Annotated in this window: 42 protein-coding genes, 4 tRNA genes and 1 rRNA gene; 39 read left to right on the forward strand and 8 right to left on the reverse strand. The window is 36.4% G+C overall.

Features of this window, described 5'->3' with window-relative positions:
• The 7 genes from VF726_RS30140 to dnaA all read right to left on the reverse strand — a co-directional run.
• Positions 1-202, reverse strand: a 16S ribosomal RNA gene (locus VF726_RS30140); the annotation flags it as partial.
• Between the two features lie 249 nt (positions 203-451).
• Positions 452-2,923: a DNA gyrase subunit A gene (gene gyrA, locus VF726_RS30145; RefSeq protein WP_087959063.1), complete on the reverse strand. Its 2,472-nt coding sequence runs from the start codon at positions 2,921-2,923 to the stop codon at positions 452-454.
• An 88-nt stretch (positions 2,924-3,011) separates the two neighbouring features.
• Entirely contained in the window at positions 3,012-4,934 is a 1,923-nt protein-coding gene (gene gyrB, locus VF726_RS30150; protein WP_440173898.1) for a DNA topoisomerase (ATP-hydrolyzing) subunit B, read from the reverse strand.
• A gap of 38 nt (positions 4,935-4,972) precedes the next feature.
• Positions 4,973-6,100, reverse strand: a complete 1,128-nt coding sequence (gene recF / locus VF726_RS30155) for a DNA replication/repair protein RecF (RefSeq protein WP_048527915.1) — start codon at positions 6,098-6,100, stop codon at positions 4,973-4,975.
• 12 nt (positions 6,101-6,112) lie between these two features.
• On the reverse strand, positions 6,113-6,325 hold the full coding sequence (yaaA, locus tag VF726_RS30160; RefSeq protein ID WP_000821366.1) for a S4 domain-containing protein YaaA: 213 nt from the start codon (positions 6,323-6,325) through the stop codon (positions 6,113-6,115).
• Between the two features lie 127 nt (positions 6,326-6,452).
• Positions 6,453-7,592, reverse strand: a complete 1,140-nt coding sequence (gene dnaN / locus VF726_RS30165) for a DNA polymerase III subunit beta (protein WP_429607120.1) — start codon at positions 7,590-7,592, stop codon at positions 6,453-6,455.
• A 179-nt stretch (positions 7,593-7,771) separates the two neighbouring features.
• Complete coding sequence (gene dnaA, locus VF726_RS30170) at positions 7,772-9,112, reverse strand: chromosomal replication initiator protein DnaA (RefSeq protein WP_048527917.1); 1,341 nt, start codon at positions 9,110-9,112, stop codon at positions 7,772-7,774.
• A gap of 564 nt (positions 9,113-9,676) precedes the next feature.
• On the opposite strand from dnaA, the gene rpmH reads away from it, so the two are divergent.
• The 10 genes from rpmH (at position 9,677) to spo0J (ending at position 18,722) form a co-directional block, all read left to right on the forward strand.
• Complete coding sequence (gene rpmH / locus VF726_RS30175) at positions 9,677-9,811, forward strand: 50S ribosomal protein L34 (protein WP_000831901.1); 135 nt, start codon at positions 9,677-9,679, stop codon at positions 9,809-9,811.
• A 76-nt stretch (positions 9,812-9,887) separates the two neighbouring features.
• Entirely contained in the window at positions 9,888-10,235 is a 348-nt protein-coding gene (gene rnpA / locus VF726_RS30180; protein WP_048527918.1) for a ribonuclease P protein component, read from the forward strand.
• A 52-nt stretch (positions 10,236-10,287) separates the two neighbouring features.
• The gene (spoIIIJ, locus tag VF726_RS30185; RefSeq protein WP_048527919.1) at positions 10,288-11,055 is read left to right on the forward strand and encodes a YidC family membrane integrase SpoIIIJ; all 768 of its coding nucleotides are present in this window, start codon (positions 10,288-10,290) and stop codon (positions 11,053-11,055) included.
• A complete protein-coding gene (gene jag / locus VF726_RS30190) occupies positions 11,052-11,669 on the forward strand; it encodes an RNA-binding cell elongation regulator Jag/EloR (RefSeq protein WP_242253499.1) in 618 nt (205 codons plus the stop codon). The genes spoIIIJ and jag overlap by 4 nt, the downstream gene beginning before the upstream one ends.
• Positions 11,670-11,895: 226 nt before the next feature.
• A complete protein-coding gene (gene mnmE, locus VF726_RS30195) occupies positions 11,896-13,272 on the forward strand; it encodes a tRNA uridine-5-carboxymethylaminomethyl(34) synthesis GTPase MnmE (protein WP_048527921.1) in 1,377 nt (458 codons plus the stop codon).
• Positions 13,273-13,318: 46 nt separating this feature from the next.
• Positions 13,319-15,208 (forward strand): tRNA uridine-5-carboxymethylaminomethyl(34) synthesis enzyme MnmG, encoded by a 1,890-nt coding sequence (gene mnmG / locus VF726_RS30200; protein WP_440173903.1) that lies wholly within the window; start codon positions 13,319-13,321, stop codon positions 15,206-15,208.
• Positions 15,209-15,229: 21 nt separating this feature from the next.
• Positions 15,230-15,949 carry a 16S rRNA (guanine(527)-N(7))-methyltransferase RsmG gene (gene rsmG / locus VF726_RS30205; RefSeq protein ID WP_046197925.1) on the forward strand — a complete coding sequence of 240 codons (720 nt, stop codon included), beginning with the start codon at positions 15,230-15,232 and terminating at the stop codon, positions 15,947-15,949.
• A 105-nt stretch (positions 15,950-16,054) separates the two neighbouring features.
• Positions 16,055-16,927 (forward strand): nucleoid occlusion protein, encoded by an 873-nt coding sequence (gene noc, locus VF726_RS30210; protein WP_000799027.1) that lies wholly within the window; start codon positions 16,055-16,057, stop codon positions 16,925-16,927.
• A gap of 189 nt (positions 16,928-17,116) precedes the next feature.
• Positions 17,117-17,878 carry a sporulation initiation inhibitor protein Soj gene (gene soj, locus VF726_RS30215; protein WP_002174509.1) on the forward strand — a complete coding sequence of 254 codons (762 nt, stop codon included), beginning with the start codon at positions 17,117-17,119 and terminating at the stop codon, positions 17,876-17,878.
• The gene (gene spo0J / locus VF726_RS30220) at positions 17,871-18,722 is read left to right on the forward strand and encodes a stage 0 sporulation protein Spo0J (protein WP_440173907.1); all 852 of its coding nucleotides are present in this window, start codon (positions 17,871-17,873) and stop codon (positions 18,720-18,722) included. The genes soj and spo0J overlap by 8 nt, the downstream gene beginning before the upstream one ends.
• Positions 18,723-18,742: 20 nt before the next feature.
• Here the strand turns inward: spo0J and yyaC are convergent, their stop codons facing one another.
• Entirely contained in the window at positions 18,743-19,339 is a 597-nt protein-coding gene (gene yyaC, locus VF726_RS30225) for a spore protease YyaC (RefSeq protein ID WP_272851278.1), read from the reverse strand.
• Positions 19,340-19,598: 259 nt separating this feature from the next.
• Between yyaC and VF726_RS30230 the strand changes: the two genes are divergently transcribed.
• The 29 genes from VF726_RS30230 to VF726_RS30370 all read left to right on the forward strand — a co-directional run.
• Positions 19,599-20,480 carry a mechanosensitive ion channel family protein gene (locus VF726_RS30230; protein WP_440173909.1) on the forward strand — a complete coding sequence of 294 codons (882 nt, stop codon included), beginning with the start codon at positions 19,599-19,601 and terminating at the stop codon, positions 20,478-20,480.
• 20 nt (positions 20,481-20,500) lie between these two features.
• Positions 20,501-20,698 (forward strand): DUF951 domain-containing protein, encoded by a 198-nt coding sequence (locus VF726_RS30235; protein ID WP_000436051.1) that lies wholly within the window; start codon positions 20,501-20,503, stop codon positions 20,696-20,698.
• A 115-nt stretch (positions 20,699-20,813) separates the two neighbouring features.
• Positions 20,814-21,914 carry a redox-regulated ATPase YchF gene (gene ychF / locus VF726_RS30240; RefSeq protein WP_440173911.1) on the forward strand — a complete coding sequence of 367 codons (1,101 nt, stop codon included), beginning with the start codon at positions 20,814-20,816 and terminating at the stop codon, positions 21,912-21,914.
• A gap of 191 nt (positions 21,915-22,105) precedes the next feature.
• Positions 22,106-22,396, forward strand: a complete 291-nt coding sequence (gene rpsF / locus VF726_RS30245; protein ID WP_001233781.1) for a 30S ribosomal protein S6 — start codon at positions 22,106-22,108, stop codon at positions 22,394-22,396.
• A 26-nt stretch (positions 22,397-22,422) separates the two neighbouring features.
• Entirely contained in the window at positions 22,423-22,944 is a 522-nt protein-coding gene (gene ssb, locus VF726_RS30250) for a single-stranded DNA-binding protein (RefSeq protein WP_000981963.1), read from the forward strand.
• A 45-nt stretch (positions 22,945-22,989) separates the two neighbouring features.
• The gene (gene rpsR / locus VF726_RS30255; RefSeq protein WP_000918873.1) at positions 22,990-23,223 is read left to right on the forward strand and encodes a 30S ribosomal protein S18; all 234 of its coding nucleotides are present in this window, start codon (positions 22,990-22,992) and stop codon (positions 23,221-23,223) included.
• Positions 23,224-23,303: 80 nt separating this feature from the next.
• Positions 23,304-24,239, forward strand: coding sequence for a YybS family protein (locus VF726_RS30260; protein ID WP_440173913.1), 936 nt, complete (start codon positions 23,304-23,306; stop codon positions 24,237-24,239).
• A gap of 78 nt (positions 24,240-24,317) precedes the next feature.
• Entirely contained in the window at positions 24,318-26,291 is a 1,974-nt protein-coding gene (locus tag VF726_RS30265; RefSeq protein WP_440173914.1) for a DHH family phosphoesterase, read from the forward strand.
• Positions 26,288-26,734, forward strand: coding sequence for a 50S ribosomal protein L9 (gene rplI, locus VF726_RS30270; protein ID WP_000864235.1), 447 nt, complete (start codon positions 26,288-26,290; stop codon positions 26,732-26,734). The genes VF726_RS30265 and rplI overlap by 4 nt, the downstream gene beginning before the upstream one ends.
• Before the next feature lie 27 nt (positions 26,735-26,761).
• Complete coding sequence (dnaB, locus tag VF726_RS30275) at positions 26,762-28,123, forward strand: replicative DNA helicase (RefSeq protein WP_001286244.1); 1,362 nt, start codon at positions 26,762-26,764, stop codon at positions 28,121-28,123.
• Positions 28,124-28,338: 215 nt separating this feature from the next.
• Positions 28,339-29,628, forward strand: coding sequence for an adenylosuccinate synthase (locus VF726_RS30280; protein ID WP_166704371.1), 1,290 nt, complete (start codon positions 28,339-28,341; stop codon positions 29,626-29,628).
• A 141-nt stretch (positions 29,629-29,769) separates the two neighbouring features.
• Positions 29,770-29,845, forward strand: a tRNA-Lys gene (locus VF726_RS30285).
• Positions 29,846-29,858: 13 nt separating this feature from the next.
• A tRNA-Glu gene (locus VF726_RS30290) sits at positions 29,859-29,930 on the forward strand.
• A gap of 23 nt (positions 29,931-29,953) precedes the next feature.
• Positions 29,954-30,029: transfer RNA gene (locus tag VF726_RS30295), tRNA-Asp, on the forward strand.
• A gap of 41 nt (positions 30,030-30,070) precedes the next feature.
• Positions 30,071-30,143: transfer RNA gene (locus VF726_RS30300), tRNA-Phe, on the forward strand.
• A 430-nt stretch (positions 30,144-30,573) separates the two neighbouring features.
• Entirely contained in the window at positions 30,574-31,281 is a 708-nt protein-coding gene (walR, locus tag VF726_RS30305; protein ID WP_000971865.1) for a cell wall metabolism DNA-binding response regulator WalR, read from the forward strand.
• Positions 31,282-31,284: 3 nt separating this feature from the next.
• On the forward strand, positions 31,285-33,126 hold the full coding sequence (gene walK / locus VF726_RS30310) for a cell wall metabolism sensor histidine kinase WalK (RefSeq protein ID WP_440173915.1): 1,842 nt from the start codon (positions 31,285-31,287) through the stop codon (positions 33,124-33,126).
• Entirely contained in the window at positions 33,123-34,439 is a 1,317-nt protein-coding gene (locus tag VF726_RS30315) for a YycH family regulatory protein (protein ID WP_440173916.1), read from the forward strand. Before walK ends, VF726_RS30315 begins: the two co-directional genes overlap by 4 nt.
• On the forward strand, positions 34,420-35,262 hold the full coding sequence (locus VF726_RS30320) for a two-component system regulatory protein YycI (RefSeq protein WP_440173917.1): 843 nt from the start codon (positions 34,420-34,422) through the stop codon (positions 35,260-35,262). Before VF726_RS30315 ends, VF726_RS30320 begins: the two co-directional genes overlap by 20 nt.
• A complete protein-coding gene (locus tag VF726_RS30325) occupies positions 35,246-36,040 on the forward strand; it encodes an MBL fold metallo-hydrolase (protein ID WP_000522836.1) in 795 nt (264 codons plus the stop codon). The genes VF726_RS30320 and VF726_RS30325 overlap by 17 nt, the downstream gene beginning before the upstream one ends.
• 63 nt (positions 36,041-36,103) lie before the next feature.
• Positions 36,104-37,279, forward strand: a complete 1,176-nt coding sequence (locus VF726_RS30330) for a S1C family serine protease (RefSeq protein ID WP_440173918.1) — start codon at positions 36,104-36,106, stop codon at positions 37,277-37,279.
• A 53-nt stretch (positions 37,280-37,332) separates the two neighbouring features.
• Complete coding sequence (locus VF726_RS30335; protein WP_001052827.1) at positions 37,333-37,518, forward strand: CxxH/CxxC protein; 186 nt, start codon at positions 37,333-37,335, stop codon at positions 37,516-37,518.
• Between the two features lie 59 nt (positions 37,519-37,577).
• Complete coding sequence (rlmH, locus tag VF726_RS30340; RefSeq protein WP_001027003.1) at positions 37,578-38,057, forward strand: 23S rRNA (pseudouridine(1915)-N(3))-methyltransferase RlmH; 480 nt, start codon at positions 37,578-37,580, stop codon at positions 38,055-38,057.
• A 359-nt stretch (positions 38,058-38,416) separates the two neighbouring features.
• Complete coding sequence (locus VF726_RS30345) at positions 38,417-38,671, forward strand: zinc ribbon domain-containing protein (protein WP_440173919.1); 255 nt, start codon at positions 38,417-38,419, stop codon at positions 38,669-38,671.
• Between the two features lie 858 nt (positions 38,672-39,529).
• Positions 39,530-40,408 (forward strand): hypothetical protein, encoded by an 879-nt coding sequence (locus VF726_RS30350; protein ID WP_440173921.1) that lies wholly within the window; start codon positions 39,530-39,532, stop codon positions 40,406-40,408.
• Positions 40,409-40,460: 52 nt separating this feature from the next.
• Positions 40,461-41,777 carry a type IV secretory system conjugative DNA transfer family protein gene (locus VF726_RS30355; RefSeq protein WP_440173923.1) on the forward strand — a complete coding sequence of 439 codons (1,317 nt, stop codon included), beginning with the start codon at positions 40,461-40,463 and terminating at the stop codon, positions 41,775-41,777.
• A gap of 27 nt (positions 41,778-41,804) precedes the next feature.
• Positions 41,805-42,404 (forward strand): hypothetical protein, encoded by a 600-nt coding sequence (locus VF726_RS30360; RefSeq protein WP_440173924.1) that lies wholly within the window; start codon positions 41,805-41,807, stop codon positions 42,402-42,404.
• Positions 42,394-42,942 carry a hypothetical protein gene (locus VF726_RS30365; RefSeq protein WP_440173925.1) on the forward strand — a complete coding sequence of 183 codons (549 nt, stop codon included), beginning with the start codon at positions 42,394-42,396 and terminating at the stop codon, positions 42,940-42,942. The genes VF726_RS30360 and VF726_RS30365 overlap by 11 nt, the downstream gene beginning before the upstream one ends.
• Before the next feature lie 10 nt (positions 42,943-42,952).
• On the forward strand, positions 42,953-44,414 hold a 1,462-nt coding region (locus VF726_RS30370), incomplete at its 3' end, for a hypothetical protein (protein ID WP_440173926.1).

Below are 44,414 nucleotides of genomic sequence, written 5' to 3' on the forward strand. Positions count from 1 at the left end.
TGAACCATGCAGTTCAAAATATTATCCGGTATTAGCCCCGGTTTCCCGGAGTTATCCCAGTCTTTTGGGCAGGTTACCCACGTGTTACTCACCCGTCCGCCGCTAACTTCATAAGAGCAAGCTCTTAATCCATCCGCTCGACTTGCATGTATTAGGCACGCCGCCAGCGTTCATCCTGAGCCAGGATCAAACTCTCCAATAAAGTTAGTTTGTCTAGCATCTAAAAATAAAAATAAAAATTGACGTTTCACGTTGTTTGTTTCGTTTAGTTTTCAAAGTTCAATATCGCGTTTCAGCGACTTTTATAATATATCATAGTATATCATTTTCGTCAACAAGTTTTTTTCGGTAACTTGTATCTCTCATTTGCTGACTCTGCCTATTATATAGACTTTCCCTTCCCTATGCAAGTATTATTATAAAAAAATAAAGAGGGGAGATATCCCCCCTCTTATTCTTCTGAAGAAACCTCTTCGTTCGTTTCTTCCTCATCATCTTTTTGTGCTTTCGCTACTGTCGCTACCTCTTGCTCATCCTCTAATCGAATTAGACGAACACCTTGTGTATTACGTCCCATTTGAGAGATTTGATCAACTGGCATACGAATAATAACACCTGCTGCTGTAATTAACATGATATCTTCTTCACCTGTTACAGATTTAACAGCTACTAATTTACCGTTTTTATCTGTAATATTACAAGTCTTCAGACCTTTACCACCACGGCTTTGCAAGCGATATTCATCAATCGGTGTACGTTTTCCGTAACCATTCTTCGTTACAATTAAAACATTTACATCCTCTTCGACAATTTCCATACCTACAACTTGATCTTCGTCACCTAATGTAATTGCTTTTACACCAGCCGCATTACGTCCCATAGAACGCACATCTTGCTCGTTAAAGCGAATTAACATACCGTTGCTTGTTCCTACAATAATATCTTTATCACCAGATGTTAAACGTACAGATATTACTTCATCCTCTTCACGAAGAGAGATTGCAATTAAACCGTTTGTACGTATATTTGCAAATGATGAAAGTGGCGTTCTCTTAGAGATACCTTGTTTTGTTGTGAAGAATAAGAATTCATCGTCACCAAATTCACGAATTGGAATAATGGCGTTAATCCATTCACCCTTATCTACACCTAATAGGTTAATAATAGGTATACCTTTTGCTGTACGGCTATACTCTGGGATTTCATATCCTTTCGTACGGTATACTTTACCCTTATTAGTGAAGAATAGAATATGATCATGTGTAGAAGTGGTTAATAAATGTTCTACGAAATCATCGTCATTTGTTCCCATTCCTTGTACACCACGTCCACCACGGTTCTGTGTTTTGTACGTAGAGGCTGGTAACCTCTTAATATAACCATTATGAGTTAACGTAATAGCGATGTTTTGTTCTGGAATCAAGTCTTCATCTTCAATAGACTCCATACCACCAATTGTAATTTCTGTGCGTCTCTTATCATTAAAGCGCTCTTTTACTTCTGTTAATTCTTCACGAATAATCTCAAGAACCTTTTCTTCATCCGCTAAGATTGCTTTTAATTCAGCAATTAACTTCATTAATTCTTGATATTCTTGTTCAATTTTTTCGCGTTCTAATCCTGTTAAGCGTTGCAGACGCATATCTAAAATAGCTTGCGCTTGTTTTTCACTTAAGCCGAAACGTTCCATTAAACCTTGCTTTGCAATTTCCGCTGTTTTCGAACTACGAATTAACGTAATAACTTCATCAAGATGGTCTAAGGCAATTCGTAACCCTTCTAAAATATGAGCACGCGCTTCTGCTTTTTCTAGTTCATACGCAGTACGTCTACGAATTACTACCTTTTGATGTTCCAAGTAATGATATAAATTTTGTTTTAAGTTCAGTACTTGCGGCTCTCCGTTTACAAGAGACAGCATATTAATACCGAAACTTGTTTGAAGTGCTGTATGTTTATATAAATTATTTAATAGTACATTAGCATTGGCATCACGACGTACTTCCATAACAATACGCATACCATTTCGATCTGATTCATCACGTAAATCTGTAATGCCTTCAATTTTCTTATCGCGAACTAATTCTGCAATCTTTTCAATTAATCGCGCCTTATTCACTTGATAAGGTAGTTCCGTTACGATAATAGATTGTTTGCCATTTGACTTCTCTTCAATTTCAACTTTAGCGCGAAGTATAATAGAACCGCGTCCTGTTTCATACGCTCTACGAATACCACTTCTTCCTAAAATTAAACCTGCTGTTGGGAAATCTGGTCCCGGAATGCACTCCATTAATTCTGCAATAGTAATATCAGGATTATGACTTAATGCCAACACACCATCAATTACTTCGCCAAGTTGATGCGGTGGAATATTCGTTGCCATACCAACCGCGATTCCTGTCGTACCGTTTACTAATAAGTTAGGGAAACGCGCCGGCAATACAATCGGCTCTCTTTCAGAACCATCATAGTTATCTTGATAATCAATTGTATTTTTTGAAATATCACGTATTAATTCCATAGAAATCTTAGACATTCTTGCTTCTGTATAACGCATTGCTGCCGCTGAATCTCCATCAACAGATCCAAAGTTACCATGCCCATCAACAAGCATATAGCGCTGACTGAAATCTTGGGCCATACGTACCATCGTTTCATAAACAGCTGAATCACCATGCGGGTGATACTTACCAATTACTTCACCAACAATACGTGCTGATTTTTTATACGCTTTATCAGCCGTAATTCCTAAATCATTCATCGCATATAGAACCCTACGATGCACAGGTTTTAATCCATCACGAACATCTGGTAATGCACGAGATACGATAACACTCATTGCGTAATCTAAAAATGAGGTACGCATTTCATGGCTAATATTAATTTCTCGAATTCGTGCTTGTTGTTGATTGTCTGACATCAACGAGCACCTCCTCTTACATTTCCGTTACACATACATTGATTTATATGTAGAAGACAGGAATACTCAGATTCCTGTCATTACTCATTTAAATATCAAGGTTTTTCACGTATTTTGCATTTTCTTGGATAAAGTTACGACGTGGCTCTACTTTATCCCCCATTAAAATTTCAAATGTTTCATCTGCTTCAATTGCATCTTGAAGAGAAACTTGAAGTAATGAACGTACTTCTGGGTCCATTGTTGTCTCCCAAAGCTGAGTTGGATTCATTTCTCCTAGACCTTTATAGCGCTGAATTCCAGGTTTAGGTTGTGCTGGTAATTCAGCTAAGATTTTTTCAAGTTCTTTATCGTTGTAAGCATATTGAATTTTTTTACCTTGTTGTACTTTAAACAACGGTGGCTGTGCAATATAGATATAACCATGCTCGATAATTTGACGCATATAACGATAGAAGAACGTTAATAATAGGGTACGAATATGCGCACCATCTACGTCGGCATCCGTCATAATAATAACTTTATGATAACGAGCTTTCTCAATATCAAAATCTCCGCCAATGTTTGTACCAATTGCAGTAATAATTGTACGCACTTCATCGTTAGATAAGATTTTATCTAATCTTGCTTTTTCAACGTTAATAATTTTACCTTTTAGTGGTAAAATCGCCTGGAAGTGACGGTCACGCCCTTGCTTTGCTGATCCGCCGGCAGAGTCACCCTCTACAATATAAATTTCGCTAATTGCTGGATCTTTTGAAGAGCAATCTGCTAATTTACCAGGTAAACTTGAAACCTCCAACGCACTCTTTCGGCGTGTTAATTCACGCGCTTTTTTCGCTGCAACACGTGCGCGTGCTGCCATCGTACCTTTTTCCACAATTTTTCGTGCAACGTTTGGGTTTTCTAGTAAAAACTTTTCAAATGCCTCTGAAAATACAGACTCCGTAATCGTTCTCGCTTCACTATTCCCAAGTTTCGTCTTCGTTTGTCCTTCAAATTGTGGATTTGGATGTTTAATTGATACAATTGCAGTTAACCCTTCACGAACATCCTCACCAGTTAAGTTACTGTCTGCATCTTTTAAAATACTATTTTTACGACCATAATCGTTAATCACACGAGTTAAAGCTGTTTTAAACCCTACTTCATGTGTTCCACCTTCATACGTATGAATGTTATTCGTAAATGAGTAAATATTATTTGTATATCCTTCGTTATACTGCAAGGAAACCTCAACTTGAATACCATCTTTTGATCCTTCTACATATACAGGTTCTTCATGAATCGGTTGTTTTGAGCGGTTTAAATGCTCAACATATGATTTAATTCCACCTTCGTAATGGAATTCTTTCTTTTGCTTATGTTCACGTTTATCTTCAATTGTTAATTTAATATTACGATTTAAAAATGCTAATTCACGCATACGAGTTGCTAGCGTATCAAATTCGTATACTGTTGTTTCCTGAAAAATTTCTGGATCTGGTTTAAATCGAGTTATCGTTCCTGTTTGATCTGTGTCACCAATGACTTTTAAATCCGCAACCGGAATACCTCTTTCGTATTTTTGATAATGGATTTTACCTTCACGATGTACAAATACCTCTAGTTCTGTTGATAGAGCATTTACTACAGATGCCCCAACACCATGCAAACCACCAGAAACTTTATAACCGCCGCCGCCAAACTTACCACCAGCATGAAGAACGGTCATAATAACTTCTACAGCAGGACGTCCCATTTTTTCTTGTATACCAACTGGAATACCACGTCCGTTATCCGTTACACGAATACTATTATCTTCTTCGATACTAACATTAATCTCATCACAATACCCCGCAAGTGCTTCATCAATACTATTATCGACGATTTCCCATACAAGATGGTGAAGTCCTTTTCCACTTGTAGATCCAATATACATACCAGGGCGTTTTCGAACCGCTTCAAGTCCTTCAAGTACCTGTATCTGACTTTCATCATATGAATTTTCTTCCATTTGCTTTTGTTCCATTGACACAAAGATCACCTACTTTTCCATTTAAACAGGGATTACGCCCTATCTATTTCACAATCTACCGTGCCGTTCGTTACATGAATTGTTTTCGCTTCTTTTAATGTTTCGTGTTCAATTCCGTCGACACTCGTCGTTGTCACAAATGTTTGCACTTTTCCTTGAATTGTATTTAACAGATGCGATTGACGATAATCATCTAATTCTGATAATACATCATCCAATAAAAGAATCGGATATTCCTTAACTTCTGAGTAAATCAATTCAATTTCAGCTAATTTTAGGGACAGTGCGGTCGTTCGTTGTTGTCCTTGTGAACCAAAGACTTGAACATTTTTACTATTAACGAAGAATTGTAAATCATCACGATGAGGACCAATTAAAGTCGTACCACGGAAAATTTCACGTTGTTTCACAGATTGAAAACTTTCATAGTATACTTCTTTTATTTTCGACAAATCCATTGATTCTGATACATCTACACTTGGTTTATAGACAATTTCTAATTCTTCTAATCCACGGCTTATACCGCGATGAATTGGAGCTGCCCATTCTTGTAGTAAATGCAAAAACTCAAATCGTTTTTGCAATATTTTTGCACCATGCTCAATAAGTTGAAGTGTAAATACATCCAACATCGTTTCCTCATTCTTACTATTCCCTTGCATCTTTTTTAGCAAGTGATTTCGTTGCGTGAGCACCTTTTGATATTGACTCAATTCATACAAATAGACCGGAGCTATTTGGCCTAATTCCATATCTAAAAAGCGTCTTCTTACTTGAGGGCTTCCTTTTACAAGATTTAAATCTTCTGGGGCAAACATGACAACATTCATCACGCCAATATATTGACTCAATTTTTGTTGTTCAAGTTGATTTAATTTTGCCTTTTTACCTTTTTTCGAAATATTTAATTCCAAAGACAAAGAACTATTTCTCTTTTGTAATTTCCCTTTAATTTGACCGAAATCTTCATCCCAACGGATAAGCTCGCGATCATTAGAGGTTCTATGAGATTTCGCCATCGCTAAAACATAAATAGCTTCCATCAAATTCGTTTTCCCTTGCGCATTTTCACCGATAATGACATTTACTTTATCTTCAAAGGAAAGCTCTAACTTTTCATAATTGCGATAGTTTTTTAATTGTATTTCTGAAATAAACAAAGGGCTCCCCCTTTATGCCTGAACTTGGAAACTTCCGCTTCCTGGAATTTCAATAATATCGTTCGCATATAATTTGCGACCTCTTCTATTTTCAAGTTCTTGATTCACGTACACTTCATATTCTTGTAAAAACCATTTTACAGCGCCACCTGTATCAATTACATCGGCTAACTTTAAAAATTGTCCTAGTGTAATATACTCTGTTGAAATTTTAATACGTTTCATAAAATCGCTCACTTTCTGAAAGTGTTCATTCTTTCATTGTACTAAATAAACTAGCATTAGGAAAGTAATACCCAAAAATCAAATAAGGGCTACTAGCATCTGAAAACTAGCAACCCTTATTTCTTACTTAGTAAGTACGAACCGGTAAAATTAATTGAATAATGGACTCATCATTTACTGTACGAATTAAGAATGGTCTCATTGCTCCAGTAAAGCTAATTTTAATTTCAGTACTATCTAAGGCTTTTAGTGCATCCATCATATATTTTGCACTAAAAGATATTTTTAACTCTTCCCCATCTACTTTTTCACATTGAACTTCTTCTACTACTTTTCCGATTTCTGGTGAATTCGAAGAAATTTCTAGCATTTCCTGTTCTAAAGTTGATAATTTCACAACATTATTACGGCCATCCCTTGCTAATAGAGATGCACGATCAATTGCTTGTAAAAATTCTTTTGTATTTACAAAAATATCTGTTTTACTTTCGGCTGGAATTAAACGAGTTGTATCAGGATAATTTCCTTCTAGCAATCTTGAGAAGAATAATAAATGCTTTGTACGGAATAATACTTGATACTCCGTAATAACGATATCTACCATTTCTTCAGACTCATCTAGAATTTTGCTTAATTCATTTAAGCTTTTTCCTGGAATAACAACATTTGCTTGGAATTCATCTGCAATACCTTCAATTTTTGCTTTTCGAAGAGCTAACCTGTGACTATCTGTAGCAATGCAAGTTAGTTCGCTGTTATATACTTTCCAGTTTACACCTGTCAAGATTGGTCTTGTTTCAGAAGTGGAAACTGCAAATACAGTTTGTCTGATCATATGTTTCAGTAAATCTGTTGGAACTTTAAAAACATGATGTTCTTCAATTTGTGGTAACAATGGATATTCAGCAGAATCTAAACCATTTAAATTAAACTCTGATTTTCCAGAAGTTATTTTTGTCATAAAATGATTTTCCACAGAAATTTCGACAGTCTCTTTAGGTAATTTTTTTACAATCTCACTAAAATACTTTGCTTGTAAAACAATACTTCCTGATTGTGCTACTTCTACAATTTCTTTTCCATCCTCTTCAACTGGGATAAATGATTCGATAGAAATATCAGCATCGCTTCCTGTTAACGTAACTCCTTCTTCCGTAGCGACAACTTTAATTCCTGTAAGGATCGGAATTGTTGTACGAGAAGAAACAGCCTTCATTACATCTTGTACACTTCTTACAAGATAGTCTTTTTGTATTGTAAAACGCATAAAGAAAAACCTCCGGTAAGTATAAGATTTTATTTAATTAATAAAGATAAAAAAATAGTAGTAATAGTAATAGGGCTTGTGGATATGTGGATAACCCTGCTGAGAGATGTAAAAACAGTCTATCTACATGTGGATAGACTGTGCGTAAAACAAGGAAAGTTATTCACACTATTCAGCTACTACTTCAAAATATCGTTAATTTCTTCAACTTGCTTTTGTAATTGCGTATCCGTTTTAAGCAGCTTAGAAATTTTTTCATGGGCATGGATAACTGTTGTATGATCACGTCCGCCAAATTCTTCACCTATTTTAGGTAAGGAGGAGTCTGTCAGTTCGCGTGATAAATACATTGCAATTTGGCGAGGAAAGGCAACTGATTTTGTTCGCTTTTTCGCCTTGAAATCTTCCAATTTTACTTGGTAAACATCTCCGACAGCTTTTTGGATATCATAAATAGAGATAATTTTTGGTTTAGAATTTGGAATAATATCTTTAAGTGCTTCAGCTGCTAAATCAGCATTAATATCTTTGTTAATTAAAGATGAATAAGCTACAACTCGGATGAGTGCACCTTCTAGTTCACGAATATTTGAATCAATTTGATTTGCGATATAAAGCATGACCTCATTTGGTATATCAAGTCCTTCAGCCTTTGCTTTTTTACGTAAAATTGCAATTCGTGTTTCTAAATCTGGTGGCGTAATATCCGTAATAAGTCCCCATTCAAAGCGAGAACGAAGACGATCTTCTAAGGTTGGAATTTCTTTTGGTGGCCGATCACTGGAAATTACAATTTGTTTACTTTCTTCGTGTAATGCATTGAATGTATGGAAAAACTCTTCTTGAGTTTGTTCTTTTCCTGCTAAAAATTGAATATCATCTATCAATAAAACATCTACATTACGGTATTTATTACGGAAATCGACCGCTTTATTGTCACGAATAGAATTAATGAATTCATTCGTGAATTTTTCTGATGATAAATATACAACCTTCGCGTTTGGATTATGTTCAATTACATAATGACCAATTGCATGCATTAAATGGGTTTTTCCAAGTCCAACTCCTCCGTAAATAAAGAGGGGATTATATGCTTTAGCTGGTGCTTCGGCTACGGCCAATGAAGCAGCATGAGCAAAACGGTTACCAGAGCCAATAACAAATGTATCAAACGTATATTTTGGGTTTAGCATACTCTGTGGTAAATGATTGGAATCATCTTGTCCAGAATTTGGTTTAGCAGGAGGAAGATCAATCTCCTCTTCAGCTTGACTTTGGGGAATAATAAAGCGAATAGCTAATTTTGCCCCTGTTAAATCATAAAGTGTTTCCGAAATTAGCTCTGAGTAATGAGATTCTAACCAATCACGAGCAAATTCATTTGGAGCCGTAATTGTTAATACGTCTTTCTTTAAGTTATGTGCGGTTGTTGATTTTAACCATGTTTCATAACTTGGTTTACTGACCTTTTTTTCTAGTTCTTTTAAGGCACTGTTCCATAAATCAGAGATGTTTTCCAAAGGTGTCCCTCCTTTACTAAGATGGTAAAAGAATAAGGTTGCGCAACAAATGTACAACCTAAATAAATATAGAATGTATATTTATACGAAACGTATTTTAAAACCTAAAAACGTCGTTTGTATATGAGATATAGTTTTCGACAAAAAAGTAAATGTGGATAATCATTTACCCACATGTGATTAAAACTGTCCACATGTTATACACAAATTGTGGATAAGATAAAGATGTGGAAAACTTATTCAAAGTGAAAACACAACTATAATATCAAAAAAAAGTAGCTATAGCAATGAAATTAAGAAAGTTATCCACAAAATCAATACCTTGTGGAATAAACTTGTCCACAACACGATATACTGTGTAAAAGTGTGAAAAGAGTTTGTGGATATAAAAAACAAGAAAAAACATTTATCCACAAGGAAATATAGGGTCTGTGAAAAAGTATGTGAATAGGTTCAAAATGAATATTTAATGAAAATTTCTAGAACCATTGACATTTTCCTAGTTGATTAACTATAATTTATAAGACTGTCTTTAACAGATATTCCTCAGGGAGGTGTCATATAATGAAAAGAACTTACCAACCAAATAAACGTAAGCGCAGCAAAGTACATGGTTTCCGCAGCCGTATGAGCACAGCGAACGGACGTAAAGTGCTAGCAGCTCGTCGTCGTAAAGGAAGAAAAGTATTATCTGCGTAGACCACTGATCGTTCAGTGGTCTTTTTTTCTAATAATAGTGAATTTCCGCTGATGAACTACAGGAGTGTCAATTGATATGAAGAAAAAACATCGTATAAAAAAGAATGATGAATTCCAGACGGTTTTTCAAAAAGGAAAATCGAATGCGAATCGTCAGTTTGTTGTCTATCAACTAGATAAAGAAGAACAGCCAAACTTTCGTATTGGCCTTTCTGTCAGCAAGAAAATAGGAAATGCAGTAATGCGTAACCGAATTAAACGTATGATTCGCCAGTCGATCACAGAATTAAAAGATGAGATAGATTCTGGAAAAGATTTTGTTATAATAGCAAGGAAGCCTTGTGCAGAGATGACATATGAAGAAGTAAAGAAAAGCTTAATTCATGTCTTTAAACGCTCTGGTATGAAAAGAATAAAAAAGTAGCGTAAGGAAATGAATTACACTATATACATACCGAAACAAGGAGGAGCAGGCTTTGAAAAAGAAAATAGGTTTACTAGCCATGGTTATTGCATTAATGGCAATTGCTACGGGCTGTAGTGAAGTGAATCAGCCGATTACACCGAAAAGTACTGGAATTTGGAATGAATATTTCGTATACCCGCTTTCTCAGTTAATTACGTATTTTGCCAACTTATTTGGTAGTAATTATGGTTTAGCAATCGTTGTTACAACTCTTATCATTCGTTTTGCATTATTACCATTAATGATTAAACAAACGAAGAGTACGAAAGCAATGCAGGCGTTACAACCAGAAATGGTGAAGCTAAAAGAGAAATATAGTTCTAAAGATCAAGCAACACAGCAAAAACTACAACAAGAAATGATGCAGTTATATCAAAAAAATGGTGTAAATCCATTAGCAGGATGTTTACCAATCTTTGTTCAGATGCCTATTTTATTCGCGTTTTACCATGCGATTATGAGAACGTCAGAAATTAGTAAGCATACATTCCTATGGTTCGACTTAGGACAGGCAGATCCGTTCTATATCTTACCGGTTGTTGCGGCAATTACGACATTTATTCAGCAAAAGCTTGCAATGGCAGGAACAGCTGGTCAAAATCCGCAAATGGCAATGATGCTTTGGTTAATGCCAATCATGATTCTAATCTTTGCAATTAACTTCCCAGCTGCATTATCACTTTACTGGGTTGTTGGTAATATCTTTGGTATCGCTCAAATGTACTTGATCAAGGGGCCAGAAATTAAGGCTAGTAAGGCAGGAGGATCAAGCAAGTGAGTGTAATTACTGCTAAAGGACAAACAGTCGAGCTGGCAGTACAAGATGCTTTAAGACAACTAAATGTTTCAAAAGACCGAGTAGATATAAATATTATCGATGAGGGTAAAAGAGGATTCCTAGGTTTATTTGGGAATCGTCCTGCAGTAGTAGAAGTTGTATTGAAGAAAGATCCGATTCAAGAATGTGAAGAATATTTAAAAAATGTTATTCACGATATGGGTGTGGAAGCTGAGATTAGTAAAATTGTAAAAGGACGCGAAGTGGAATTTACAATTTCTGGTGAAAATATAGGTGTTTTGATTGGGAAAAGAGGAAACACCTTGAATTCTTTGCAGTATTTAACAAAACTTGTGGCGAATCGTAATACGAAACAGTATATTGGTATCACACTAGATGCTGAAAATTATCGTAGTAAAAGAAAAGGCACGTTAGAAGCACTTTCTTATCGATTAGCAAAACAAGTAGTAAGTACGAAAAAAAGAGTTGTATTAGAGCCTATGCCATCTTTTGAACGAAAGATTATCCACCAAGCATTATCTAATCATCAAAATATCATTACAACTTCTGAAGGAAAAGAACCACATCGACATGTTGTAATATCTTCCAAGTGACCGGTTACTCAATTGAGTGCCGGTTTTTTTGAGGGGAAAATGGGTGTGGATAACTAAAAAACACTAAACTTATCCACTGTGAATAAGTTTAGTGTTTTTTACATGAGGACATAATAAAATGAGTTATTATTCTTTTGTAGATAGGTTCGTTATGGTATTCTAATAATTTAGTGAAGAAAATAATCATGTTGAAATAGAGATAAATAAGCAAGTGAGGTGAAAGGACATGGAATTTGATACAATTGCCGCGATTTCCACAGCGCTTGGAGAGGGTGCAATTGCCATTGTTCGAGTAAGTGGGGATGATGCGGTTGAAAAAGTTAATCGTATTTTTAAAGGGAAGGATTTAACAGAGGTTCCTTCTCACACAATTCATTATGGTCATATCGTTGATTTAGATACAAATCAGGTTATTGAAGAAGTGATGGTGTCTATTATGCGTGCACCAAGGACTTTTACACGTGAAAATATAGTAGAAATTAACTGTCACGGCGGACTTGTGTCGGTAAATAAAGTATTACAGCTTATTTTAGCGCAAGGAGTACGATTAGCGGAGCCTGGTGAATTTACGAAACGTGCTTTTTTAAATGGACGTATTGATTTATCACAAGCAGAAGCAGTTATGGATTTAATCCGCGCCAAAACAGATCGTGCAATGAACGTAGCGATTAATCAAATGGAAGGGCGATTATCTAAATTAATTGGCCGTCTGCGTCAGGACATATTAGAAACATTAGCACATGTTGAGGTAAATATAGATTACCCGGAATATGATGATGTGGAAGAAATGACACATAATATTTTAATTGAGAAAGCTACACATGTTCGTGTTGAAATCGCAAAAATATTAGAAACATCGAAGCAAGGAAAGATTTTACGTGAAGGTATTGCTACTGCAATCATTGGTAGACCTAACGTTGGGAAATCATCGCTATTAAATAGTCTCGTTCAGGAGAAAAAGGCAATTGTAACTGATATTGCAGGAACAACTCGTGATGTTATTGAAGAGTACGTTAATGTGCGTGGTGTACCACTTAAACTTATAGATACAGCCGGAATTCGTGAAACAGAGGATGTTGTGGAACGAATCGGTGTAGAGCGTTCAAAAGAAATGATGAGTCAAGCTGATTTAGTGTTAGTTGTCGTTAATTATAGCGAAGCTTTAACGAATGAGGATGAAGATCTATTCCGTGCCGTACAAGGAAAAGATTTCATTGTTATTGTAAATAAGACAGATTTATCGCAAGTAATTGATATGGAACGTGTTACAGAATTGGCAGCGGGAAATCGTGTTATTACAACGTCATTAATTGAGGAACAAGGAATAGATGAGCTTGAAAAAGCAATTGCTGATCTATTCTTTGAAGGAACAATCGATTCTGCAGATGTAACATATGTTTCTAACGCAAGACATATTGGATTATTAACACAAGCAGGAAAAACAATTGGAGATGCAATTGAGGCGATAGAAAATGGTGTTCCAATTGATATGGTGCAAATTGATTTAACAAGAACTTGGGAAATACTTGGTGAAATTACTGGTGATACAGTTCATGAAAGCCTAATTGACCAGTTGTTCTCTCAATTTTGTTTAGGAAAATAATATAGTGATGTTTCAGAAAGATAGAGATTATTAGGAGGAATAAACAATGGGATACAATGCCGGTTCTTACGATGTCATAGTAATCGGTGCAGGTCATGCAGGATGTGAAGCTGGTCTTGCGGCAGCACGAATGGGCTCCAAAACATTAATGTTAACAATTAATTTAGATATGGTAGCGTTTATGCCATGTAACCCTTCTGTTGGTGGACCAGCAAAAGGGATTGTTGTTCGTGAAATTGATGCCTTAGGCGGAGAAATGGGACGCAACATCGATAAAACACATATTCAAATGCGTATGTTAAACACGGGTAAAGGGCCAGCTGTACGCGCACTTCGAGCGCAAGCAGATAAGTTCTCTTACCAGCATGAATTAAAGAAAACAATTGAAGAAACACCAAACTTAACGTTGTTCCAAGGAATGGTAGAGCGTTTAATCGTTGAAGATGGCGAATGTAAAGGAGTAGTTACGCAAGCTGGAGCTGAATATACAGCAAAAACAGTTGTAATTACGACTGGTACGTTTTTACGCGGCGAGATTATTATGGGAGAGTTAAAATATTCGAGCGGTCCGAATAATCAACAACCATCTATTACTTTATCGGAACATTTAGAGGAGCTTGGATTTGATCTTGTTAGATTTAAAACAGGTACACCTCCGCGTGTAAATAGTAATACGATTGATTATAGTAAAACAGAAATTCAGCCAGGTGATGATAAACCAAGATCTTTCTCTTTTGAAACGACAAAATTTATTACGGATCAAATTCCATGTTGGTTAACGTATACAAGTACGGAAACACATCGTTTAATAGATGAAAACTTACATCGCTCAGCTATGTATTCTGGTATGATTAAGGGAACGGGGCCTAGATATTGTCCGTCAATTGAAGACAAAGTAGTAAGGTTTAATGATAAACCACGTCATCAAATTTTCTTAGAGCCAGAAGGACGTAATACACAAGAAGTGTACGTACAAGGTTTATCTACAAGCTTACCAGAAGACGTACAGCGTGATATGCTTAGAACAATCCCTGGTCTAGAGAATGTTGAGATGATGCGTACGGGTTATGCAATTGAATATGATGCAATTGTGCCAACGCAACTATGGCCAACACTTGAAACGAAAAAAATTAAAAATTTATATACAGCAGGACAAATTAACGGAACTTCTGGTTACGAAGAGGCAGCAGGACAAGGGCTTATGGCCGGAATTAATGCAGCATGTCGTTCTTTAGGTAAAGAAGAAGTTATTTTAGGTCGTGAGGATGCTTATATCGGTGTTCTAATTGATGACCTTGTAACGAAAGGGACGAATGAACCGTATCGCTTATTAACGTCTCGTGCAGAATATCGTCTATTATTACGCCACGATAATGCAGATCTTCGTTTAACTGAAGTTGGTCGTGAAATTGGATTAATTAAAGAAGATCGCTATGAGCGATTTACAAATAAAAAATTACAAATTGAACAGGAAAAGGAACGTTTAAGCAGCATTATTATTAAACCACGTCCTGAAGTTCAAGAATTAATTCGCAGTATTGGTGGAAGTGAATTAAAAGATGGAATACGTGCAAGTGACTTATTACGTCGTCCGGAGATGACATATGAGCATATTCATCTTTTAGTACCAAGTGAAGTAGAATTAAGTGATGAAGTTACAGAACAAGTTGAAATTCAGATTAAGTACGAAGGCTATATAGAAAAATCTTTACAACAAGTAGAGCGTATGAAGAAAATGGAAAACAAAAAGATCCCTGAGGATATTGATTATGATGCAATTTCTAGTCTTGCCTCTGAAGCTAGACAGAAATTGAAAGATGTTCGTCCGTTATCAATGGGGCAGGCTTCACGTATTTCTGGTGTAAATCCAGCGGATATTTCCATTTTACTTGTGTATATCGAACAAGGAAAAATTGCGCGAGTATCGAACCAATAAATAGTAAGGAGATATTGTTAGATGAACATAGAACAATTTCAATCTATGCTAGAAGAGAAGGGTATCACCCTCTCTTCTAGACAGTTAGAGCAGTTCGAAATCTACTTTGAAACATTAGTAGAGTGGAATGAAAAAATGAACTTAACGGCTATTACGGAGAAAGAGGAAGTATATTTAAAACACTTTTTTGATTCCATTACAGCTGCTTTTTACTATGATTTTTCAAAGCCATTCTCAATTTGTGATGTTGGCGCAGGAGCTGGATTCCCAAGTATTCCTTTGAAAATCTGTTTCCCGCACTTAAAGGTGACAATTGTAGACTCATTACAAAAACGTATCAATTTCTTAAATCATTTAGCACAAAAGTTAGAATTAAGTGACGTTGCATTTTGTCACGATCGTGCTGAAACCTTTGGCAAAAAAGAAGGTGTACGTGAATCGTACGATATTGTAATGGCACGTGCAGTTGCACGTCTTTCGGTATTAAGCGAGCTATGTTTACCACTTGTAAAAGTTGGGGGAACATTTATTGCAATGAAAGGTGCCGCAGCAAACGAAGAAATTGAAAATGGCAAGTATGCTTTAGAGGTGCTAGGCGGGAATCTAAAAGAAATGTCTACGTTCCAATTACCGTTTGAAGAAAGTGAACGTAATATTTTATTAATCGAGAAAAAACGCAAGACACCAAAGAAATATCCACGCAAACCAGGAACACCCAATAAATTACCTATTGAAAAATAAATCTTATTAGACGTAAGATTAAATTATATAAATGAAAACGTAAATGTTTCATAGGAAACATTTTATGGAGAATAGTCAATAGGCCTAAAAGGTGGTGGAATATGTATGAAAAATACGTTTTCTCGTTTATTTGGCTTTGGAGATAAAGAGAGCGAATTCGAATTACAAGACGAAAGCCATGAAGAAATAGATAAAAAGGTATATGAAGAAATACAAGAAATTCCGATAGTAAATATTACCCCTAACCGTTATCAACCACGAACAGTTTTTGATGATGCACGTATTGAGGAACTAGCATTAACAATTCGTACACACGGACTTATTCAGCCAATTGTTGTGAGGCAATATGAGGATGATAAGTACGAAATTATTGCCGGAGAAAGACGTTTCCGTGCGGCAACAAAGTTAGGGTGGGAAAAGGTTCCTGCAATTATAAAGAACTTAAATGATACAGAAACAGCTTCTGTAGCTTTAATTGAAAACTTGCAACGTGAGGAACTAACAGCAATCGAGGAAGCTGTGGCATATCAAAAGCTAATTGAGTTACATAATTTAACACAAGAAGCATTGGCACAACGACTTGGAAAAGGACAATCCACAATCGCAAATAAGTTGCGATTGTTAAAGTTGCCTGAAGAAATAAAAAGTGCGCTATTAGAAAAAAGTATTACAGAACGTCATGCCCGCGCGCTTATTCCTTTAAAGAATGAGGAATTACAACTGAAGGTTTTACAGGAAATTGTGGAGAAACAACTGAATGTAAAGCAAACAGAGGAACGGATTGCGAAATTACTAGAGGAAGCAAAACCGAAGCGTAAGGCAAAGCAAAAAGCAGTAAGTCGAGATACAAGAATTGCTATGAATACAATTAGGCAGTCATTACAAATGGTTGCTGACAGTGGTTTAAATGTTAATTCTGAGGAAGAGGAATTTGATGAGTACTATCAAATTACAATCCAAATTCCGAAGAAAAAATAATAATGGCGTGTTAGAGACCTGATCCTATTGGATAGGTCTCTTTTACTATATTTTCTTATTAGAGGAAGAAGGAGTTTACAAATAAATTTTGAAGTTTAATAAGGACGTAAAAGAAAAGCTTTTATTTCATGTTACAATAAACGTAATTGTTACTAGAATAAGATAGAAAGGTTGAAAGTAGGTGACATCATGGGAAAAATCATTGCTATTGCCAATCAAAAAGGTGGCGTTGGAAAAACAACAACATCTGTTAATTTAGGGGCTGGATTGGCACAAGTAGGTAAAAAGGTCCTTCTTGTAGATATTGACGCTCAAGGAAATGCAACGACTGGTGTGGGAATTGAAAAATCTGAATTAGATCAATGTATTTACAATGTTCTTGTGGAAGATGCAGATGTTCAAGGGGTTATACGTAAAACCGCAACTGAAAACTTAGATGTTCTACCCGCTACAATTCAATTGGCAGGTGCTGAAATTGAATTGGTACCAACTATTTCCCGGGAAGTACGTTTGCAAAGGGCATTACAGCCAATTCGTGATGAATACGATTATATTATTATCGACTGTCCCCCATCCTTAGGGTTATTAACGATTAATGCATTAACAGCAGCAGACTCTGTTATTATTCCTGTTCAATGCGAATATTACGCGCTAGAAGGTTTAAGTCAGCTATTAAATACAGTTCGACTTGTGCAAAAGCACTTAAATAAAAATCTAGCAATCCAAGGTGTATTGCTAACAATGTTAGATGCCCGTACAAATTTAGGGATTCAGGTTATAGATGAAGTGAAAAAATACTTTAGGGATAAAGTATACCGTTCGATTATTCCTCGTAATGTTCGTTTAAGTGAGGCACCAAGTCACGGGAAACCAATTATGCAGTATGACGCTAAATCAAGAGGGGCAGAAGTATATATAGATTTAGCAGAGGAAGTGATTGCAGGTGGCTAAAGGATTAGGAAGAGGAATCAATGTGTTTTTTCCTGATTTAGATGTGAAAGAAGAAGAGACAATTCAGGAGATTATGATAACTGAATTAAGACCGAATCCATATCAACCACGTAAACACTTTAATAAAGAGGCGATTCAAGAATTATCGACTTCTATTAAAGAGCACGGCATATTACAACCGTTAATTGCTAGAAAGAGTATTAAAGGATATGAAATTGTTGCAGGTGAAAGAAGGTATCGTGCTGCTAAAGAGGCTGGACTCGAAAAGGTACCTGCTGTTGTAAGACAATTAAGTGAGCAGCAAATGATGGAGTTTGCACTGCTTGAAAATTTACAACGAGAAGATTTAAATCCAATGGAAGAAGCAATGGCATACCAAATGTTAATGAATGAGCTAAATGTAACGCAAGAACAATTAGCAAAACGTCTTGGTAAGAGCAGACCTTACATTGCAAACTATACGCGGTTATTAAGCCTCCCTTCTTTTGTACAAGATATGATTGCAAATGGTCAACTTTCAATGGCTCATGGGAGAACTTTACTTACGATAAAAGATGAAGAACAATTGAAATCTTTACTGAAACGAATTGAAAAAGAAGGATTAAATGTTCGTCAATTAGAGAAAATTGTTCAGGAGATTAATCAACGCGTTTCACGTGAAACAAAACAAGTAAAAAAAGAGCGAAACATATTTTTCGTAGAACGCGAAACATTTTTAAGAGAAAAGTTTGGTACAGATGTGAAAATTAAAGAAACGAAAAAAGAAAAAGGTAAAATCGAAATTGAATTTTTCAATAAAGAAGATTTAAATCGTATTTTAGAATTATTAGCGCAGAAAAACTAAAAAGCAAACCATCTTATTGTTTATAGATGGTTTGCTTTTTTTAATACAGATAACTTTTGATCTGTTTCTTTTATACTTTGTGCAATTACATCAGCCATTTTCATGACTAAACTTAATCTTGTATTTTGCAGGACGAAAAACTCCATAAACCCATTTAAATTTACGATGCCATGAATATGTAAATCACCAACTGCGGGTAATTTCTTATTCATCGCAGCTCCAGGTTTACTAGGCCCCATTCCGGTAGTGATAGAACCGATACTTTGAGATTTTCCTAAACAGGCATCAACCGCAATTATAAATGAAGTAGGATTATCTTTCTGTATATTCTGAATTCTATCTTCTAAATTTAGTGCATGGACTGGCTCATCTAGTGTGCCAAACACTTGGAAGTTTGTAATTCCTACTTGCTCTAGTTTCGTACCGACTAACGGACCGAGCGCATCACCTGTAGAACGATCTGTTCCGATACAAACGAGGATAATTGGTATATGGGTTTTAATAGGGATATGGGAAAGTAAGAAGTTACTAATTGTCTCGGAGGCTTCTAAATCTTGGTGCATAACATTTTGAGTTTCTTTTTCGAAAAAAGGTAAGCGAAAACTTCCAATATTCATGAAGCACCCATCCTTTTAATAAATTTTCAAAATATGTTATATGTTGAGTGAAATGGAAAACTATAAGTGCCTACTTGCTGTGAAATTTAAGTGAAAACGGAAATAATAGTACTAGTATATATATATTCGTTCCATTTTATACCTGCATGGAAGTTAAGAAATGCAATTAAAGTCATAAAAATTTTTCAGCAATTAGGAGACTTCTGATACAATAAGAAGGATAACTAAAAAGAAATTTTGGCTGGAGAGGTAGAGGTACATGGATTTATTAACGAAGTGGTTTAATTCTACGAAACAGTATTTATTAGATGCTGATCGTTGGGCAGATATTGGAATTGCTACATTAAAAATATGTATCATTTTAATAATTGGCGCAGTTGTTGTAAGAATTGCAAGAGCAGTTGTACGAAATGCGTTTCGCATGGGGAGTCGTTCTCCAATTCAAATTTCAGAACGTCGCACAGTTACAGTAGCAAAGTTACTTGAGAATATCGTGGCATACGTTGTTATGTTCATTATGTTAATTGCGATTTTAGGTGTGTTTGATATTAATGCATCAGGTTTATTAGCCGGTGCCGGGGTAATTGGTTTGGCAGTCGGGTTTGGTGCACAAAGTTTAGTGAAAGATGTTATTACAGGGTTATTCATCTTGCTAGAAGATCAATTTTCAGTAGGAGACTATGTAAAAATTGGTCAGTTTGAGGGAGTCGTTTTAGAAATTGGACTTCGTACAACGAAAGTAAAGAGTTGGACAGGCGAAATTCATACTTTACCAAATGGAAGTATCATTCAAGTTACGAACTATTCAGTTAGCAATAGTGTAGCCTTTGTTGATGTATCCATTTCGTATGAGGCTGACATAGCAAAAGCGGAGCAAGTCATTGAAGAGTTATTAGAAGAATTACCTGCACAGTATGCGCAGATGGTAACAACGCCTCAGTTATTAGGTGTACAAACATTGGCTGCATCAGAAGTTATATTACGCGTTATCGCGGAAGTAGAGCCGATGCAACATGCAGTTATTGCAAGAGCACTTCGTAAAGAAATTAAAAATCGTCTAGATTTACATGGTATTGAAATTCCATATCCACGTATGGTTTTATATAATCGTGAAGAATTGGTGAGTGGAAAAGCAATTTAGTATGGAGAGGGGTTTGGAGAGTGGAGCAAAAGCAGTATAACTTGTACGATGTTGTGGAAATGAAGAAAGCCCACCCATGTGGTGAGAATCGTTGGAAGATTATTCGTATGGGAATGGATATCCGCATTAAGTGCGAGGGATGTGACCATTCAGTAATGATTCCTCGAAGAGAGTTCGATCGTAAGGTGAAAAAAATACTTGTGAAGCACGAAGAATAGAGAGAAAGTAACAGTTGCAATGGGTAGCTGTTACTTTTTTTCGTTTGGAGGAAACTTGTCATTTTTTTCGTTACTATCTATAATGATGAAAGATTGAGACATAGGAGTGAAAAATATGGGATTAACGGCTGGGATTGTTGGATTACCTAACGTAGGGAAGTCAACTTTATTTAATGCAATTACACAAGCAGGAGCAGAATCTGCAAACTATCCATTCTGTACAATTGATCCAAACGTAGGGATTGTAGAAGTACCAGATGAGCGTTTAAATAAATTAACGGAATTAGTAGAACCGAAAAAAACTGTTCCGACTGTATTTGAGTTTACTGATATTGCAGGTATCGTAAAAGGTGCTAGTAAAGGTGAAGGGTTAGGAAATAAATTCTTATCTCACATTCGCCAAGTAGATGCAATTTGCCAAGTTGTTCGTTGTTTTGAGGACGAAAATATTACACACGTTTCAGGGAAAGTAGATCCGATTGATGATATTGAAACAATCAACTTAGAGCTAATTTTAGCGGATCTAGAATCTGTTGATAAACGTATCGAGCGTGTTGCGAAATTAGCAAGACAAAAAGATAAAGAAGCAGTATACGAGCATGAAATTTTAGTCCGCTTAAAAGAAGCTTTTGAAGAGGGAAAACCGGCTCGTACTGTTGAATTCACAGAAGAGCAAATGAAAATTGTTAAAGGCCTTCATTTACTTACAACGAAAGAAATGCTATACGTAGCAAACGTAAGTGAAGATGATATTATGGATCCTTCTGAAAACAAATACGTACAAATGGTAAAAGAATTTGCTGCAAATGAAAATTCTCAAGTAATCGTTGTATGTGCAAAAATCGAAGAAGAAATCGCTGAACTAGACGAGGAAGAGAAAAAAGTATTCCTTGAAGAACTAGGCATTGAAGAATCTGGTTTAGATCAATTAATTCGTGCTGCATACAATTTATTAGGACTTGCTACTTACTTCACCGCTGGTGTGCAAGAAGTACGTGCATGGACGTTTAAACAAGGTATGAAAGCACCACAATGTGCCGGCGTAATTCATACAGACTTCGAGCGTGGATTTATTCGTGCAGAAACAGTTTCTTACGACGACTTAATGACAAACGGTTCTATGACAGCTGCAAAAGAAGCTGGTAAAGTTCGTTTAGAAGGAAAAGAGTATATCGTAAAAGACGGAGACGTTATGCACTTCCGCTTCAACGTTTAATTTAATATTTCCTAGGAAAAATTAAGATATAAACTTGGCAAATATATTATGTGTTTGCCAAGTTTTTTATGTATGGGTGAGTTGATTCATCTAACTTACTATGATATAATCTAAACTCGTGAGTAATTACTATAAATTAATTGCTCCTTGCCCATTACGGGCCGTTTAGACCAAAAGGAGGTGAAAGTGTAATGAGAAAGTACGAAATTATGTACATCATTCGTCCTGGCGTTGAAGAAGAAGCTCAAAAAGCTTTAGTTGAACGTTTTGCAGGTGTTTTAACAAACAATGGTGCAGAAATCATTAACACGAAAGAGTGGGGTAAGCGTCGTTTAGCTTACGAAATCAACGACTTACGTGAAGGTTTCTACATGATCTTAAACGTGAACTCTAACGCAGAAGCGATTAATGAATTCGACCGTTTAGCTAAGATCAACGAAGACATCCTTCGTCATATCGTTGTTAAAGAAGAAGAAAAATAATTGATATATAAGGGAGAGTGGTTCGATTGATGAATCGTGTTATCCTCGTTGGTCGTTTAACTAAGGACCCTGACTTACGTTACACGCCCAATGGTGTTGCAGTAGCTACTTTTACGTTAGCTGTGAATCGCGCATTTGCGAATCAACAAGGTGAGCGTGAAGCTGACTTTATTAATTGTGTAATATGGCGTAAACAAGCAGAAAACGTAGCAAATTATTTGAAAAAAGGTAGCTTAGCAGGCGTAGATGGACGTCTTCAAACTCGTAATTACGATGGACAAGATGGTAAACGTGTATATGTAACAGAAGTTCTTGCGGAAAGCGTACAATTTTTAGAGCCGCGTAATGGCGGTGGGGAGCAACGTGGTTCATTTAATCAGCAACCATCAGGAGCTGGTTTCGGTAACCAAAGCTCTAACCCATTTGGTCAATCTAGTAATTCAGGCAACCAAGGTAATCAAGGAAACTCTGGATTTACGAAGAATGACGATCCATTTTCAAATGTAGGTCAACCGATCGACATTTCCGACGACGATTTACCGTTCTAATACAGTAAATTTGTTAGTTTTAACAAAGAATGGAGGGAAATAGACATGGCAGGACGCAAAGGTGGACGTGCGAAACGTCGTAAGGTGTGTTTCTTCACAGCTAACGGCATCACTCGCATCGATTATAAAGATGTTGATTTATTAAAACGTTTCGTTTCTGAGCGTGGTAAAATTTTACCTCGTCGTGTAACAGGAACAAGCGCAAAATACCAACGCAAACTTACAGTTGCAATTAAACGTGCTCGTCAAATGGCACTTTTACCATATGTTGGTGAATAATAGCGTATGAAATGCACAGTAGAGTCGGACTCTACTGTGCATTTTGCTATGCTTTTCTTTTTTGAAAGAGAGGTTATATGATGAAGAATACGAAATTTATTACTGAGGGTGCAGCGCTGTTAGCGATATATGCAATGTTATTGCTTATATCTATGTATGTTCCAATTTTAGGTACAGTTGTAACGTTTGCGTTGCCATTGCCGTTTATATTGTTAACGATAAGATATAGATTATCTAACGCCTTTGTAATTTTTACGGCGGCGCTTTTTATTACTGTTATTGTCAGTCAACCGATGAACCTAGTAAAGACAACTATGTTTGGATTGATAGGTATCGTTTTAGGGCATATGTATAAAAAACGAAAAAAGCAGGTAGAAATTTTGATGGCGGGGACGCTTGCGTACTTAATTGGTATTATGCTCATTTATGTTGTGAGTATAAAGTTTTTTAACATAGATTTAATGAAGCAAATGCAAAATATGTTTAATGAAAGTATGACGCAAAGTGAAAAGATAGTTAATGCTGCGGGTATGCCGATTAGTAAAGAACAAAAAGAGTTATTTGCACAATTTAATGATGTGTTACAAACATTATTCCCAAGTTTACTTGTAATGGTCTCGGTATGTTTTTCTTGGATTACAGTTATGATATCAGGTAGTGTTTTGAGAAAGCTAAAACATGACGTTATACCTTGGCCTAAGTTCAAAGATATACAATTACCAAAGAGTATTGTTTGGTATTACGTTATATTTATTTTGCTATCAACTTTTATAAAAGTAGAACCGACATCATATTTACATATGGTATTTTCTAACCTATATGTCATATTTGCTCTACTACTAGTACTGCAAGGTCTGACGTTTATCGCTTTTCTAGCGCATAGTAAAGGTTTTACGAAAGGGGTTCCTATTATTAGTTTTATTGCCTGCATGTTTATTCCGATGCTGTTTCCTCTTGTGACAATCTTAGGTATAATTGATTTAGGGATTTCATTGCGTTCTAAAATAGGAGGATAAAGTAATATTCCTTATACTATTTTAATCTGTTTAACTAACTGGAAGGTGAGTTAGTTTTACTTTATAGGAGTTGTATACATGCCTGAATTTTATAAGAAACAGTGGTTTTTATATCCTGTTTACGTATTGGCATTTTTTGTGTTTGTGCTCATTTCGATCCTCTGTTATTTTCATTTGATGATGGGGATAGCCGCCTTTTTTATCTTTTGTATTGTACTTTTTGTTGTTGTACGATTTGAACTTACCTTTCAAAAGAACTTTGAAAAACATACGACAGAGATGATTACGAGGGTAAAGAAAGTGAGTAATGAGGCATTTAACCAAATGCCGATTGGTATTTTGTTATACAATAAGGATTATGGGATTGATTGGGCGAATCCTTATTTATCTTCATGTCTAGGACAGCATGCATTAGCTGGATGGCACCTTTATGATGTATCAGAAACGTTACTTCTTTTTATTAAGGGAGAAACTTCCGATGATATAGTCTCTTTAAATAATCGAAAGTTTCGTGTCTTTGTAAGGAAAGAAGAAAAGTTAATTTATTTCTTTGATGTAACGGAACAAACAGAGATTGAAAAGATGTACGAGGATCAACGTACTGTTTTGGCTGTCATTTATTTAGATAATTATGATGAAGTTACACAAGGATTAGATGATCAATTACGTACGAATATAACAAGCCTTGTAACATCGCGACTAAATGAATGGGCCGTTAAGTACGGGGCATATTTAAAACGTGCATCTTCAGAAAGATTCTTCGTTGTGCTAAATGAAAGTATTTTAGCACAGATGGAGAAAGGGAAATTTAACATTTTAGATCAAGTGCGTGAAGAAACATCTAAAAGGAATATCCCACTCACCTTAAGTGTAGGTGTTGGATCAGGTGATTTACCTTTATCAGAGCTTGGAGCGATGGCTCAGTCCGGCTTAGACCTTGCACTTGGACGTGGTGGAGATCAAGTAGCTATTAAACAAGCAACAGGTAAAGTTAAGTTTTATGGTGGTAAGACAAATCCGGTGGAAAAACGTACTCGTGTACGTGCCAGAGTTATTTCGCACGCATTAAAGGATTTAGTATTAGAAAGTAGTAATGTCATTATAATGGGGCATAGGGCTCCTGATATGGACGCAATTGGTGCTGCGATTGGTATTTTAAAGGTAGCGCAATTAAATGAGCGCAAAGGATATATTGTGCTAGATGAAAATGACTCTGATAAGGGAATTAAGCGTTTAATGGATAAAGTGAAACAAAATGAGGAGTTATGGTCTCACTTTATTACACCAGAACAAGCGATGGAATTTGCCAATGATGATTCCTTACTTGTTGTTGTTGATACGCATAAACCTTCAATGGTGATGGAAGAAAAGCTATTACGCAAAATTGAAAATGTAGTTGTTATTGACCATCATCGCCGAGGAGAAGATTTTATTGAAGATCCATTGCTTGTTTACATGGAGCCATATGCTTCTTCCACGGCAGAACTTGTTACAGAATTACTTGAATACCAACCGAAAAATTTAAAAATGACAATGTTAGAAGCGACAGCGTTGTTAGCAGGTATTATTGTTGATACGAAAAGCTTTACATTCCGGACAGGTGCTCGTACGTTTGATGCCGCTTCTTATTTACGCTCACACGGTGCAGATACTGTACTTGTACAAGAGCTGTTAAAAGAAGATATGGATCAGTATTTACGGGTTGCAAAAGCTATTAAAAATGCGTACATTTATACAAATGGAATTGCGATTGCAAAAGTTGATAGTGATGATTACTACGATCAAGTGCTTATTGCACAATCAGCGGATACATTATTAACAATGACAGGAATTATTGCGTCATTTGTTATTGCAAAACGTGGTGAGAATTTCATTGGAATTAGCGGCAGATCTTTAGGTGAAGTGAATGTGCAGCTAATTATGGAAAATTTAGGCGGTGGTGGGCATTTAACGAATGCAGCCACACAAATGAAAAATGTTACAGTAGATGAAGCTGAGGAGAAGCTTCGATTTGTTATTGATGAATATTTACAGGGAGGCACACAATCATGAAAGTAATTTTTCTAAAAGACGTAAAAGGTAAAGGTAAAAAAGGAGAAGTAAAAAACGTACCAGATGGCTATGCAAATAACTTCTTACTAAAACAAGGATTAGCTGCTGAAGCGACAAATAGCAGTATGAAAACTTTAGAAGCTCAAAAGCGTAAAGAAGAAAAAGATGCAGCAGCAGAGCTTGAAAGTGCAAAACAATTAAAAGAAACGTTAGAGAAACTAACTGTAGAATTAAAGGCTAAATCTGGAGAAGGTGGCCGTCTATTCGGTTCAATCACAAGTAAACAAATCGTAGATGCGATGCAAAAATCACACAAGATTAAACTTGATAAGCGTAAATTTGAAATGGATGATGCAATTCGTGCACTAGGCTATACAAATGTTACTGTGAAATTGCATCCGCAAGTAACAGCAACAGTAAAAGTTCATGTTAGTGAACAATAAAAATAAGTTAAGCAAGGAGGATTGCGTATGAGTGATGTAATGGCTGATCGTACCCCTCCGCATAATATAGAAGCTGAGCAGGCAGTCTTAGGTGCTATATTGATTGATCAGGATGCGTTAACGTCAGCATCGGAACTATTGGTACCTGACTCATTTTATCGAACGAAACATCAAAAGATTTTTGAAGTCATGCTTGGATTGTCTGATAAGGGGGAGCCAATCGACTTAGTAATGATGACGTCAGCGATGGCTGATCAAGGGTTATTAGAAGAAGTTGGTGGAGTTTCTTACTTAGCAGAATTAGCAGAAGTTGTTCCGACCGCTGCTAACGTAGAGTATTATGCACGAATCATCGCTGAAAAAGCGTTGTTACGTCGTTTAATTCGAACAGCGACTCATATTGTGTCTGATGGATATGAGAGAGAAGACGATGTGGATGGCCTATTAAATGAGGCTGAGAAAAAAATATTAGAAGTATCACATCAAACCAATGCAAAGGCATTCCAAAATATTAAAGACGTTCTTGTAGATGCTTATGATAAAATCGAACTTTTGCATAATCAAAAAGGTGAAGTTACCGGGATACCAACCGGGTTTACTGAATTAGATAAAATGACGGCAGGGTTCCAGCGAAATGATTTAATTATCGTGGCAGCACGTCCATCGGTAGGGAAAACGGCATTTTCATTAAATATCGCACAAAACGTAGCGACGAAAACGGATGAAAATGTCGCGATTTTTAGTCTAGAGATGGGTGCTGATCAGCTAGTTATGCGTATGCTTTGTGCAGAAGGGAATATCGATGCACAAAGACTTCGTACCGGATCATTAACTTCTGATGATTGGGCGAAATTAACGATGGCAATGGGTAGCCTTTCTAATGCTGGTATCTATATTGATGATACACCAGGGATTAAAGTAAATGAGATTCGAGCGAAATGTCGTAGATTAAAACAAGAACAGGGTCTTGGTATGATCTTGATTGACTACTTACAGCTTATTCAAGGAAGTGGGAAATCAGGAGAGAACCGTCAGCAGGAAGTATCTGAGATTTCTCGTACACTAAAAGGGATTGCACGTGAATTGCAAGTGCCTGTTATTGCCTTGTCGCAGTTATCTCGTGGTGTAGAATCTCGTCAAGATAAACGTCCGATGATGTCTGATATTCGTGAATCGGGAAGTATCGAGCAGGATGCTGATATCGTAGCCTTCTTATATCGTGAAGATTACTATGACCGAGAAACGGAAAATAAAAATACGATTGAAATTATTATTGCAAAGCAGCGTAACGGTCCTGTAGGTTCCGTAGAGCTCGCATTCGTTAAAGAGTTCAATAAGTTCGTTAACCTAGAACGTCGATTCGAGGATGGACATGCGCCGCCTGCATAAAGCTAGTATAAAAAAGAAACACATTTCTTATAATAAGATGTGTTTCTTTTTTTTATGGGAAAGATAAGGCTTTCATAATGTGAAAAATATAATTGTTACGAACGAAAATGTTTTTTAATAAAAAAATGTTCGTTTTTTGGTTGACTTCTTTTTCGGTTTTGGTACAATTATATTGTTTGAATAGATCGTTTGAAAATTGCGGAGGTGCTTTAATAATGTCTTCAGTAGTAGTTGTAGGAACACAATGGGGCGACGAAGGAAAAGGTAAAATCACTGATTTTCTTTCTGAGCATGCGGAAGTAGTTGCAAGATATCAAGGTGGAAATAACGCGGGACATACAATTGTTTTCGGCGGAGTTAAATATAAATTACACTTAATTCCATCTGGTATTTTCTATAAAGAGAAAATTTGTGTAATCGGAAACGGCTTAGTAGTAGATCCGAAAGCATTACTTGAAGAATTAAAATACTTACACGATCGTGGTGTAAGTACTGATAATTTACGTGTAAGTAACCGTGCGCACGTTATTTTACCTTATCACCTAAAACAAGATGAGTTAGAAGAAGCGAGTAAAGGTGATAACAAAATCGGTACAACGAAAAAAGGTATCGGTCCTGCATATATGGATAAAGCTGCTCGTATTGGTATTCGTATGGCTGATCTTTTAGACCGTGAAGCATTTAAAGAGAAGCTTGAGCGCAATTTAGTAGAAAAAAATCGCTTATTTGAAAAAATGTACGATACAGAAGGTTTCAGTGTAGAAGAAATCTTCGAAGAGTACTTCGAGTATGGACAACAAATCGCGCAATATGTATGTGATACGTCTGTTGTATTAAATGATGCATTAGATAACAATCACCGTGTATTATTTGAAGGTGCACAAGGTGTTATGCTTGATATCGACCACGGTACGTACCCGTTCGTTACATCTTCTAACCCGATTGCTGGTGGTGTAACAGTTGGAACTGGAGTTGGTCCTGCGAAAGTTACTCGCGTTGTAGGTGTATGTAAAGCATATACAAGCCGCGTTGGTGATGGTCCATTCCCTACTGAGCTTCATGATGAAATTGGTCATCAAATTCGTGAAGTTGGTCGTGAGTATGGAACGACAACTGGTCGTCCACGCCGCGTAGGTTGGTTCGATAGCGTTGTTGTAAGACATGCACGTCGTGTTAGTGGTTTAACAGATCTATCATTAAACTCTATCGACGTTCTAACTGGTATTCCAACTCTTAAAATTTGTGTTGCTTACAAATGCGATGGCGAAGTTATCGATGAAGTTCCAGCAAACTTAAACATTTTAGCGAAATGTGAGCCTGTATACGAAGAGCTTCCAGGTTGGACAGAAGATATTACTGGTGTAAGATCATTAGACGAGCTTCCTGAAAATGCACGAAAATACGTAGAACGTGTTTCTGAATTAACAGGAATTCAATTATCTATGTTCTCAGTTGGACCAGATCGTAACCAAACAAATATCGTTCGTAACGTATACGAAGCTTGATTGATATTTTTGAGAAAAAACTCATGTCCGCATGGGTTTTTTCTTATCTTTTATAAAAAAATAAAAAAAGGTATTGCAAAACATAAAGAAAACATGTTATGATACATCTTGTCGTCACGAAAATATGACGTTGGTGAGTATGAGCCATTAGCTCAGTTGGTAGAGCATCTGACTTTTAATCAGAGGGTCGAAGGTTCGAGTCCTTCATGGCTCACCATTTTATTTTTCGTGGCCCGTTGGTCAAGTGGTTAAGACACCGCCCTTTCACGGCGGTAACACGGGTTCGAATCCCGTACGGGTCATGTCTTTTTTTATGTTCATTTTTGGTCCCGTGGTGTAGTGGTTAACATGCCTGCCTGTCACGCAGGAGATCGCCGGTTCGACCCCGGTCGGGACCGCCACTTTTGTTTATACCACCATTAGTGGTTTTATATATAGTTTTGGCTCGGTAGCTCAGTCGGTAGAGCAGAGGACTGAAAATCCTCGTGTCGGCGGTTCGATTCCGTCCCGAGCCACTCTCAGGATATTAAGTGGGCCCACTTAATATCCTTTTTATTTGTGTAATTTTACAAAATTGAGTAGTTATTTTAAAATAGAATGAGGAGCCTCTAGCAGTTGAAGCTAGAGGTTTTTCTATAGATCGTATAGGATTCCGTGTAAAAGTGGATCATACATGAGTCTGTGAGAATAGAGGAGAAAGTACTTAAGCAAAAGATGCGGTCATATAGGGACATACTATGTAGACATCAATGTGTTTAGGGATATTGACCATATTTTTACCCCGGATCAACGGGCAGTAAGATCCTACCTCAAAATTCAGCGAGGGTAAAGAAGTCGGGTGCAGGATTAACTGCCTGTAAATGCCCAATTGGTGAGGGCTAATAATCGGTAAGGGATGAAACCCCCCAACGATTAAAGTTTCACTTTATAAGGAGGAAATAGACGATGATGGGAAAGAAAATTTTAGTAGTTGATGATGAAAAGCCGATTGCGGATATTTTGAAGTTCAACCTAGAAAAAGAAGGTTTTGAAATTGTAATGGCGCATGATGGTGATGAAGCGATTGAAAAAGCAAATGAAGAACAGCCAGATATGGTTTTATTAGATATTATGCTACCAGGTAAGGATGGCTTAGAGGTTTGCCGTGAAATACGTAAAAGCTCAGAAATGCCGATTATTATGCTTACAGCGAAGGACTCTGAAATTGATAAAGTATTAGGACTTGAGCTTGGTGCCGATGATTATGTAACGAAGCCATTTAGTACGAGAGAATTACTTGCTCGCGTGAAGGCGAATTTACGTCGCCATCAACAAGGTGGTGCGGCAGAAAAAGAAGAAAATACGGAAATGGTTATTGGACCAATTGTTATTAATCCAAATGCGTATAGTGTAACGAAACGCGAGGAAAATATTGAACTTACACATCGTGAATTTGAGCTACTACATTATTTAGCGAAGCATTTAGGACAAGTTATGACACGCGAACATTTATTGCAAACGGTTTGGGGTTATGACTATTTTGGAGATGTACGTACAGTGGATGTAACAGTGCGTCGTTTACGTGAAAAAATTGAAGATAATCCAAGTCATCCTACATTAATTGTCACTAGACGTGGAGTAGGATATTACTTGCGTGACCCAGAGCAGGAATAGTATATGAAGAAAGTCGGTTTTTTTCAATCTATTCATTTAAAATTTGTACTCATATATATGCTATTAATATTGATAGCTATGCAAGTTATTGGAGTATATTTCGTAAGAGAGTTAGAAAAGAGTCTTGTACAAGGCTTTAGAGATTCTTTAACGCAACAAACGAACTTATTATCGTATAACTTGAAACAAGAGTTTAAAAAAAGTTATACAAAAGCAGAAACAGAGTCAACAGATGAAACGATTAAAACTTCCATTCGAAAATTTGCCTCTGATCGCAAGAAAGATATTCAAGAGGTAAGTGTATTTGATGCGAATAGAAAGTTACTTGCTATTTCAGATGAGTCAAAGCAAAACAAGGTAAATAGAACATCAACTGATATAGCTGTTCAGCGGGTATTGGTACAAAAAAAACCAGAAGTGAAAATTGAGAAGGATGGTCGTACAGGTCACCGTGTACAAGTTATGATTACTCCTATTATGGATGATAACAACAAAAATGCACTTGGTGCTATTTACGTTGTTGCATCTATGGAAGATGTTTATAAGCAGATGAAGGATATTAATCAAATCTTTGCGACTGGAACCGTTATTGCATTACTCGTAACAGCTGTACTTGGAATTTTGTTAGCTCAAACGATTACAAGACCAATCTCTGATATGCGAAGACAAGCGATTGAAATGGCAAAAGGAAACTATTCAAGAAAAGTAAAAGTGCATAGCCATGATGAAATTGGACAATTAGCATTATCTTTCAATAATTTATCAAAAAAATTACAACAAGCTCGTTCTTCAACGGAAAGTGAAAGACGTAAATTGTCATCCGTATTATCACATATGACAGATGGAGTAATTGCTACTGACCGAAAAGGGGACATTATTTTATTAAATGATCCTGCGGAAAAGATGCTAAATGTTTCGCGTGAAACGGCACTCGATCAATCTGTTTTAGAAGTATTGGGAATACAAGAAGAATTTACGCTCGATCATTTATACGAAGAGCCTGATTCTGTTTTATTAGATTTTAGTACGAGAAATGAGCCATATATTTTACGCGCTAGTTTCTCTGTTATTCAAAAAGAGACAGGGAAAGCAAATGGTTTAATTGCCGTATTATATGATGTAACTGAGCAGGAGCGTATAGAAAGGGAACGCCGCGAGTTTGTGGCAAACGTTTCTCATGAATTAAGAACACCATTAACGACAATGCGCAGCTACTTAGAGGCACTTACAGACGGTGCGTGGCAAGATCCAAATATTGCACCGCAATTTTTAACAGTTACACAAGAAGAAACAGAAAGAATGATTAGACTTGTAAATGCGTTATTGCAACTATCTAAACTCGATAGTACAGAACATCGTTTAATGAAAGAATGGGTCGACTTTACTGACTTCTTCAATAATATTATTGATCGTTTTGAAATGTCTAAAGAGCAAAACGTAAGTTTCAAACGATCTTTCTCTAAAAAATCTCGATTTATTGATATGGATACGGATAAAATTACGCAAGTATTGTATAACATTATTTCGAATGCATTAAAGTATTCACCAGAAGGTGGAACAGTAACATATCGTTTACGTGATCGCGGTGAATTATTAGAGATTAGTGTAAGTGACCAAGGAATGGGTATTCCGAAAGAAAACGTCGATAAAATCTTTGAGCGTTTTTATCGTGTAGATAAAGCACGTTCGAGACAAATGGGTGGTACAGGACTTGGATTAGCGATTGCAAAAGAAATGATTGAGGCACATGGTGGCTCGATTTGGGCGAAGAGTGAGGAAGGAAAAGGGACAACTATTTATTTCACATTGCCAATGGCAGCGGATGAAGAGGACGAATGGGAATGAGTATGGAAAATGTTAAAACGATCGTTTTAATTAACTTAGTTGTAATTAGTCTATTTCTTACTTTTAACTTATGGACGTATGTACCAGATTCCACATCTATGCAAAACGCAAAATTTGTGCAGGGGAATGAAGGAACTACTCAAACTAAAATCGCTGATGTTGTCCGCCCTACTTCCATCATCGTGCATAAAGATAAAAATCATTACGGGAGCAAAAGAGAGGGAGATATAGAATCAATCTATAGACCTTTGGAAGCAGGGGAATTACATGAGTTCAAAGAAATATCGATTGCTAAGGCTGACTTCCTTTCTTATGTGCATGGTGAAGGGAAAATTGAACTTATTTTCCCTACCAACATCCCATTTGATACAGTTAAATCTATGTTTAATATGAAAGAAAAAAGTATAGATAAGCCTAAACACTTTAATCGAATTATTCTTGATCCTTCTAGAAGCAGGGATCAAGAAATTAAAATTAATTTTGTTTCTGATGGTGATAACTCTAGAATATATGAAGCAAAATTAAGTGGTGTGTATTTAAAAGATATTGTAAATGCACAAAATCAATTTATAGTATCGGCAAAACCTTATTTTGATTATCAAATTAATGATATGAAAAAGATATTTTTACCAGATGGAACGACGGAATTAAATAATATAACATATATTTCATCTAATTTAGCAGTTGATACATTTAAGAATGCTCTGTTTAGTGATCCTCGTTATTTAAGTCCGATTATCGAGAAGTCGAAAGAAATATTTACAGATGGTATTAGGTCTATGGAGATTGAAAACGATCAGCATATGCTAAAGTATAAAAATTCTTCTGTTTCAAGTGAGAAAACGACAGATAATTTAATGCTTTTGCAAAAAAGCTTTGATTTTGTAAATGGTCACAGTGGGAGTCTGGATTCATATCGTTTGGACTATATGAATAAAGGGCAGACAGTATTCCGTTTACATGAAGATGGATATTCCGTATTCAATACAGATGGATTAGCTGAGTTGAGACAAATATGGGGATCCGAAGAAGTAATGGAATATGAAAGGTCGTTGTTATCTTTAAACACGAAAGGGATAGAACAGAAGGTTACCCTTCCGTCAGGTCATGTTGTGATAGCATCCCTAGAAAATAATTCCGCTGTAGATAAACGACTCATTAAAGACATTGGTATTGGATACAAATTAGCACTAGATGGACAAGTGGCTCGACTACAGCCAATTTGGTATGTAAAGTTTGTTGAAGATGAAGCTGGCAAACAAAAAATATATGAGTGGAGTGAGGGAGGACTAAATGGATTGGGATCGGATTAAAACCATATTTATTGTGACCTTTTTTGTTTTGGACCTCTTTCTCATTTTTCAATTCATTCAAAAGCAAGATAGTAATCAATTGGAGCTTATTGCAGAAACAAAGATAGATCAAGAATTAAAAGCAAACAAAATTACTATGGGTAATTTCCCTAAAGAACCGAAAAAAGAGTCATTTATTAGGGCGGAAAACAAGGCATTTAAAGAAGAAGATATACAGTCTTTAAAAAATCAAACAGCGCATATACAGAATATGTACAAGATAGAAAGTAAGCTGAAAGAGCCCTTTTTGAATACAAAATCATTATCCAAAGATAAGTATAGTGATTTTTTGAAGAACTATGTATTGGATGGACAAAAGTATGAGTATGGGGCGATGAAAGACTCTAAAATTTACTTCTTCCAAAAGTATAAAGATAAGCCTATTTTCTATAACGATCAGGCAATGATTGTTGTGGAATTAAATGAAAAAAATGAACTTGTGTCGTACACGCAGACGATGCTAACGGATTTAAAGGAAATGGGCGAAAGTGAAAAAACGAAACAGCAAGAAATTATTACTGCCCAAACGGCTTTAGAAAATCTGTATTTAAAAAATAAAGTTCATGGGAATACACATGTAAAAGAAGCACAAATTGGTTATGCGACCCTTACCGCATCTACTTCTAATAACCAAGTACTCGCTCCAACATGGAATTTAAAAACGGAGCAGAAGCAGGACTTCTTTGTAAATGCAATTGAAGGACAAGTTATGGAATTAGGGGAAAAGGAAAATCAAGTGGTTGATGAACATACTGGAGTGAGAAAGAATGGGTTTGCATTTTAGCGTACTTGCAAGTGGAAGTACAGGGAATATGCTATATGTAGGAACAGATGAAAAGAAATTACTCGTCGATGCAGGTTTAAGTGGTAAAGCAACAGAGGCTTTATTTAAACAGGCAGAATTAAATATAAATGACGTATCAGGTATTCTTGTAACACATGAACATAGTGATCATATTAAAGGATTAGGTGTATTAGCACGTAAATATGATTTACCTGTTTATGCAAATGAGAAGACATGGAATGCAATGGAACATTTAATAGGAAATATCCCAACTGAGCAAAAGTTCATTTTCTCAGTTGGGGATGTGAAAACATTTGGTGATATTGAGGTCGAGTCATTTGGAGTTTCTCATGACGCCGCAGAGCCGATGTTCTATGCTTTTCACAACAATAATAGAAAGTTAGCTCTTATTACAGATACGGGATACGTGAGTGACCGTATGAAAGGTGTTATTAAGGGAGCTAACGCTTTCGTATTTGAAAGTAATCATGACGTAGAGATGCTTCGTATGGGACGTTATCCATGGAGTATTAAGCGACGTATTTTAAGTGATGTAGGGCACGTTTGTAATGAGGACGCTGCATTAGCGATGGCAGATGTCATTACAGACGAGACAAAACATATTTATTTAGCGCATTTAAGCCTAGATAATAACATGAAAGAACTAGCACGTATGTCAGTGTCACAAGTATTAGAGGAAAAAGGATTTGGAGTGGGAGAAGCCTTTGAAATTCACGATACAGATCCGAAAATGCCGACAAAAATTCAATACGTATAATTCTTCATTTTAGTAAACAATAAAGGTGAATATAGTTGTTTTCAGGAAGATAGGTGAACAAATATGTCCTTTATTGATGAAGAAAATTATCGTATGAAACGTGCAAGGAAAAAGAAGCATAAAGGTATTGTTATTTCTAGCATAGCAGGAACGATTGTAGGAGCTTCGTTATTTGCATTTGGAGCTCCTTTATTTGCAAATGATGCAGGCGTGCTTCCACAAGCTGAAGCAAGTGGCAGTAATATGGCCGAAGCGCAAGGAATTAAACAAATTAGCTTTGTGGATGCTGTTGATCGTGCGTCTGAAGCTGTTGTTGGCGTTATTAATATTCAACGAGATAATTTTTCAGAGGCAGATTCAGAAGCTGGTACAGGGTCGGGTGTAATTTATAAAAAGGCAGATGGCCAAGCTTATATCGTAACGAATAATCATGTTGTTGCTGGGGCAAATCGTATTGAAGTAAGTTTAAGTGACGGTAAGAAAGTCCCAGGAAAAGTATTAGGAACTGATGTAGTCACAGATTTGGCTGTACTACAAATAGATGCAAAGCATGTGAAAAAGGTAATTGAAATTGGTGACTCTAATACTGTTCGTAGAGGAGAACCGGTCATTGCGATTGGAAACCCGCTTGGGCTACAATTTTCTGGAACTGTCACACAAGGTATTATTTCAGCTAATGAACGTATTGTCCCTGTAGATTTAGATCAAGATGGACATTATGATTGGCAAGTTGAAGTATTGCAAACAGACGCAGCAATTAATCCAGGTAATAGTGGTGGTGCGCTTGTAAATGCGGCAGGTCAATTAATTGGCATTAACTCAATGAAAATTGCAGCAAAAGAAGTAGAAGGAATTGGACTAGCTATTCCTGTTGCTAGAGCTGTTCCTATTATGAATGAATTAGAGAAGTACGGAAAAGTAAGAAGACCATATGTTGGAATTGAACTTAGATCTTTAAATGAGATTCCAAATTACCATTGGTCAAAAACATTACATTTACCAGCTAATGTAACAGAAGGGGTTTGCATATTAGATGTGAAAAGTCCTTCGCCAGGTGTAGATGCTGGTTTACGAGAACACGATGTGATTGTAGCAGTTGATGGAAAACCGGTTCGCGATATTATCGGATTCCGTACGGCCTTATATGATAAAAAAATTAATGATAAAATGACTCTTACATTTTATCGTGGTACAAAACGAGCAACAACAACGGTTAAACTAGGCATTCAAAAGTATTAAAAACAGGAGGGCCTACCTCCTGTTTTCTATTGTAGAAAAGTGAGGTGAAGAATATGAATTTACCTTGTTGTTTAGAACATGTGGAATTAGCTTTAGATATCATTGTGGATGAGTGTGAAGTTGCACCGGTTATCAACAATGTGGATAACTCAGAAAAAGAGAAAAAAACATGTGAATTTTGTCAAAATGAGGCGACATATGTTGTATCGAACACAGATTCTCACACAATATGTGGGTAACATTTGTGGATATGTGGATAAGTTATGTGGATAACATGTTTGTAAGGTGGGGAATACGTGTGAATATCTCGATTATTTCAATTGGGAAATTAAAAGAAAAATATTTAAAACAAGGTATAGCAGAATACTTAAAACGATTATCTGCATACGCAAAAGTAGAAGTAATTGAATTACCAGATGAAAAGGCACCAGAAAATTTAAGTGAAGCAGAAATGTTAATTGTAAAAGAAAAAGAAGGAATACGTATACTGGATAAAATTTCTGATGATACGCACGTCATTGCGTTAGCGATAGAAGGAAAACAAAAATCATCAGAAGAATTTGCAGTAAGCTTAGATCGTCTTGCTACATATGGAAAGAGTAAAGTTGCCTTTGTAATTGGTGGATCACTTGGACTAAGTTCAGAAGTAATGAAGCGTTCAAACGAATCACTTTCTTTTTCAAAGATGACATTACCACATCAATTAATGCGATTAGTGTTACTTGAGCAAGTGTATAGAGCGTTTCGTATTAATCGTGGTGAACCGTATCATAAGTAAGTGAGATTTTAATAAATGACAAAAAATAAGTGTAGGACTATATGAAATCGTAGTCCTACACTTATTTTTATTAAATTGTGAGAGCTAAGTATAATATGAAACATAAAACCCACAAACCAAGATATAGAACAAAAACGACATGCTAGGAAATATAACTTGAATCCAATAAAACTTGAGATAAATAGTAATGTATCCGACATAATGGTGTCGGATTAAATGTGATAAATGAGGGATAATCATGTCAGTAGTGAACCTGTTACGAAAAAGAGAAAAATCCCTAACAGCTCCTCAACTAAAAAGATTCAAAAAGATCTATAAACTATTAGAAGCTTAATTGAAGGATATTTGGAGGCGATCGTATGAAAGAATATAAAAAATGTCAAAGTTGTGCCATGCCACTAAAAAAAATTGAAGATCGTGGTACGGAGAAGAATTTAGATCAAAGTAGCATGTACTGTAAGCATTGTTACCAAGTAGGGGAATTTACGCAAAAAGATATTTCTGTAGATGAGATGAAAAAATTTGTAAAAGATAAATGCATCGAAATGGGTTTCCCGAAGTTTTTAGCAGGAATGTTTGTAAAAAACCTTCATAAATTAGAGAGGTGGAAATAGGAACTAAAATCCATGCTATATGTAATGCATATCTCATTTTGATCTGTTATGGTGAACCGTATTATAAGTAAAGGCGTTTTTTTCTGAATTAAATATGTATAAAGGTATGTGAGCTGATTTGTTTTGCATACCTTTGTTGGTTAAGTAGGTGTCTCAATACAACGCATTGGATATACGTATTGAATATATGTTTATTCAGCAAAAGGGCAGGATGTATTTAAGAATACAAATAGGCATTTTATGAAAACGAAGCAGCGTAACGAATGAAATTGACACAGAATGATTTTTCATAAATATCTAATCAATACCTAATTTACCTGCATTCTCCTAAAGTAGTGTTCTTAAAAAAAATATATATATATTTTTTACATGTTTTACCTTATAATATGTTTATCGAAATGATAGATGGATAAGGTGGACAGGAATAAGATACGTGAAAATGCATCTTGTCAGGCATCGAATACAATCAATGCAAAATTTTGTGCTACATATGGGGGAAAGTTTGAAAACCCAACATCTAAGCTAAACTAGTTGGATCTTCTGAACCGACTACGCAAAAGCACGAGACCATTGTTAAAAAATCTTGGTTTATTTGGTTTGTCATAATAATCGCATTATATATATAATTAACTTTATTAATAAATAGATGAAATACAATCTAGATTGTCTCGCAAAATCTTTACCGAAAATAACAGAAGCTGTAGATGTAGATGCGTTCTATGAGTAAATTGCTATTATGGAATATATCTGTTTGAGCGTGATAAAAAGTATCGATTAGTCTTCGATGAAAACAAGAGTAGTTGTGTGATTGAAATATTGAATTTCCCAATATAAATAAAACAATAGGAGGTTGTGTTAGTGAAAAGTGTACGTGGAGTTATGCTCGCAGAAGATGAAGTAATGATTCGTGAATATGAAGCGTCATATATTGATAACCCTAAATCAGAAGGGTATGTCATTGCAACAAATCGTCGTTTAATTTTTACAGGTAGCACATCAACAACGACGGGATCAAGTATTTTAGTACGTGATACAAAAATCGATACGATTACAGGTATTTTTGGTGGTTTAACAAGAAAGAAAAGCATTATTCAGATTATTATCGGTGTGTTGATTGCACTGGTAAGTTTATACTTCTTAATAAATGAAGGTGGCCTTGTTGCTTTCATCGCTCTTTTATTAGGTGCTTTTATGGCGTATAGAGGATTCAATGCATCAGGTGTTCAAATGTACCTATATGTACTTAGTAGCCAAACTTCGCCTTCTATTAGTGTATCCGTAGAAGCAAGCCGTGGTCTATTTTCTCGTATTAATAATCATGATGCCGCGATGACGGTTGCTGCTTCAGGTCCAGGGAGACATACAGAGCAAATGATTAAAGAAATTAGTGCTCTAATTCAAGACATCCAAATCATGGGTGACTTAGCGGTAAACAAATGGAATAACCATCAAATGGTCGATGAACCTGTTCAATCGAAACTGTCTACAAATGAGCAGTTTTCAACAGTTGTAGCTACAGTGAAACAAACAGCTAATAAAGTAAAAGAAACAGCAGTAACAGCTTCTGAGGTTGTATCTGAAGTGTCTAAAAAAGCAAAAGAAAATAAAGAAGAGAAATCAGTTGCTGCCCAAAATACAAAAACATGTAGCTGTGGTACGGTGTGTGCTGCAGATGCAGACTTCTGTACAGAATGTGGTAATAAGTTAGACAGTAAGTCAGAAGTTATTTTCGGATAAATATCAAAGTTGTTCTTCTTAGAGGAACAACTTTTTTTTGGAAGGGGCTATTATGAGTTATTTAAAAAATGAAGTATTAGATGGCCAACAATTATTAACATTACAAGAAAAAGAAGTAATGTGGTACGGTAAGGCGAAATATGGTATTCCGGGAAAAGATCTTACGGGAATTACAATTGATCCATTATTATTACAACGTCACATGCTATTTGTTGGATCGATTGGTAGTGGGAAATCTGTTTCGCTATTTCATTTAATTGACGGTCTACGCAAAAATGCAACAGAAGATGACATGTTTGTGTTTTTTGATGCTAAAGGTGATTACATCGAAAAATTTTACCAAGAAGGGGACTATGTACTGACTAACGAGGCAGAAGTAGTACCTGGTATGGTGCGATGGAATATTTTTGATGATATTATGGCAACAATGCCATCGAAGCGTGAAGAAGTCATTTGGGAAATCGCATCATCTTTATTTAAAGAGGATATTGAATCTTCAAGTTCACCTATTTTCGCCACAGGAGCGCGTGATTTATTTGCAGCGATTTTATGTGCGAAAGTTCGAGAAATCGAAAAAGAAGGAACAGTAGAAAACCATGCGACATTTATTTCATGGTTACAAGTTGCTACAGATGTAACGGTACGAAATTTACTATTAAATCATCAAGATTTGAAATGGGTTAAACATTATATTAATAAATCTAATGATCCAAAAACAAATCAATCATTCTTCATGCACCTATACCAAAATTTATTCAATGTTTTTAATGGAACATTTAGAGAGGCTGGTAATTTTTCATTAACTCGTGCAGTAAAGGAACGTGGTCAACGTGCCGTATTTTTAGAGTATGACATTGCAAGTGCTAATGTAATGAAGCCAATTTATACATTGTTATTAGACATCGCAATGAAAAACGCACTTGGTCAGAAAGAAAAAGAAGCACGGGGCAATATTTTCTTCATTTTAGATGAGTTACCACTAATTCCGAAACTCAACTATATGGACAATGCACTGAACTTTGGTCGTTCTTTAGGAATTCGTGTCATTGCAGGAATCCAAAATGTTGGGCAAGTTCATCACGTATACACAGAAAGGTTAGGGGACAGTATTTTAAGTGGCTTCGGGACTGTTTTCGCATTCCGTTTATTTGATGAGGCAAGTCGTACATTTATTCGAAATCGTCATGGTATGAATAAAAAGATGATTGCTTATTCAGCATCTAATGCAAGCAAAGGTGTGCAAGATGCGATTATTGATGGGCATGTTATCGAAGATTGGGATTTAACAAAACTATCGATTGGCCAATGTATCGTATCACCGTTTAATGGGGGACCATTTAAATTTTATCCACTGAACTACACAAAATAAGTATCTAAACTTAGAGGAGGCCACAATATGACAACAGAATTATTTGTACCTATCGGTCGAGATTTAGGGCTATATGATGAAAAAAATGGGGAACGTTTTTATGCAGTAGGCAGTAGCTTATCTCCAATTATTTTAACGCATGTCGAATATTTTGCATGGTCGAAATTACGCTACTATTCATCAATTTTTCAATGGCAAGAGGAGCTATCAGCGAAACTAAAGCCTAAATTTCCAAAGCTACAGTTTGAAGATATCCTCTTGAAATTATTGCGTTTCAATTTAATCATGCCTTGGCATTTTGAAGATGCTGAAAATAGTTTACTTGTCGAAACGTTTGCGACACGTAATGGTGTGGCTTATGGATGTGAGAAGAATAAGTGGCGCATAGGCAGCGCCCTGAAAAGAGACAATCTGCATTTAACGAAGGAGCAGTATGCCCTGTGGAATGCTGCAGCTGGTAGTGAAGCTTTAATTGAAATTTTATCAATAACGATGACTCAGCTAGGGATGAATGATACTGAAGTGCTAGCACTTCTAAATGAACAAGGTGCAAAATTAATAAAATTAGGTTTGTGGAATGTCGAATACTTACCATTTATGGCAGAGGGGGCAGAAGATGTCGAATAAATATATTGCAATTGGTGAAGGGTTAGGTCAGTTCCAAGATCTTCATCAAGCAAATACATATAAATTGAAGTTGCAAGAAATCGTAGAAGTAGATGATTTTTCGTATAGCCTGTGGGAAGTCATTAAGGCGCAACCAAGTACCCTACAGGAGTTGCTCAAAATCAATCCAGCAATAGAGGCGAATGCACTAAAAACAACCTTAGCAAATTTAGAATCAAAAGGGGCTATTGTGAAGTTTCCGGATACGTATTCATCAGAGTTTTTTGATCGCTTTTCGCTAGTTCCAAAAGGACAAGCAGGAACACAAACCGGAAACCTCTATACAGTAATGAGTTTCCCGAAGCATAATCCAGTGGAAATGCCGGTTGTCTCTTATTTGATCTGGTTCCATGCACATCCGATTATGCCATGTCCGAATGTATTACAAGCAGTTCATGATGATTCTGGGATAGCGTTAGGCAGCATTGTTGAAGAGTTTATGAATTGGATTCCGCTTCTAATTACATGCGATGTTCTTTCGCTTCGCCCATTAGGGTAGGGACTAAACGATGAGTCGTATTAAACAAATTGCTGGTAAATTCAAACAAATATACACAGAAAAAAGACAAACAGTCGTTTCAACATATCAAGATACAACTTCAGGAATTCAAGCATTAAAAGGAACATCTTTTGATGAAAAGAAACAATTAGCCTCTGCTTATATAGGCGAGAAATTTGGCATGAACACGGAAAAAAGCATCGCAGCAAAACAAGACCAAATTAAAGATTTAAGTAAAACTGTTGAGGCAAATCTTAATTTTGAACGAAATATAGCAGGGTCTATTGGGAAGTATGGAACCAGGTATGGCATTAAGTATGGCATCAAGGGAGTTAAGTCGATAATTGACATCCCATTTGTCGGGGGTATCGTAGAAACCGCTATTGAAGCAGCTATTGGAGAAGGATTTAAAGCAGGATTAAAAGATAAGCTTGAACAGCTAGAAAACAAGGCGGGTGAAGTGACGAAAGAAGGTTACGATAAAATACTAGGTGGTCGGAGAAGAGAAAAGCTGCAAGAGAAATATGACAGTATGACCCCAGATGAAAAAGAGGGACTTCGGGAAACGTTAAAAGAAAGCGTGGAAAAAGAAACATATAACAAGGGTGTTTTAGAAAAATTCCGAAATCAAAAAGAGCAAATTAAGCAGGAGAAATATGGGGTGGAAAAGGAATTCCCTAGTACAACTCTTATTAATCCAGATGATAATGGTAGTAACGGACCGCCATCGCCACCACCAGAAGATGAAGGCATGATAGAAAGTCCAGTACAACAAGAGCAGGATGAGGGAACACTGGGCGCTGACGAATCCATCGCACAAGACGAACAAGAATATAATGATTCAGTAGATGGAGAGGTTGATAATTTAACAGGCCCACAGGAACAGCCGGAATCCTTGTTGCAGGAGGACGGTGAAGCAGAGGTCGAACAAGAAGCCGAACAAGAAGTTACAGAAACTGATGTGATGCCACATACGGAAGAAAAGGATTTAGAATCAGAGGAAGAGTCAGAACGTGAGCAAGAGGATCCAGAAGAAGAATCAGAGGAAGAGTCAGAACTGGAGCGAGAAGATTTAGAGGAAGACTCAGAGGAAGACCGAGAGCCGGAGCAAGAGGATCCAGAAGAAGAATCAGAGGAAGAGTCAGAACTGGAGCAAGAGGATTCAGAAGAAGACCGAGAGCCGGAGCAAGAAGAACCAGAAGAAGAATCCGAGGAAATCCCAGAACTGGAGCGAGAAGATTTAGGGGAAGACTCAGAGGAAGACCGAGAGCCGGAGCAAGAAGAACCAGAAGAAGAATCCGAGGAAATCCCAGAACTGGAGCGAGAAGATTTAGAGGAAGACTCAGAGGAAGACCGAGAGCCGGAGCAAGAGGACTCAGAGGAAGAGTCAGAACGAGAGCAAGAAGAACCAGAAGAAGAATCAGAGGAAGAGCCAGAACTGGAGCAAGAAGAATCAGAGGAAGAGCCAGAAC

The sequence above is a fragment of the Bacillus sp. Brlt_9 genome (genome assembly GCF_051948935.1).
In the GTDB taxonomy this organism is placed as follows: domain Bacteria; phylum Bacillota; class Bacilli; order Bacillales; family Bacillaceae_G; genus Bacillus_A.

Coding starts and splice junctions, on each gene's coding strand:
- gyrA (WP_087959063.1), bottom strand. CDS start 2,923: ATGTCAGACAATCAACAACAAGCACGAATTCGAGAAATTAATATTAGC.
- gyrB (WP_440173898.1), bottom strand. CDS start 4,934: ATGGAACAAAAGCAAATGGAAGAAAATTCATATGATGAAAGTCAGATA.
- yaaA (WP_000821366.1), bottom strand. CDS start 6,325: ATGAAACGTATTAAAATTTCAACAGAGTATATTACACTAGGACAATTT.
- dnaN (WP_429607120.1), bottom strand. CDS start 7,592: ATGCGTTTTACAATACAAAAAGACTATCTTGTAAGAAGTGTACAAGAT.
- rpmH (WP_000831901.1), top strand. CDS start 9,677: ATGAAAAGAACTTACCAACCAAATAAACGTAAGCGCAGCAAAGTACAT.
- rnpA (WP_048527918.1), top strand. CDS start 9,888: ATGAAGAAAAAACATCGTATAAAAAAGAATGATGAATTCCAGACGGTT.
- mnmE (WP_048527921.1), top strand. CDS start 11,896: ATGGAATTTGATACAATTGCCGCGATTTCCACAGCGCTTGGAGAGGGT.
- mnmG (WP_440173903.1), top strand. CDS start 13,319: ATGGGATACAATGCCGGTTCTTACGATGTCATAGTAATCGGTGCAGGT.
- rsmG (WP_046197925.1), top strand. CDS start 15,230: ATGAACATAGAACAATTTCAATCTATGCTAGAAGAGAAGGGTATCACC.
- noc (WP_000799027.1), top strand. CDS start 16,055: ATGAAAAATACGTTTTCTCGTTTATTTGGCTTTGGAGATAAAGAGAGC.
- soj (WP_002174509.1), top strand. CDS start 17,117: ATGGGAAAAATCATTGCTATTGCCAATCAAAAAGGTGGCGTTGGAAAA.
- yyaC (WP_272851278.1), bottom strand. CDS start 19,339: ATGAATATTGGAAGTTTTCGCTTACCTTTTTTCGAAAAAGAAACTCAA.
- VF726_RS30230 (WP_440173909.1), top strand. CDS start 19,599: ATGGATTTATTAACGAAGTGGTTTAATTCTACGAAACAGTATTTATTA.
- ychF (WP_440173911.1), top strand. CDS start 20,814: ATGGGATTAACGGCTGGGATTGTTGGATTACCTAACGTAGGGAAGTCA.
- rpsF (WP_001233781.1), top strand. CDS start 22,106: ATGAGAAAGTACGAAATTATGTACATCATTCGTCCTGGCGTTGAAGAA.
- rpsR (WP_000918873.1), top strand. CDS start 22,990: ATGGCAGGACGCAAAGGTGGACGTGCGAAACGTCGTAAGGTGTGTTTC.
- VF726_RS30260 (WP_440173913.1), top strand. CDS start 23,304: ATGAAGAATACGAAATTTATTACTGAGGGTGCAGCGCTGTTAGCGATA.
- VF726_RS30265 (WP_440173914.1), top strand. CDS start 24,318: ATGCCTGAATTTTATAAGAAACAGTGGTTTTTATATCCTGTTTACGTA.
- rplI (WP_000864235.1), top strand. CDS start 26,288: ATGAAAGTAATTTTTCTAAAAGACGTAAAAGGTAAAGGTAAAAAAGGA.
- dnaB (WP_001286244.1), top strand. CDS start 26,762: ATGAGTGATGTAATGGCTGATCGTACCCCTCCGCATAATATAGAAGCT.
- VF726_RS30280 (WP_166704371.1), top strand. CDS start 28,339: ATGTCTTCAGTAGTAGTTGTAGGAACACAATGGGGCGACGAAGGAAAA.
- walR (WP_000971865.1), top strand. CDS start 30,574: ATGATGGGAAAGAAAATTTTAGTAGTTGATGATGAAAAGCCGATTGCG.
- walK (WP_440173915.1), top strand. CDS start 31,285: ATGAAGAAAGTCGGTTTTTTTCAATCTATTCATTTAAAATTTGTACTC.
- VF726_RS30315 (WP_440173916.1), top strand. CDS start 33,123: ATGAGTATGGAAAATGTTAAAACGATCGTTTTAATTAACTTAGTTGTA.
- VF726_RS30320 (WP_440173917.1), top strand. CDS start 34,420: ATGGATTGGGATCGGATTAAAACCATATTTATTGTGACCTTTTTTGTT.
- VF726_RS30325 (WP_000522836.1), top strand. CDS start 35,246: ATGGGTTTGCATTTTAGCGTACTTGCAAGTGGAAGTACAGGGAATATG.
- VF726_RS30330 (WP_440173918.1), top strand. CDS start 36,104: ATGTCCTTTATTGATGAAGAAAATTATCGTATGAAACGTGCAAGGAAA.
- VF726_RS30335 (WP_001052827.1), top strand. CDS start 37,333: ATGAATTTACCTTGTTGTTTAGAACATGTGGAATTAGCTTTAGATATC.
- VF726_RS30345 (WP_440173919.1), top strand. CDS start 38,417: ATGAAAGAATATAAAAAATGTCAAAGTTGTGCCATGCCACTAAAAAAA.
- VF726_RS30355 (WP_440173923.1), top strand. CDS start 40,461: ATGAGTTATTTAAAAAATGAAGTATTAGATGGCCAACAATTATTAACA.
- VF726_RS30360 (WP_440173924.1), top strand. CDS start 41,805: ATGACAACAGAATTATTTGTACCTATCGGTCGAGATTTAGGGCTATAT.
- VF726_RS30365 (WP_440173925.1), top strand. CDS start 42,394: ATGTCGAATAAATATATTGCAATTGGTGAAGGGTTAGGTCAGTTCCAA.